Here is a 57,671-nt window from a genome sequence, read left to right as displayed (position 1 = left end):
ACATTGGTTTTGTTAACTATAAATCAATATTAGCCACAAAATTCGGAGAGCGGGATTTTTAAATTATTTATTTTCTTGATGGAATTTTCTTCAAAATTAATAGAAAAAGCGGTAAATGAAATCGCACAGTTGCCAGGAATTGGTAAACGAACTGCTTTGCGATTAGTCTTGCATTTATTAAAACAGCCCAAAGAGCAGACCGGTTTTTTAGCACAGGCGTTAACGACTATGCGGGAGGATATTAAGTATTGCGAAAATTGTCATAATATTTCGGATAATGCCGTTTGTGAAATTTGTTCTAATAAGAACAGAAATCACCAAGTAGTGTGCGTCGTAGAAGACATCCGGGATGTAATGGCTATTGAAAATACCGGTCAGTTTAGAGGTGTTTATCATGTTTTGGGCGGAAAAATTTCGCCTATAGATGGAGTTGGTCCAAGTCAGCTCAAAATAGCTACACTTGTAGAAAAAGTAAAAGAGGGCAAAATCAGCGAAGTTATTTTTGCCCTAAGCTCAACAATGGAGGGCGATACGACTAATTTTTATATTTATAAGCAAATTGCAGATGCGGCAATTATTATTTCTACAATTGCCCGAGGAATAGCGGTAGGTGATGAGTTGGAATATGCCGATGAAGTTACATTGGGAAGAAGCATATTGCAACGGGTACCATTTGAGAAGTCTTTTAAAAGCAATTAATTGGCTTAAAAAGAAAGGCTAAACTTTTAATATAGTAAAGGAAAAGCTATATTTGTTATCTAAACTGTAAAGATGAACAAACCTATATTCTATTTGCTTTTAAGTATTAGTGTGTTGTTTACGTCCTGTATCCCAACTCAGGATTTGATTTATTTACAAAAAAAGAATAGTGTTCAAACAGAAACTTCGATCTCAGCTGTAGTTACAAAACCATACCGATTGCAAACCAATGATGTGTTGAGTATCAACATAAAGGCCATTGATCCTAAGTTAGTCGCCATTTTCAGTACAACAAACCAAGCAGAATTAGGAAGTAAATCAGAATCAGGATTGTATTTTGACGGTTTTACTGTGGATGATCATGGTAATATTAGAATGCCAATTCTGGGGGAAATCAATGTAATAGGTTTTACTTTGGATGAAGTAAGAACTAGAATTGAAAAACAATTGCTTGCAGAATATTTTAATAAAGAAGCGAACATTTTTGTGACTGTTAAATTAGCCGGATTCCGATATACCATTAATGGTGAAGTGGGCAGTACAGGAACCAAAACGCTATTTCAAGAGCATGTCAATATTTTGGAAGCTATAGCCAATGCTGGAGATATTACCCTAACAGGAAATAGAAAAGCAGTTACAATTATTCGGCAATCACCTACCGGGAGTCAGATGCATGATTTAGATCTTACAGATATAAACGTCATGCAGTCCCCTTATTTTTATTTACAACCCAATGATTATATATATGTAAAACCCCTTAAGCAAAAAACTTGGGGAACAGGAAAAACAGGAATTGAATCTTTAGGAACCATTATAACGTTGTTATCACTGGCTACCACTACTTTTTTACTATTAAAAAATTAAAATACATTTTAAAAAATGTTAGATATAAAAGATTTTTCAATTTTTGAAAACCAAGTCAGCTTTGACTTCAAAGGGTTTTTAATCAAGATAGGAAGCTACTGGAGGTGGTTCTTAATAAGTCTTTTGATTACCTTCACAATAGCTTACCAGATAAATGTCAGGATCGAAAAGATTTATGGGATGGAAACGCTAATTTCTGTAAAAGAAGAAAGCAATCCTCTTTTTACCTCCAATACCAGTCTGGTGTTCAACTGGGGAGGCACTTCTGATCAGGTCCAGACTATTTCCACCACTTTGCAGTCCAGATCCCATAATGAACTGGTTGTAGATAAATTGCAATATTATATTGATTATTTGGTTCAAGGAAAATACAATCTTATTGATGCTTATGGAGCTGTTCCTTTTTATGTCGATATCGATAAATCAAAAGGGCAGCTTGCCGGGAGTCTCATAGGGATTAAGTTCCTGAACGAAAATGAATATGAAATTCGAATTCCGTTCGAAAATAATACAGTTTCATTAATTAGTTACTCGACTAATTCGCAGCATAATACTACTGTTGTACCGGGTGATTTTGTAAAAAAATACAGGGTGGGAGAGCAGGTTTCATTGCCTTTTTTGAGCTGGAAATTGCACATAAAAGACAATCCCGGTTTTTATAAGGGCAATGAGTATTTCGTCCGATTTAATAATTTTGATGCCACGGTATCCCGCTATAAAGGAATCAATGTGCGATCGGATGATAAAGGAGGTTCTATAATTACACTTGCAATGCAGGGAAATAATAAGGCCAGAATGGTCGAATATTTGAATTCGACTGTAAAGATGCTCATGAAAAGGCAATTGGACAGTAAGAACCAGTTTGCCACCAATACAATAGAATTTATTGACAGCACCCTTGTGGCCATGGAGTCTCAGTTGAAAGAAACTGGTGAAGAGTTGAAATCATTCAGAAAAGGGAAAAATATATATGATATAGAAGAAGGCGGGGAAAAATTCTCGAATCAGGTTTTAGAATATGATGTTAAGAAAGATGAAGTGAGCCGCAAATTGGCCTATTACAATTCTTTGAAATCCTATTTAAAAAGCAGTGTCGATTACTCGAAACTTCCTGCACCTTCTGTAGCGGGTATCGAAGATCCAAATATAGTAGTCAATATTTCTAAATTGATTGCACTTTCTACCCAAAGATCTGAAATGGCTTATGCGGTAAAAAGCGATAAGATTTTCAAGGATTTTGATAGCCAAATGGAGGCGGTTAAAAAAGTATTGTTAGAGAATATCGCTTCTGCAAAATCATCTTTGCAATTTGATCTGGCAACGGTAAACGCAAAAATTAATCAAACAGAAAGTTCGATAAAGAGACTTCCGGATGATCAGCAGGAATTGATCAAAATTAAGCGGAAATATGATTTAAGCAACAATATTTACAGTACATTTTTGCAAAAGAGAAGCGAAGCTGATATAGTTAAAGCCGCTAATTTGTCCGATATTCGTTTTATAGATCCAGCCAAAGATGTAGGCGGAGGTTTAATTGGTCCAAGGACATCGGTTAATTATGTATTGGCCTTGTTTTTAGGCATACTGTTTCCGCTAGTTCTTGTTTTTATTATCTTTTTTATTAATGATTCTATTCAAAATACGGAAGATATCAGTAAGCTGACACAGATCCCTTTGATAGGTGTCGTGGGACTCAATAAGGAGATTACTAATTTGGCTGTTTTTGACAAACCCAAATCAGCATTATCAGAATCTTTCCGGGCTATTCGATCTTCACTTCAGTTTTTATACAAACGTCAGCATGTTGAGGGGGCTAAAACATTGATGATTACCTCCTCTGTAAGTGGTGAAGGGAAGACTTTTTGTTCTATTAATATTGCGACAGTATTTGCTTTAAGCGAAAAAAAGACCGTTATTGTTGGTTTGGATTTGAGAAAACCCAGATTGTTTGATGAGTTTAATTTGACCAATAAAGTGGGGATTGTAAATTATCTGATCAAACAAAAAAGTATTGATGAAATCATTAATCCTACACAAATCCCTTTTCTCGATGTGATTGTTTCGGGACCTATTCCTCCTAATCCGGCTGAGATGATTATGAGTGAGGGTGTGGGGGAATTGATTGAAGAGTTAAAGAAGAAATACGACTATATTATTTTGGATACCCCTCCGGTTGGTTTAGTTTCTGATTCCTTAGAATTAGCACAGTATTGTGATGTCACTTTATATATCGTAAGACAGAACTTTTCTAAGAAAGATATGATAACTTTGTTGAATAATAGGGTGAAGAGAGGAGAGCTAACGAATGCCAGTATTATTTTGAATGGTTTTGAAAATAAAGCAAAGTATGGGGCAACATATGGTTACGGCTATAGTTATGGCAGTTATTCGGAGGTCTATCATGAGGAGGATAAGCCCAAGTCTTTCCTGAGTAAGATAGTCAAAAGATTCCGTAACATATAAATTAAAGCATTGCACGAATAAAGAGATGAAAGAAGAAATGAAAAGTACTATATTGATTACTGGCGGAGCCGGGTTTATTGGGTCTAATCTGTGTGAGTATTTTTTAGATAAAGGGCATAAGGTAGTTTGTTTGGATAATTTTGCGACAGGGCACCGACACAATTTGAAGGATTTTATAAACCATCCTAATTTTGAGTTAATAGAAGGAGACATACGAAATGCAACAGATTGTCATAATGCGGTAAAAGGGGTCGATTATGTGTTGCATCAGGCGGCTTTGGGGTCGGTGCCGAGATCGATCAATGATCCCGTTACAACGAATGATGTTAATGTTTCCGGTTTTTTGAATGTATTGGTGGCTAGCCGTGATGCCAAGGTGAAACGCTTTATCTATGCGGCAAGTTCTTCTACCTATGGAGATTCGGAGGGATTGCCAAAAGTAGAGGATGTTATAGGGAAACCTTTGTCTCCTTATGCGATTACCAAGTATGTCAATGAGTTGTATGCGGAGATTTTCAGCAGGACTTATGGTATTGAAACTATTGGTTTGCGTTATTTTAATGTTTTTGGAAGAAAGCAGGATCCGAATGGTGCTTATGCGGCGGTGATTCCGAAATTTGTAATGCAATTGATGCAGTTGGAAAGTCCAGTAATAAATGGGGACGGAAATTATTCCCGTGATTTCACTTATATTGATAATGTGATTCAGATGAATGAATTGGCCATCAGCACGACCAATCCAGAGGCGGTAAATACGGTTTACAATACCGCTTATGGAGATCGGAATACGTTGAATGATTTGATGGGGTATTTGAAAAAATACCTGGCTGAATATGATCCAAGGATTGCCGATGTTGCCATTGCGTATGGGCCAAACAGGATGGGGGATATTCCGCATTCTCTGGCGAGTATTGACAAAGCCAAAAGATTGTTGGGTTATGATCCGAGATATTCTTTGGCCGAAGGATTGAAAGAGGCAGTGGATTGGTATTGGGGGAATTTGAGATAGTGTTGTGAGTAGTGAGTTGTGAGTAGTGAGTTGTGAGCCCCGATAGGAATCGGGATGAGTTGGCGGTTTTTTAGAAAACGGATAACCGACTTCTCGATACAATTTTATAAAAAAGCTGTCGCTATTTTATAAAATCACTCGAAGTGACGGAAATCAACTGATAACCGAGAACCGAGAACTGAGAACCGACAACAGAAAACGGATAACGGATAACCGACTTCTCGATACAATTTTATAAAAAGGCTATCGCTATTTTATAAAATCACTCGAAGTGACGGAAATCAACTGATAACTGACAACAGAAAACTGATAACCGACTTCTCGATACAATTTTATAAAAAGGCTATCGCTATTTTATAAAATCACTCGAAGTGACGGAAATCAACTGATAACTGACAACAGAAAACTGATAACCGACTTCTCGATACAATTTTATAAAAAGGCTATCGCTATTTTATAAAATCACTCGAAGTGACGGAAATCAACTGATAACTGACAACAGAAAACTGATAACCGACTTCTCGATACAATTTTATAAAAAGGCTATCGCTATTTTATAAAATCACTCGAAGTGAAGGAAATCAACTGATAACCGATAACCGACAACCGATAACCGAATAAAGTATATTATATATTAAGAAATTGAAAATTAGATAAATGAAGATTACAAAGATTTGTTGCATAGGAGCCGGATATGTTGGAGGGCCTACTATGGCTGTTATTGCACAGAAATGCCCGCAGATCGAGGTGACTGTGGTGGATTTGAATGCCGAGCGCATTGCGGCCTGGAATGATGCGGATGTGGATAATATTCCCATTTATGAGCCGGGTTTAGCAGACATCGTTGCTGAAGCCAGAGGGAGAAACCTGTTTTTTTCTACTGATGTTGAAAAGGCAATTGATGAGGCTCAAATTATTTTTATATCGGTTAACACGCCTACTAAAACTTATGGTAAAGGCAAAGGGATGGCTGCCGATTTGAAATTTATCGAATTGTGTGCCAGACAAATTGCCAGTGTGGCTAAGGACAATAAAATTGTCGTAGAGAAATCGACGCTTCCGGTAAGAACAGCGGAGGCTATTAAAAGTATTTTGGATAACACCGGAAACGGAGTGCAGTTTCAGATTCTTTCTAATCCGGAGTTTTTGGCAGAGGGAACTGCCGTTCAGGATTTGTTGCAGCCTGACCGAATCCTAATAGGAGGCGATGCTTCGGCAGAAGGTCAGCATGCGATAGCGGCATTGGTGGGTGTTTACTCTAATTGGGTGCCAGCCGATAAAATATTAACGACTAATGTGTGGTCGTCGGAATTGTCAAAGTTGACGGCCAATGCTTTTTTGGCACAAAGAATCTCTTCGATCAACGCCATGTCGGAGTTGTGTGAAAAGACCGGTGCCGATGTCAATGAGGTGGCTAAAGCCATTGGGATGGACAGCCGAATTGGACCCAAATTCCTGAAAGCGTCTGTTGGTTTTGGTGGTAGCTGTTTTCAAAAGGATATTTTGAATTTGGTTTACATCGCAAAATCCTATGGATTGCATGAGGTGGCCGATTATTGGGAGCAGGTAATCATCATGAATGACCATCAAAAAAGGCGTTTTTCCAATACCATCGTTAGAACTCTTTATAATACGGTGGCCGATAAGAAAATTACTTTTCTGGGTTGGGCTTTCAAAAAAGACACTAATGATACCCGAGAATCGGCGGCTATTTATGTGGCGGATGATTTGATTAACGAGCAGGCCCAAATTGCTGTTTATGACCCTAAGGTGTCGCGAAAGAAAGTTTTGGCTGATTTGGATTATCTGGAGAGCAGAACTGCCGCAGCTAATGCCAACAGTATTGTATCTTTTGAAAATCCGTATGAGGCCTGTGAGAAGGCACATGCTATTGCTGTGCTTACGGAGTGGGATGAGTTTGTCACTTATGATTGGAAAAAAATATACGATTCGATGCAAAAGCCTGCTTTTGTTTTTGATGGGAGGAATATATTAGATCGCGGTGAAATGGAAGCGATTGGGTTTGTGTATCAGGGGATTGGGGCTTGATGGTGAGTTGTGAGTCGTGAGTCGTGAGAAGTGAATCGTGAGAAGTGAGTTGTGAGAAGTGGGTTGTGGGTTTTCGTCACTTCGAGTGATTTTATAAAATAGCGATAGCATTTTTATAAAATTGTATCGAGAAGTTTTTATGGTCCATCGTCCATCGTTTATCGGGTAACGAACAACGAACATCGTTTATTCATGCGAATCAAGGGTTGGAAGTTATGATTGTTTGCGATAATTAATTGGTCATAAATATGTCGCTCTGCTGGAGCTTTGAATCAATTGGATTATGCTTTTCTATAAATATTTCGCTCCTAACGGAGCTTTATTGTACGAGCTTTATTCATTATAAGTTCCAGAGGAGCGAAATATTTATAGTCCTTGTGAGTTGTGAGTTGTGAGTCGTGAGTCGTGAGAAGTGAGTCGTGAGTTATGAGTTGTGAGTTATGAGTTGTGTCCTTCGGCAGGCTCAGGATGACAGTGAGTCGTGGGTTGTGGGTTTTCGTCACTTCGAGTGATTTTATAAAATAGCGATAGCATTTTTATAAAATTGTATCGAGAAGTTTTTATCGTCCATCGTTTATCGTCCATCGTTTATCGTCCATCGTTTATCGTCCATCGTTTATCGTCCATCGTTTATCGGGTAACGAGTAACGACTACGTTATATTAAAGCGAATCAAGGGTTGAAAGTTATGATTGTTTACGATAATTAATTGGTCATAAATATGTCGCTTCTAACTAATTTTCTTTTTTAGCTCACTTGATTTTTGTTTTTTTAGTGGTGTTCGCTGACCCGAGCCTGAAAGGCGAACGGATGAAGTAATCTTCGATTTGTCTTGATCAACCCTTCGACTTCGCTCAGGGTGACAGTGAGAATTGAGTTATCGGTTATGAGTTATGAGTTTTGTTTTTTGGAAGTGGCAGATTGAACATTGGAAGTGCGACTTGTTAAAACATAAGATTATTATTATTATTATTATTATTATTATTATTTAGTAAAAAAACTATTTTTTACTTCAATATAAAAAACAGGAAATGAATTGGTATGTAATCTATACAAAACCGAAGTGGGAGAAAAAAGTGGCGGAGCAATTGGCGGAAGCTGGGATAGAATGTTATTGCCCTTTGATTACGCAGCTACGTCAATGGTCTGATCGGAAAAAGAAGGTGGAAGTGCCGCTTTTTAATTCCTATGTTTTTGTCCGCCTGGAGGAGGCTGACCGGAATTTGGTTTTTCAATCGCCGGGTGCTGTACGCTATTTGTTTTGGTTAGGGAAACCTGCCATTGTTAGGGATGAGGAGATTGCCATTATTAAAAAAGGGCTTGATGGCTCGGGTAGTTGTGACGTTTCTGTGCTGCCATTTAAAGTGGGGGATAGCATCGCGTTAGATTCCGGACCGTTTTCAAATCAGACGGCGATTGTTCAGGAAGTGAATAATACGCATTATGTTGTTGTTTTGGAGTCGATGGGGTGTGTGTTGAAGATGAGGAAGTGAATCGTGAATCGTGAATCGTGAATCGTGAGAAGTGAGTTGTGAGAAGTGAATCGTGAGTTGTGGGTTCTCAGTTTTCAGTTATCGGTTGATTCCGTCACTTCGAGTGATTTTGTAAAATAGCGATAGCATTTTTATAAAATTGTATCGAGAAGTTTTTATCGTCCATCGTCCATCGTATATCGTCCATCGTATATCGTCCATCGTTTATCGGGCAACGAACAACGGGCAACGAACAACGGGCTTGTGAGTCGTGAGAAGTGAGTCGTGAGAAGTGAGAAGTGAGTCGTGAGTTGTGGGTTCTCAGTTTTCAGTTATCGGTTGATTCCGTCACTTAGAGTGATTTTATAAAATAGCGATAGCATTTTTATAAAATTGTATCGAGAAGTTTTTATGGTCCATCGTCTATCGTCCATCGTCCATCGTCCATCGTTTATCGGGCAACGAACAACGGGCTTGTGAGTCGTGAGAAGTGAGTCGTGATAAGTGAGTCGTGAGTCGTGAATCGTGAGTCGTGAGAAGTGAGTCGTGAGTTGTGGGTTGTGAGTTGTGGGTTGTGAGTTGTGAATCGTGAGTTGTGAATCGTGAATCGTGAGAAGTGAGTTGTGGGTTCTCAGTTTTCAGTTATCGGTTGATTCCGTCACTTAGAGTGATTTTATAAAATAGCGATAGCATTTTTATAAAATTGTATCGAGAAGTTTTTATCGTCCATCGTATATCGTTTATCGTCCATCGTTTATCGGGCAACGAACAACGGGCTTGTGAGTCGTGAGAAGTGAGTCGTGAGAAGTGAGTCGTGAGTTGTGGGTTCTCAGTTTTCAGTTATCGGTTGATTCCGTCACTTCGAGTGATTTTGTAAAATAGCGATAGCATTTTTATAAAATTGTATTGAGAAGTTTTTATCGTCCATCGTCCATCGTCCATCGTTTATCGGGCAACGAACAACGGGCTTGTGAGTCGTGAGAAGTGAGTTGTGGGTTCTCAGTTTTCAGTTATCGGTTGATTCCGTCACTTCGAGTGATTTTGTAAAATAGCGATAGCATTTTTATAAAATTGTATCGAGAAGTTTTTATGGTCCATCGTTTATCGGGCAACGTTTATCGGGCAACGTTTATCGTCCATCGTATATCGTTTATCGGGCAACGAACAAGGGGCTTGTGAGTCGTGAGAAGTGAATAGTGAAGACTGTACATCCTTCTTATAAACAGATTATCCCCTCTTCGAGTTGCTTTAAGAACGAATTCAAAAAGAACCCAAAAAAGGGACAATCACCATCAAAATATATATTATTAATCTAAGGGCACATCTACTCCGGAAGGATTAAGCTTAGGGCCTCCACCAGCGGTATATCCATTGCTTTCTCCGGTTTTCCATTTAGACACCCAAAAAGAATATAAGGATCCATCATCTACATAAAATTTAATTTTAACCGTTTTATTTTTTAGAGCGGCAAGATCTTTTTTGTTTTTCCAGGAAATTAAATATTTTGTACTATTGGTTTTCATTGCAATACAGTCCTCCTTGGTAAAACCAGCGATGGGTTTATTATTTGAATCGAGGATTTCTGCTTTAAGCGATGCATTTACATTCGCATTGACAAACAGATAGCTCCCTTCAAAAGTTACACTTCTTGTAGTTATGTATCCGTCTTTACTTTTGCTGTCCAATGATACAAATCCGTCTCTGCGTAAGGTGGCTAAGCCAGTCGACGTATAAGCATCCCACATTTTCTTGTAAAGTCTTCGTCCGCTAGCGTAGAAATATAGCGAATCTCCTTTTATAATGGGAACACCAACAATAGATTGCACATTACCCCAATTCCAGGCGCCCTCTTTTTCGTTGACCCCCATAAAAGGTTCGTGCGAAGGTCTGCTAAAGTGGTATCCGTCTCTACTATAGCCTATTAAAACTTCATTTCTTTTCTGAATGCCCAGACTATCGGCAACTTTATTTTCCGGTCCCTGCCATACCGAATAATAGCCTAGCATGATACTTTCATAAGCAATGGCATCGTGGTTGTATATCTCCGGTTTGATATTTGGAAATGAGGGATGTCTAGGTTCTTTATCATCCGCCCCAAACCAATAAGAAATATTGGCATCTTTGGCATCTTTTCTTACTCTATGGGCTAAGCTTACGGCCTGTTCAGGGCTGGAATTTTCTAAATAAGACCTGGCTCTTCCAATGGCAGCACTGTAGCGCATACTGATAACCCATTTTTTGGAAAAAGGATTGTAAAAGGCCGTAGTTCTGTCATAGAGATCTCCTGATTGTGCGACACCTTTGTCCCAATGAATCCCATCTTTTGAGTACTTTAAAACAATTTGCCAACGGTTGTCAGTGGCTCTTTTTTCTACATTAAACATCTTATATCGTTTGCCAGGATCCGTTTCTGCCTTGTCTAACCATATAGTGTTGGAATCTCTATCAGAATCATCTACAATGTTAGTGTCCCCAAATAATCCCAGTATTTTTTTATCCCATTTTATCCCATCTTTAGATTCTGCATAACAGGTATGAAAGCTCTGCTTGTCTTTGTTGGGACTTCCTGCCAAATACCACATTTTAAACATCGCTTCTTTTTCATCGTACCAAATACCATCACTAAATGGAGCTGCATACGGCCCCGACTTATTATATTCCCATTCTTTATCCGGTTCTAAAACAGGGTTTTGTTTGCTAAATACGGCAGCATGATTCACTCGGCTTAAATTAGTTTGCTCTATCAGGAAATCATCTACAAATAATTGTCTTCCAACATTAATTGGAATTAGTTTTTGCCTGTTTTCTAAATAAGGAATGGGCATTTCTTTCCTTTCAAATTCATTCATCGAAGCTCTAACGTTCGGAACCTCAACTCCATTTTCTAAAATTTTATTTTTTGTTGTTTGAGCAAATGCATTTGTAATAAAAAGACAAAACAACACATTTACTATTGCTACTATACTCTTACTATATTTTACCATCCTGGATTGTTATTTTTTATGTTAGGGTTCGTTTTTAAATCGTCAGCTGATAATGGCAGCCATTCATTTTTGTTTTCCTGAAAAGGGATATACTTGGTATTAGCGCCTGCATTTCCAAATTTTTTGAAATTAGGATCGGTCGTCTCTCTGTTTTTCATCACAGCTACTGCTTCTCCCCATCTTAATAAATCCAAAAAGCGATGCCCTTCCAGGGATAATTCCAAAATCCTTTCTTTTTTAATATTTTCTATTGTTGCGGCAATAGCAGGCATATTGGATCTCGATCTTACAACAGCCAGTGCATTATCTGCCGTTCCGGCAGTGGGAGTTCCTCCCATGGCCAAAGATTCGGCATACATTAATAAGACATCGGCATATCTCATATATCTGTAATTTACCCCATTTGAAAAAGATGTTCCAAACCATAAATTGGGAGATTTTGGATCTTCGTCTGAAGCCAATGTTAAGTCAATCCATTTTTTATTGGTAGCCTTATAGGGAGCAAATATGCTGCTTAGGGTTGCCATTCCCGTTTTACCACCAACAGGAGGGTACATCTGATTCCAAGTTTTCCCATTAATTCCTCTAACTCTCATTTGTTGTCCATTGATAATGGGTCTTTTTATTTCAGGATAAATAATACTATCGTTAAATAATAAAGTTCCAAACATTCTTGGATCAGTATTTCCAACATTGTCTTTAGAATTGCTAAATTCATTGTATAGCCAATCGTGAACTACTACTGTTGATACGCTTGTTTTTAAAGAAGAGATGTATTTATTAGAAAAAGGAAATACAATTCCTCTATAATCAAAAGCGACACCGCTTGTTGTTTGGCCTGGATTAAAGGCAGAGGCAATTCTGCTTCCCAGAAACTGAAACTCGATGATTGATTCGTCATTGTTTTCATGGGCAACATCAAAATTCCACTGATAATCCGGAGTTAAACTATAAGAGCCATAAACGCCATTGATAATGTCCCCAAATTCTTTTGCGGCTTCGTTGTATTTAGTTACCGGTGTCCCGTATTTGGATTCTATTCCACTCTGCACTAAGTATGTTTTTCCCAATAATCCTGCAGCAGAGGCGGCAGTTAGTCTGCCTACATCTTTTCCTTTCCAGTATCCTTTTTTAGGCAGTAGTTTTTTTGCTGTTTGTAAATCTTCCTGGATAAATGCCCAAGTTTCTTCGGGGGTGTTAATGGGTCTGGCATAATCTTTTGGAAGAAGAGCCGCATTTTTAAACAGAGAAAGTTGTCTGAAATTGGTAAACAAGAAATAATGAGCAAAAGCTCTTAGAAAGTGGGCTTCCCCAAGATAGGCATCTCTAAGCGCAGCATCAGTAAACTGAACATCATCTATTTTTTCAATCGCAATGGATGATTGCCCGGCTACGGTGTACATATATTGATAGGCTTCCTTTAAGGAATAGTAGTCGGGGTTAATACTGTTTTGTCCAAATGCCGCATAATCAGAACCACTACTGGTTTCATCACCTCTACTGAACAAGATCCCTCTGGCTTGTGCCCCAAGATTTCTTGGTGTGGCAATGTAGGAATAAAGTCCCTGTATCAGCAGGTTGTATTGTTCAGGGGTTTTTACAGCATCAAGTGTTGTTATATTGGGATTGATTGACATTCTGTCAAATTCATCACTACAACTATTAGCAAATAAGGTAAAAAGAATAAAAAGGAATGGGTATATTAAGTTAATCCGTTTCATATGAAAATATTTATGGTTTTTTATCGATCATATGTAATTCGCATATCTTCATTGATGTTTATCTCATCGTTTACTATTTTGTTTTGGTATTCGATGATTTTCAATTGCAGCCAATTTAGGTTTATGCTCATTTCATATTTATCTAAATTTAAGTGTGATTAAAAAGTGGAGCTGAATCCAAAATTAAGGATACGGGCATTTGGGTACTGATTCAGGTCTACGTTTCTTGTAAAGGTAGTGGAGCCGCTTACCTCCGGATCTAATCCGGTATATTTAGTAATCGTGAATAAGTTTTGGACACCAACAAATACTCGCATCGTCATTTTTTCTGAAGAGACAGCATTATAACCCAGTTGTAGATTTTTCAACCTCAAATAACTGCCGTCTTCGATAAAAAAAGTATTAGGTCTGCCACTTTGTGACACCAATCCTCTACTGGCCATTGGGATATTGGTATTGGTATTGGTTGGAGTCCATGATCCAAGCACTTCTTTTAACAGGTTTCCTGAGTAATCAAAAAAGTTATCATATTTTGCCCTATTAAAAATTTCCCCTCCTTTTACACCTTGAAAAAACACGGTTAAATCAAATTTTTGATAAGTTAATCCAAGATTTAAACCATAGGTAAAATCGGGAATGGGACTTCCAATAATCGTTTTGTCTTTTGGCAAACCCTGTTCTATGGATTTATAGATTAGAGCCCCACTATCATCAAAAGTTTTTATTCTTATTTTTCCCTGATCGGTCAGGCCATCAGCAACAAAACCATAAAAAGAACCTATCGGATAGCCTTCTTGAGTAATGGTTATATTATCACCAATTGTAGCGCTCATGACAGGACCAAGAATAGGTGCCACATTAGTCCCTAGCGTAATCACCTTATTCCTTACTGTTGCTATATTTCCGCTAAAATTTAATTTGAAATCCCCTATGTCTTTTCTGTAATTGGCAGAAAATTCAACACCATGGTTTTTTACATTGGCCGAATTTACAGGAACGAGTCGGGCAGATCCTCCTGATGGCTGCGTTAAACCCTGTCCTGATGATGGTCCTGCAGGTACATTGGCAAGCAATCCCTTGTTGTTCTTTTCAAAATATTCAATAGTAAAATTTAAGGCATTGTCAAATAAACCAACATCTGCCCCAATATTTTTAGATACCGAAGTTTCCCAGGTTAAATTTGTAGGATAAATTTGAGCCGAACTTGACATATAGGGTGTTGAAGAAGTGGAATACAATGGCGAAGGCATCTGAATAAGAGTCGTGTTGAATTGATAAGGGCTAATAAAATTGGCTCCCAGAGAACCATAACTCGCTCTTAATTTTAACTGTGAAACCCATTTATTTTCAAACCATTTTTCTTTATGAACATTCCAACCCGCAGAGATTGATGGAAAAAGTCCAGTTCTATAATCTTTAGCGAATTTAGAAGAAATATCCTGTCTCAAACTAGATCCAAATAAGTATTTCCCATCATAATCATAATTCAGTCTGGCAAAATAAGACAGCAATAGTGATTCTTCGGTATTGGCTGATATTCTACCATTTACAATACCCGTGCCTATGATATTAGGAGCGCCTAAATCACTAATAGTTGCAATCGATATTCTCTTGGTACTTTCTTGGGCAACACTTTGTCCCACTAAAACATCGATATTATTTTGTTTTATTTTTTTTCTAAAATACAGCGTATTGTCTATATTGTAATTAAACTGAATGCCTCTGGTTTCGTCCAAGGAATTGATGTTGTTTCCGTATTGCGAAATACCAATACCGTTTTCATCCCACAACGTATTATAGACAGGGGTATGGATCATATTTTCAAAACTATTATAACTTCCGCCAGCTTTAAATTTGTACTCTAAGGGTTCCGCTATTTTATAACTCAGCCCCAATGAGCCCACTAAATAGGTGTTGTTCACCTTCCTATCCGAATAAAAAGGCGCTGCTAAAGGATTTAAAACAACCCCATAATCTGATGAACCGGATGTTAGCCTACCCAAGGAATCGTAGACCGGCAGCGTAGGTCTGCTTACATTTATTATTGGCGTTGGTGTTTTTTCTTGCCTGGAGATCGATATGTTTTCGGTTATGGTCAGTCTGTTTCTTTTAAAAGTAGTATTGATCCTTGCATCGTATCTTTTAAATCCGGAAAAGGCGGTCATCCCTTTTTGATCCAGATAGCCTAAACTGGTATTGTATGTAATGTTGTCGCCACCTCCGCTCAATTCCATATTTACTTTATAGAGCGATGCCGGTTTTAACCATTCTCTCTGCCAATCGGTATTGATTTGCGAAGCAGAAGGCATTACATTTAAGGGATCTCTAGGAGTGCCACTATTATCATCCACTTGGTTGATAAAAGTTCTCCATTCGTCGGCCGATAAATAGTCATTGTATTTGGTAGGTGCCTGAATCGTGTAATTAGAGGTTAATGTAAATTTCGGCAGGCCTTTCTTGCCACTTTTTGTTGTAATGATTACGACACCATTGGCTGCCCTTGAACCATAAATTGCTGCAGCAGCACCATCTTTTAAAATTTCAATAGAGGCAATATCTTCGGGATTTAACACACTTAAGCCCGAATTGCTGAATGCCCCGTCTATTACATATAAGGGATCTGTTGATCCAAAAGAGGCCGCTCCTCTAATTAAAATACTGACATCAGATCCTGCAATACCCCCAGGTTGAATAATCTCTACCCCAGGAGCAAGACCCTGTAACGTACTTGTCACAGTAGATCCTATTTGTTTTTGAATTTGTTCCGTTTTAATACTGGTGACAGAACCTGTCATGCTTGACTTTTTCTGTGTACCATAACCTACTACCACTACATCATTTAGATTTGAAGCTTCTTCCTCCATCACTATTTTGATTTGTGTTTCCTCTTCAAGGCTAAATCTTTTTGTTTTCATTCCCAAATAAGAAAATTCAAGGACATCTCCCTTTTCGGCTACTACTGTAAAATTCCCCTCTGAGTCGGTATTGACCCCTTTTTTTGTTCTCAGCACTTTGACATTTACCCCTACAAGCGGCATACCGGATTGATCCGTCACTTTTCCGGAAATTGGTTTTTGTTGTAGCAGCACTTCTTCATCGCTATCCTTCTTGTTTAAGGCTTTCGGTTCCGGCTGAACTGACAAAATAATCTGTCGGTTCTCATAAACCTTAAATTCAATTTTGGTCCCTTTAAACAATTGACTCAAAATTTCATTTATATTTTTCTTTTTAACACTAATCGATACTTTCCTATTCAGTTCGATTTCTTTGTTTTTATACAAAAATTTAAATTCGGTCTTCGATTCGATTTCCTGGAACAGCTGTTCTACTGTGGCGTCCTTCAAATTAAGAGAAATTTTGGTGTTTTGCGAATAACTACTGGCATGTATTTCGAAAAGCGAAATTACTAACAGCAAGGTTGTTAACTTCATCTTTAAACTGATTTTAAAAAGGCTTGAACATAATAAGCCCTTAGTAATGGTTTTTTTCATACTTTTGTTTGGTTACTTAATTTAGCACTAGTTTTAGTTAAATTACTATCAATTCCATTCGGGGAATGGCCCACATTTCCCGAATATTGATAACAACTCTGGTCTTAAATGGTTTTTTGTTGTTACTTCATATCGTTTTGTTTTAAAGGTTTATTTATTGATTATTATTTTGTTCCCTGTTCTTGTAAAGTCAAAAGGATGACTTCTGCTGATGTAGTACAATACGTCCTCCACATTATCCACTCCAAGGTCGAAATTGGCACTGAAGATCTCCTCGTTTAAATCCTTATTATTACTGCTAATAGAGACATTATAAGCTCTTTCCAACTTTATAATCATATCCTGAAAACGGACTCCTTTAAAAACAAGCTGTCCATTTGTCCAAGAGGTATACAGATTGACATCTACCTTAGTGATGGCGATATTCTTGTTCACCCGATTGAAGGAAGCTTTTTCGCCCGGTTCAATAATAGATTTATGTTCCGGCGCAGTCCTGTCATATACTTGTACCGATCCCTCCACCAATACGGTGTTAATGTCTTTGTCTTCGGCATAAGAGCTGACGTTAAATTTGGTTCCCAATACTTTGACATCGACACCATTGGAATGCACTATAAACGGATGCAGTTTGTCTTTGCTGACCTCAAAATAGGCTTCTCCTGATAGGAAAACCATTCTTTTATTGCCTTTAATAAATGTTACGGGAAATTTTAATGAGGACCCAGAATTAAGATGCACCTTGGTTCCATCTGATAAAACAAGCTGAAAGGTCTTGCCAAAAGGTATTTTTAATTCGTTGTAAACCAGTTTTTTGGATTTCAAGTCATTAGCATAAACCAATTCACTTTCTTTCTGAACTCCAACCAGCTCCCCATCGGAATTCAGGATTTTCTCCTCTCCGTTTGCGCTAATTATTTTACTGTCCCCATTTTCCAATTGGAGTACAATGGCGTCTTTTGGAATAACTTCTACAGCTTGCTGATTCGCAACAAAATAATACGTAAGCCCTAGCAGGCATAGCAAAATGGCTGCATATTTTAAAAACGGCTGTGTCGTCAATAAAAATACTGGTTTAGTCTGCCTCTTTTTGTATTTTTTCAGTACAGCTTGCCAGGCTTTATCTTTATCGATATTCGAATAGTCCGTTATTTTTTGAACAACAGCATCAAAATCCACCTCTTTGGAGAGCGGAAATTCTTTTTTTAATTGTTTCAAACGAGACTCCTCCGAATCAGATAGCGATTTCAGTTTCTTTTTAACAATAAGGGTTGAGATGTTAAAAATATCTTTCATTTTAAGTGTTTTATACTGATAGAACAACTTAAAATAAAAAAGGTACTACTGAAAAATAAAAAAAATTATATTTTTTTTTAGATTATTTTTATTTACTCCTAAAAAAGTAAATTAATGCCAACTATTTATGAATAAACACAGGACACTGTCAATATCTTTGAATTGAGCCCTTAAAATTTTATACGATTGCGATTTTAAGGTTTTAACCGTTTGTAGTTTTATGTTTAGTCTTTCGGCAATTTCATTGTTTTTAATACCTCTAAGGCTCAATTTCAAAATTTCCTTTTTCCTTTCGGGAAGTATTTCAATTGCCTGATGCAGCTGTCTTACGATTTCTTCCTCCAGAATTTGTTTTAAGAATAGGTTGTCGTCGTCCAAAGATTTTAAGGCATCATCGACATAATTATCCTGAACTTTCTTGTGTTTGATGACATTATAGCACTTATTGCGGGTGGACTTGTACAGATAGATTTTTAGTGAAATCTCATCGGGAAATGACAGCTGTTTTTCCCATATATCAACAAAAATATCTTGAATCAAATCTTCACATTCTGCTTTTGAAGGTAAAAAGCGATTGGCATACAATAAAATTGATTTGTAATACAAATCAAACATGCTTTTTAAATCGCTCTCGCTAAGAAGGCTGTTATTTGAATTAAAGATAGTCATTTTGTTAATTGATTGACAAATATAGGTATATATGCCTGTAATTTGATAAAAAAGTTAAGAAGCTTTTGGGGGGAGTGAATCGTGAATCGTGAATCGTGAGAAGTGAGTTGTGAGTCGTGAGAAGTGAGTTGTGAGAAGTGAGTTGTGAGAAGTGAGTTGTGAGTTGTGAGTTGTGAGTTGTGGGTTCTCAGTTTTCAGTTATCGGTTGATTCCGTCACTTCGAGTGATTTTGAATATTAATGCGATAGCTTTAATATTCAAAATTGTATCGAGAAGCCTTTTAACGTAAGGGTTCTCGATACAAATTTTCTGAAAAAGCTGTTCGCATTTTCTGAAAATTCACTCGAACTGACGCGATGGTTGTAACGTCATTTTATATTGCCTTTTTAGAATAAAAATTATGCCTCGAACTGACGAACCCTTGACTTAATAGCATTGGCCTGAACTTGTCGAAGAGTCGAAGTCCTTATTATATCAAAACGTCATAGGTAAGGATTTTATAAAATAGCGACAGCTTTTTTAAAATTGTATCGAGAAGTTTTTATGGTCCATCGTTTATCGTCCATCGTCCATCGTATATCGTGTATCGTATATCGGGCAACGGGCTTGTGGGTTGTGAGAAGTGAATCGTGAATCGTGAGGAGTGAGTTGTGGGTTGTGAGTCGTGAGAAGTGAGTCGTGAGAAGTGAGTCGTGAGTCGTGAGTCGTGAATGCTGTCCATCGTTAGCAACGAATATCGTATAGCGTTTATCGTCCATCGTTTATCGGGCAACGGGCTTGTGAGTTGTGGGTTCTCAGTTTTCAGTTATCGGTTGATTCCGTCACTTCGAGTGATTTTGAATATTAATGCGATAGCTTTAATATTCAAAATTGTATCGAGAAGCCTTTTAACGTAAGGGTTCTCGATACAAATTTTCTGAAAAAGCTGTTCGCATTTTCTGAAAATTCACTCGAACTGACGCGATAGTTGTAACGTCATTTTATATTGCTTTTTTTGGTAAAAAATTATGCCTCGAACAGACGAACCCTTGACTTAATAGCATTGGCCTGAACTTGTCGAAGAGTCGAAGTCCTTATTATATCAAAACATCATAGGTCAGGATTTTATAAAATAGCGACAGCTTTTTTATAAAATTGTATCGAGAAGTTTTTATGGTCCATCGTTTATCGTCCATCGTTTATCGGGCAACGGGCTTGTGGGTTGTGAGAAGTGAATCGTGAATCGTGAGGAGTGAGTTGTGGGTTGTGAGTCGTGGGTTGTGAGTCGTGAATGCTGTCCATCGTTAGCAACGAATATCGTATAGCGTTTATCGGGCAACGGGCTTGTGAGTTGTGGGTTCTCAGTTTTCAGTTATCGGTTGATTCCGTCACTTCGAGTGATTTTGAATATTAATGCGATAGCTTTAATATTCAAAATTGTATCGAGAAGCCTTTTAACGTAAGGGTTCTCGATACAAATTTTCTGAAAAAGCTGTTCGCATTTTCTGAAAATTCACTCGAACTGACGCGATAGTTGTAACGTTATTTTATATTGCCTTTTTAGAATAAAAATTATGCCTCGAACTGACGAACCCTTGACTTAATAGCATTGGCCTGAACTTGTCGAAGAGTCGAAGTCCTTATTATATTAAAACGTCATAGGTAAGGATTTTATAAAATAGCGACAGCTTTTTTATAAAATTGTATCGAGAAGTTTTTATGGTCCATCGTTTATCGGGCAACGAACAACGGGCTTGTGGGTTGTGAGTCGTGAATCGTGAATGCTGTCCATCGTTAGCAACGAACATCGTATATCGTCTATCGTTTATCGTTTATCGGGCAACGAATAACGAGCAGCGAACATCGTCCATCGTTTATCGTCCATCGTATATCGGGCAACGAACAACGTATATCGTCCATCGCTTATCGTTTATCGGGTAACGAATAACGAGCAGCGAACATCGTATATCGTCCATCGTCTATCTAATATCATATATCGTCTGACGAAGCTAGTTTATTAACTATATTTGTGCACGAAATTTATTCCAGTTTCTATTTTTTTGTGGATTGGAATACTAAGGTGGGTAGGCTGGATTTAACAATAGTTGATTAAAATCGTTTAAAAAATGAGTTCCAATATAAAAATAGCAGTAATTGGTTTGGGTTATGTGGGTTTGCCTTTGGCGCGTTTGTTTGCTACTCAATATCCGGTAGTTGGATTTGATATTAATCAAAATAGGATCGATGGACTGCGTTCGGGTACGGACAGTACGCTGGAGGTAGCCGATGCTGTTTTGCAACAGGTATTGGTTGATTCTTTGGAGGGGAATTCAAAGGGATTGTTATGTTCGTCTGATTTAAAGGACATTGCTGATTGTACTTATTATATTGTGACGGTTCCGACGCCGGTTGATAAGAACAATCGCCCTGATTTGAGTCCGCTTTATAAGTCCAGCGAGACGGTAGCGCAGGTTTTGAAGAAAGGGGATATTGTGATTTATGAGTCGACCGTCTATCCGGGGGTTACTGAGGAAGAATGTGTACCGGTATTAGAAAGGGTTTCAGGTTTAAAGTTTAACGTTGACTTTTTTGCCGGTTATTCGCCGGAGCGTATTAATCCTGGCGATAAAGAGCATACGGTAGATAAAATTTTGAAAGTGACGGCGGGTTCGACTCCTGCAATTGGGCAGAAGGTCAATGATTTGTACAAAAGCGTTATTAGTGCGGGAACCTATCTGGCTTCAAGTATAAAAGTAGCTGAGGCTGCCAAGGTCATCGAAAATTCGCAGCGCGATATCAATATTGCCTTTGTCAATGAATTGGCTAAAATATTCAACTTGATGGGAATTGATACCCAGGCGGTTTTGGAAGCGGCAGGTACCAAATGGAATTTTCTACCCTTTAAGCCGGGGCTCGTTGGCGGACACTGCATCGGGGTAGATCCTTATTATTTGGCCCAAAAAGCCCAGGAAATGGGTTATCATCCTGAAATCATTTTGGCCGGCAGGCGGTTGAATGACAGCATGGGGGATTATGTGGCTTCTCAAATCGTAAAGCTGATGATCAAGAAGGGGATTTCGGTTAACGGAGCCAGGCTCCTGATGCTTGGCATCACTTTTAAAGAGAATTGCCCGGATGTTCGCAACACTAAAATTGTCGATGTGATTGCTGCTCTGGCCGATTATGGGATTGTTGTCACAATTTATGATCCGCTTGCGAGTCCGCTTGAGGTTGATCATGAATATCAATTGACAACAACGGCGGCGCTGCCTCAGGAACGATTTGATGCGGTGGTGCTGGCTGTGGCGCATAAGGCGTTTTTGGATATCGATTTGGCTTCTTTGCGAAACGCTAACAGTGTGTTGTATGATGTGAAGGGGGTTTTGGGAGATGTGGTTGATGGGAGGTTGTGAGTCGTGAGTTGTGAGTCGTGAGTCGTGAATCGTGAGTTGTGGGTTGTCGGTTTTCGTCACTTCGAGTGATTTTATAAAATAGCGATAGCGTTTTTATAAAATTGTATCGAGAAGGCTGGTATGAAGGGTTTCTTTACTTTTTTAGCTCACTTGATTTTTGTTTTTTTAGTGGTGTTCGCTGACCCGAGCCTGCAAGGCGAACGGATGAAATAATCTTCGATTTGTCTTGATGGAAAAAGTAACAAAAAGATCAAGCCTGAAAATTAAAAACTTAAAAACTACCTCAAAACTCTGTTCCTCAGCCCGAGCCGTTCGCCTTTCAGGCTCAACTCGCGGACTGCTGCTACCTGACTGCCACTGGCAGTCCTCCTTTTAATTTCAAATGTTGTTTTTTGACGTTTTTAATTTAAGGGCGGGTAAGGAGTGGTGAGAAGTGAGTTAGCGGTTGTCGGTTTTCAATTAGTCCCGATAGCTCGGGAGGAAATCGTCTGTCGGATATAGAGAAGAAAGAAAGGGTGTCGTTTTTTGGATTTAAGAGAACGAGACTGAATAAAAAAATAAAGAATTGAATATGGAAAATAAAAAATCGATTACTCATGTGATACTTAGCGGAGGGGTGGGGAGCCGATTGTGGCCTTTGTCACGTAAGAGCAGACCTAAGCAGTATCTTGATTTGTTTGACGGGAAGTCGTTGTTTGAGATGACCGTGGAGCGGAATAAGGCTATTGCCGATACTTTATTGGTTGTGGGAAATGTTGATAATCGTCATTTGAGTAAGGCGATTTTGGATAAAACGGCTACTTCTTATGTGGATATTGTTGAGTCGACCCCAAGGAATACTGCAGCGGCGATTGCTTTTGCGGCTTTTGCTTCAGAGCCTGATGCCGTGCTTATCGTTACTCCATCGGATCATATTATTGATGGGATGGAGGCTTATGAGGCTGCGATTCAGGAAGCAATTGTTAAGGCCAGAGAGGGTTTTATCGTTACTTTCGGGATTGTTCCCACCAAGCCTGAGACGGGATATGGTTATATTGAACGCCGAGGGGATCAGGTGATTTCTTTTCGTGAAAAGCCCAATCAGGTCACGGCGGCTGATTTTATAGCCAAAGGGGATTTTTTGTGGAATAGCGGCATGTTTTGTTTCAAGGCCAGTGTATTTCTGGAAGAGTTGGCATTGTTTCATCCTGAAGTTTATGCCAAGTCAAAGATTGCCTGGGAGCACAGCATTAATGGCAATCTGGATCTGGATCTGTCACTCGAGATTCCGTCAATCAGCATTGATTATGCGGTGATGGAAAGGAGTAAGAAGATCAAGGTGGTTTCCTCCTCTTTTGGTTGGTCTGATCTAGGGTCTTTTGAGGCGGTTTATGATTATCTGGTTTCGATAGGTCATCCGGTGGATAAAAACAGGAATATGGCTATCGGTACTCCTAACTATACTGCTTTTATCGGGGTTAAAGATTGTATTTTTGTTTATACCGATACGGCTAATTTAATTTTGCAGAAGGAGTTTTCACAGGATGTGAAGAGTTTGTATGGGAAGTTGGAGCGAGAGGGGTCTGGGTTGTTGGAGTGAGTTGTGAGTTGTGAGAAGTGAATCGTGAGTTGTGAATCGTGAGTTGTGAATCGTGAGAAGTGAGAAGTGAGTTGTGAGAAGTGAATCGTGAGAAGTGAATCGTGAGAAGTGAGAAGTGAGAAGTGAGAAGTGAGTTGTCGGTCCCGATAGGGATCGGTTATCGGTTGTGATTTTATGAGAGAGTTCAGAATATAGAGTAAAGAATATGTGGTGGGTCAAAGGGGATTTTTCTTCTTTGATCTATTTTTTTTTAGTGAGTCGTGAATCGTGAATCGTGAATCGTGAGAAGTGAGACGTGAGTTCTCGGTTGTCGGTTTTCGTCACTTCGAGTGATTTTATAAAATAGCGAGAGCTTTTTATAAAATTGTATCGAGAAGTTTTTATGGTCCATCGTATATCGGGCAACGAACAACGGGCTTGTGAGTTGTGTCCTTCGATCCTTCGATCCTTCGGCAAAAGCTCAGGACAGGCTCAGCTCAGGACAGGCTCAGTTCAGGATGACATTAGGTTGTGAGTCGTGAGTCGTGAGTTGTCGGTCCCGATAGGGATTAGTTATCGGTTGTGATTTTAGGAGAGAGTTCAGAATATAGAGTAAAGAATATGTGGTGGGTCAAAGGGGATTTTTTCTTCTTTGATCTATTTTTTTTAGTGAGATGTGAGATGTGAGATGTGAGTAGTGAGTTGTGGGTTGTGGGTTGTGAGTGGTCAGTCCCGATAGTTGTCGGGAGGTCTATCGTCCACCGAATGTCGTCCACCGAATGTCGTTCGCCGTTTTTCGTTTAGCTTATATTGAAGATTCTGGCTAAAGTGAGCGCAATGACAAAAGGGGTGCATTTAGCCTATTTTATTAAGTGAGTTTGTCATCTCGACGAAGGAGAGATCACGCATGTAAGTCGACAATCTTAGTCAGAAGATACTACTTACTTGACTTAATGAGATTGAAGGCGAGTGTCCCGCTTGCGCATATCGATTTTAAAAATGTTTCACTTTATCGTATTAGATCATAGGGATTTGAGTTGTGGGTTGTGGGTTGTGAGTTGTGAGTTGTGAGTTGTGAGTCGTGAGTCGTGAATCGTGAATCGTGAGAAGTGAGACGTGAGTTCTCGGTTGTCGGTTTTCGTCACTTCGAGTGATTTTATAAAATAGCGAGAGCTTTTTATAAAATTGTATCGAGAAGGCGGTTGTGGGTTATGGGTTGTGAGAAGTGAGAAGTGAGAAGTGAGTTGTGAGTTGTGTTCTGTTAGTTCCCGTCACTTCGAGTGATTTTATAAAATAGCAAGAGCTTTTTATAAAATTGTATCGAGAAGACGGTTGTGGGTTGTGAGACGTGTGTCGTTCAGTGATTTTATGTGATTAGCCTATTACTTCACGAAGTTTTTGCTGAATGCTAATATATTGATTTTAATTACACTATTGAGTTTCCCGTGTGATCTCTCCTTTGTCGAGATGACAAATCGTCCATCGTTCATCGTTCATCGTTTGTCGGACAACGAACAACGTCTATCGAGTGTCTAATGCTGTTCATCGGATATATTTTACTGTTTGTCGGGTAACGGATTTTGGGGTCGGAAGTGAAATTGTGAGGGACAGGGTCTTTTTTTAGGGCTAAAAAAGGGTGGTGAATGGCCTGTTTTTCTATGTATTTGTAAGTTTTTACTCCTCACTAAATTTAGTGATATTTGTAAAAATTTTAACAGCTTATAAAGGGTTTAGTTGGTTGGTTTTGAATGGTTTAGTTTTTGATTTTTTTTGGTTTTTGGTTTTGCTTTTATAGATGCTGTATTTAAATTTTAATTTGGTTTTTTTTAAGACTATATTTGCCGAAACTTAGCTTTTTTTTGGGAAAAGCTCGGATTGAAAGGGTTGTTGCTTAAAAAAGCAGCGAATTGTTACAATATAGTGAACCAATAATGGGAGTCGCAAGGGCGAAGCCGTTTGTTGTAGTGAGTTGTGAGTAGTGAATCGTGAATCGTGAGTTGTGAGTTGTGTCCTTCGGCAAGCTCAGGATGACAGTGAGTTGTCTGTTATGGGGCCCGATTTATGGGAGACCAAAAAAAATAAATAATAATTATCTATATATGAAAAAAATACTGATTGTCCTTTTCTTGTTGGTTTCTCTTTTTCAAAGCGGCGGTATGGTTGCGCAGGATTTGTTGAAAAGTAGCGATTTGAGTACGCTTAAAGTGGATTATTTGGCGGATAGTGATATTGCTAAAATAAAAGCGCAGCTGCAGAGCAATAATATGACTATCGAGCAGGCAGAACCTCTGGCTTTGGCTAAGGGGATGCCGGCGTCTGAATTTGCAAAGCTGAAAGAGCGTTTGGCGATGCCGGCGACTGCCAAAGATTTGGTTAAAAAAGACAGTGAATCGGATGGAGATGCCAACGATAAGCAGGATGCTTTTGGCAGAAAGCAGCAGAAAATTGTCAATACTAAGGTTAAGGATTCGGTTAACGCTTTGGTATTTGGTTCGGAATTGTTTGATAATCCCACTTTGAATTTTGAGCCTAATCTGACATTGGCTACGCCGGTGAATTATATTTTGGGTCCCGGTGATGAGTTGCAGGTGAGTGTGTATGGGGTACAGGAATTTAATTCCAGTATTCCTGTCAGTGTAGAAGGCAAGCTGACGATTCCGTTTGTGGGTCAGATTCCGGTTTCGGGGATGAGCATCGAGGCCGCTACGCAAAAAATAAGAGGCGCGATAGCCCGAGTATATAGCACGGTGGCTTCAGGACAATCGCAGGTAGCGGTGAGTCTGAGTCGTATTCGAACGATAAAGGTTACCCTAATAGGCAGTAAGCAGCCGGGGAATTATTCTATTTCTTCTTTGGCGACAGTTTATAATGCGTTGTTTTTGGGCGGAGGACCGGGAAAAAACGGCAGTTATAGAAATATTGAGCTGCTTCGAAATAATAAGGTATATGCGAAGGTGGATATCTACCAATTTTTGGTGCATGGGGATCAATCCAGCAATATTGGTTTGAAGGATAATGATGTGATTCGGATTCCGGCTTACAATCAAAGAGTGACTGTCGAAGGACAGGTGAAGCGTCCGGGTATTTTTGAAATGAAAAAGGGAGAGACTTTTGCCGATCTTTTGAGTTTTGCCAGTGGATTTAATGAGTTTGCCTATACTGCCTCGGTTAATGTATTGCAGAAAACGGATAAGGAATATAAGGTTCGCGATATCAAAGCGAGCGAGTATGCGACATACAAGCCTCTGTCAGGAGATGTATTCCGAGTGACCAAGATTTTGAACCGATTTGAGAATCGTATTAAAATTGAAGGGGCTGTTTTCAGACCGGATACCTATTCTTTTTATGAAGGGATGCGCATTTCGGATTTGGTGTTAAAAGCTGAAGGTTTGAAAGAAGATGCCTATCGCAACAGGGCGCGAATCCTTCGATTGAAGGCGGATCTAACTAATGAAATCGTTAATGTGAATTTAGACAAGGCCTTGGCAGGGGATTTGGATGCCGATATCGCTTTGAAGAAAGAAGATGTGGTGACGGTTTATTCTATTTTGGATTTTGTTGAAGAATATAAAATAACCATCGACGGTGAAATCAAAAAGCCGGGGGTTTATGATTATTATGAAAACCTGAGTTTGAACGATTTGTTGGTGCAGGCGGGCGGATTGACCGGTTCGGCTTCGAAACGAGTGGAAGTGGCGCGAATGGTGGTCTCTGAAGAAATTGATGACAGCAACCCGAATAAGGCCGAGTTGTTTAATATAGAAATCGTGGCCGGTAATAACGAGCAGGCGAAGAATTTTGCCTTGCAGCCTTTTGATGTGGTGAATATCCGCAAGATGGCGGTGTATGAAAAGCCGGAGATGGTGACAGTCAGCGGAGCGGTGCATTATGCCGGGAAGTATGTGCTGGCTCATAAGAAAGACCGGGTGTATGATGTGATCCAGAGAGCGGGCGGACTGACTTCGCTGGCGAATGTTGAAGGTGTTAAAATCAAAAGACCAATTCAGGCGAAGCAGATAGAAGCTCTTGAAAACGTAAAACTGAATTTGGGTAAGAAAGACAGTATCCAGAACAAATTAGAGAAAAAACTAAAAGAAGATTTGAAATATGCGACTATTCCGGTTGATTGGAAGTCGATTGTTAAAAACCCAGAAAACAGCACCAATGTGACTTTGTTTGCCGGTGATGAGATTGAGGTGGTTGCGTTTAACGAAGGAGTCAAAGTGACCGGTAATGTGTTACTGACTTCGGAGATTCCTTATGACAGCGGAAAAGGCTTTGGGTATTATCTGAATGCTGCCGGAGGTGTTGATGCTAAGGCCTGGAAGAAAAAAGCCTATATCATTTATCCTAATGGGAAGGCTGCTGTAGCGAGTTCGTTTTTATTTATTCGATCTTATCCGAAGGTTAGACCCGGATCGCAGATTGTGGTTCCTGAGAAGCCGGAAGTGAAGAAAATGAGTACCGGGGAATGGGTTAGTATCGGAAGTGTTATTACGAGTTTATCTTTGTTGATTCTAAATGCGTTTAAGTAGTTGTGAGTCGTGAATCGTGAGTTGTGAGTTGTGAATCGTGAGTTGTCGGTTTTCGGTTTCCGTCACTTCGAGTGATTTTATAAAATAGCGATAGTGTTTTTATAAAATTGTATCGAGAAGGTTGGTATGAAGGGTTTTGAGTCGTGAATCGTGAGTAGTGAATATTAAGTGGTTCTTTTTCTTTTGCCTTGATGCAAAAGAAACAAAAGATCAAGTCTGAAAATTCAAAACTTAAAAACTACCTCAAAACTATGTTCCGCAGCCCGAGCCGTTCGCCTTTCAGGCTCATCTCGCGGACTGCTGCCACGTCGTTTTATCGTTGTTTTTCTACGTTTTTAATTTAAGGGCGGGGAGAGAAGTGGTCTGTAAACGATGTTCGTTGGCCGATGATCGAAAAAACGTTCCGCTATCTATCGGGAGACGGGAAACGATGGACGGGAAACGATGGACGGGAAACGATGGATGGAAAACAATGTTCGTTGACCGATGAACGGAAAACGGGAAACGGAAAAAAAATATTAGCTGGAAGTTATAAAATATAGTATTGATGGAAGTACAAAATGACGAGATATCGTTAAAGGAATTAATAGAGAAGGGTAAGGAATGGTATGCTTACTTGCTGTCGCAATGGAAGGTGATTGTGTTGGCGGGAGTTATAGGGGCCGGATTTGGGCTTACGTATTCCTTTATTAAGAAACCGGTTTATACTGCGACTTTGTCTTTTGCCTTGGAAGATGAGAAAGGCGGTGGCGGATTAGGCGGTGCTTTGGGACTGGCCAGTTCTTTTGGGATAGACCTTGGCGGCGGCGGCGGGAGTATTTTTAGCGGATCGAATTTGACCGAATTGTTTAAGTCGCGTGCGATGGTGGAACAAACTTTGTTGAGTCCTGTTGTTGTTGATGGCAAGACGATTTCGCTGGCTGAGATGTATATCCAGCATAATAAGTGGAGAGATAATTGGGATGCCAATCCTAAATTTAAAAGTATTCAGTTTTTGCCCAATACTAACAGAAAGTATTTTACGAGAGTGCATGACAGTATTATGGGGGTCATGTATGCTGATTTGTCTAAGACTGGATTGAGTGTGGGGCAAAAAGATAAAAAAATTGCGATCATCACTATAGATGTCAATTCGACCAATGAATTGTTCTCGAAGTATTTTACCGAAGCTTTGGTTAAAGAGGTTTCTGATTTTTATGTGACGACCAAAAGTAAGAAGGCCCGAATGAATATGGATATACTCGAAAGACAGACCGATAGTATCAGAAGAGAATTGAACGGAGCGATTACCGGAGTGGCGGTCGCGAATGATAACACCTTTGGGTTGAATCCGGCGATGAACGTAAGACGGGCGCCTTCGGCCAGAAGACAGGTCGATGTACAGGCGAATACGGCGATATTGACCGAGTTGGTCAAACAAACAGAATTGGCTAAGGTTACTTTGCGTAAGGAAACCCCATTGATTCAGGTGATTGATCAGCCTATTTTACCTTTGAAAAAGGAAAAATTTGGCAAGGCAAAAGGGATAGTAATGGGCGGGTTTTTAGCCGGATTCTTGATGGTCTTGGGATTGATTGTAAGGAGATTGTTGAGAGAGCTGCAGGTTTAAAATTGTTGCAGGTTTTAAGTTGTTTCAAGTTTCAGGTTTCAAGTTATTTAACCGTAATCCTGATAGCAATCGAGACACAAAGGAGCTGTTTCAAGTTTGAATTGTTTCAGGTTTGAAGTTTCAAGTTTCAAGTTGTTTAACCGCAATCCCGATAGTTATCGAGACACAAAGTATTAATAAATTAGAGGTAAGAGATTGCTTCTTTCATCGCAATGACATGAAAATAGGTATCACTTTTAGTGCATTTGATTTATTGCACGCAGGACATATTAAAATGCTCGAAGAAGCCAAAAGGCAATGTGATTATTTGATTGTTGGTTTGCAAACTGATCCGACATTGGATCGTCCTGAGAAGAATAGACCCGCGCAAACGGTGGTGGAACGCTACATACAGTTGAAGGGCTGTAAGTTTGTAGATGAAATTGTTCCCTATGCAACGGAGCAAGATTTAGAAGATATTTTACGAGCTTTCAAAATTGATGTGCGCATTGTGGGTGATGAATATAGAGAACAAGATTTTACCGGACGAATGTATTGTGAAGCCAAAGGAATTGAATTGTACTTTAACACCAGAGATCATCGGTTTTCGAGTTCAGGCTTGAGGAGAGAGGTGCATCAAAAAGAAATGAAAAAAAATAAATAAATGTAAATTTAGATTTATAATTTATTTTTACTAAGATAAAACAACAATTTTCATATGTTTAAAGATAAAATATTATTAATTACTGGAGGTACAGGTTCTTTTGGTAATGCCATGTTAAAAGGATTTTTAAATTCTGATTTAAAAGAAATTCGAATTTTTAGTCGTGATGAAAAAAAACAAGAAGATATGCGTATTGTCTATAAAAATGACAAATTAAATTTTGTTATTGGGGATGTACGAGATTTTGATAGTATTAATAATGCAATGCGTGGAGTAGATTTTGTTTTTCATGCTGCGGCATTAAAACAAGTACCTTCTTGTGAATTCTATCCTATGCAGGCAGTGCAGACCAATATTATTGGAGCAGAAAATGTGTTAGAAGCTGCTGCCAGAAATAATGTTCAAAGAGTAGTTGTATTAAGTACGGATAAGGCTGTTTATCCAATTAACGTAATGGGAATTTCCAAAGCGATGATGGAAAAAATGGCAGTTTCCAAAGCAAGAGACGGCAGAGTCCAAGAGGTTAATGCAATATATACAGCAACACGTTATGGAAATGTAATGTGTTCAAGAGGATCTATTATTCCATTATTTATAAAACAAATCAAAGAAGGAAAACCATTAACAATTACAAATCCAAATATGACTCGTTTTATGATGTCACTAGATGATTCGGTAGACTTGGTAATGTTTGCTTTCAAGAACGGTAATCCTGGAGATATATTTGTTCAAAAATCACCGGGAGCAACCATCGAGGTTTTGGCTATGGCACTTAAAGAATTATTCAATGCGAATAATGACATAAACATAATTGGCGAGAGACATGCTGAGAAGATGTACGAAACCCTTTGTTCTAAAGAAGAGATGTCTAAAGCGGAGGATTTAGGTCGCTTTTATAGAGTACCAGCTGATTTTAGAGATTTAAATTATACTAAATATGTTCAAGAAGAAGGAGCAAAGCTTCTTGATACAGAATATAATTCAGATAATACGGAAAGATTGAATGTTGAAGAGTTAAAAAAATTATTGCTTACCTTAGAATATGTTCAAGAAGAATTAGCTTCATATACCAAATAATTTATTTTATGATTCCATTAATTAAAACAAGTATCCCTCCGAGAGAAGTACTAATGCCTAGATTGGAGCAAGTTTTGTATAGCGGATATATTGCCCAAGGGGAAGTAGTTGAAGAATTTGAAAGAAAATTTGAAGAATATATTGGAGGTGGCAATACACTTTCTCTAAATTCAGGGACAGCCGCTTTGCATATTGCTTTGATTTTAGCTGGAGTTAAAGAAGGTGACGAGGTAATCAGTACGGCTTTGACGGCTGAACCTACTAATGTAGCTATTAAAATGGTTGGAGCTAAAGTGAGATGGGCAGACGTTGATTCTACTACTGGAAATATTTCGGTAGTGGCAATTGAAAAGGCTATAAACTCAAAGACAAAAGCCATTATTGTTGTCGACTATGCAGGGATTCCTGTAGATGTAAAAGGAATTAAATCGATTTCCGAAAAATATAATATTCCAGTTATCGAAGATGCAGCTCATGCATTGGGAGCAAAATACAAAGGCCAAAAAACGGGAAATCATTTTCCGTTTACTGTTTATTCTTTTCAAGCCATCAAACATTTAACAACAATTGATGGAGGAGCTTTGCAAATTGCTGACAAGGAATTGTATGAAAAAGGAAAAGTGATTAGATGGTTTGGTTTAGATAAAAAGTTAAGCCGTTTAGACAATGATATTACTTTTCAAGGATACAAATATCATATGAATAATGTGAATGCTACCATTGGATTGATTCAATTGGAAAATATAGAAAAACTTATTCAACGATATATCGAGAATGGTAATTATTTTGATCAACATTTAAAAAATGTAAAAGGAGTTGAATTAATAGAATATTACCAAGATACAGAACCTTCGTATTGGTTATATACCTTAAAAGTTGAAAACCGTGATGGGTTTGTTAAAATGATGGCTGATAATGGAATCATGGCATCAGAACTTCATAAGCGAAATGATTTACATACCTATTTGAATGATTACCCAACAGAATTACCCAATTTAGATTTGTTTTATAGCAAGATGGTTCATATTCCTTGTGGATGGTGGGTTACGGATGAAGATAGAGAAAAAATGATGACTTTAATAAAACAAGGTTGGTAATGATTCCAATTTATAAACCATATATGCCTCAAAATATTGGTGTTGAAATAAGTGAAATACTTTATTCAGGTCAGTTGGGTTTTGGGAAATACGGAAGAGAGTTTGAAAATAAATTGCAAAGTTTTATAGGTGCCGAATATGTGCTTTCGGTAAGTTCGTATAATATAGCAATGCTTATAGTATTATCTACACTAGGGTTAAGAGAAGGAGATGAAGTAATTGCTAGCCCTGTAAGCTGTTTAGCATCAAATCAGCCATTTGCAGTTAAAGGTTTGAGGGTGGTATGGGTAGATGTAAATCCTGCAACTGGAGCAATGTGTCCAGACGATCTAAAATCTAAAATAACAAAAAATACAAAGGCTATTTTTCATAATCATTTTTGTGGTTATTTAGGGGATATTGAATCGATAAATGCGATATGTAATTCTTTTGGAATTCCTGTTGTAGACGATGGTATTGAAGCATTTGGTTCCCAATACAAAGGAAGAAAACTTGGGAATCTAGGAACTGATGTTACTGTGTTTTCGTTTCAAACCGTACGTCTGCCTAATACGATAGACGGTGGGGCAATAGTTTTTAAGGACAAAGATCTGTATGAGAAAGCGCTACTAATTCGTGATTATGGAATTGACAGAACTATTTTTAGATCCTCAAATGGGGAGATTAACCCAGACTGTGATATTGAGGTAGAAGGCTATGCAGGATTGATGAGTGAATTGAATTCGTACATAGGAACTAGGCAAATGGATGACATAAATAGTCTTTTGGCTGTTCAGAAAAATAATGCTGCGATTTGGAATGATAAATTTACAAATCTGGACACTATTAATTCATTGAAGATTACAGCAGGTTGTATTCCTAATTATTGGGTTTATGGGACTTTATGTAAGAACAAAACTAAAACAATAAAAGATTTTAAAGAACAAGGATATTATGCAACTGGGGTTCATATAAATAATAATATATATTCTGTTTTTAATAATAATGTTTCCTTAAAAGGAGTAAATGAATTTATAAATCATTTTGTTGCAGTACCTTGTGGCTGGTGGTTTGAAAATAAATAATTATATGAACAATCAAATTATTAAGATTTCAGAAATAGCAAATCTTTTGGATATAAATTATTATGGAATAGATTCTGACATAGATGGATTGAATCTATGTAATAGGGAAATAATATCTAATTCAGTAGTTTCCTATATTAGCTCTGAAAAATTCATCTCTAATGGGATTTCAAATACTAAGATTAGGGGATTGTTTGTTACTAAAGAAGTCTATGAAGTTATCTTGAAAAAAGAAGGTTTTAAAAGAGATATTGCTTTTTTTATTGTAGATTATCCAGAAGTTGAATTTTATAAACTACATGAAATTTTATATTCTAGAACTTCTTTTTATAAAAAGTTTAATTTTGAATCTGTATTGGGACAAAATTGTATAATACATCCGACTTCTGTAATAGAAGACGGGGTTATTATTGGTAATAATGTTAGAATAGGTGCAAATAGTGTTATTAAGAAAGGAACTGTCATTAATGACAACACAGTTGTTGGGTCTTGTACTGTTATAGGAGCAGAAGGGTTTCAACTAATATATGATGAATTCAATGTGCCATTTACTGTTACTCATGTAGGAGGTACATATATTGGTAAAAATGTTTTGATTAATGATAATTGCACAATTAGTAATGCCTTGTTTGAAGGAAATGTTATAATAGATGATAATTGTAAAATAGACAGCCAAGTTCATATAGGACATAATTGTAAAATAGGTAAAAATTCGGTGATTACAGGTAACTCGTTGTTGATGGGGACAGTAGAATTAAAGGAAAACGTATGGATTGCTCCTAGCGCAACTGTATCTAATAAGTGTGTTGTTCATAACAACTCTTTTGTAGGTTCAATGTCTCTTGTAGCTAATAATATTTCTGAAAATTCTCGTGTTTGTGGAATCCCAGCAATCCCAGTAGATGAGTATATAAAAATAATTGTACAACAAAAAAAAATAATTAAAAATGGAAGAGAAAATTCTAAAAATAATAAATAATGTAAGAGAGAATAATCAATTGGCACCTCTTTTGAAATTGGATGAGAGTGATGATTTGAGAAATGATATCGGTTTAAATTCTTTTGATCTAGCAGAATTGACAGTGTGTATTGAAGATGAATTTGATATTGATATTTTTGAAAATGGACTTGTAAATACAGTTGGGGAAATTTATAAAAAACTTGCTGAATAATGCATGCGTTTTTAATTAATAGAGAGCAAATAATTCAATATGATGAGTTGTTAAAAGATATAAATAACAGTAGCTTTTATAATTATGCTTTAAAATCTAATAATTTATATTCTTTTTTTCTAAATTTTATTATTGCAATTGCTACTGAAAATGATATTATATTGTTAGATTCAGACTTAAGTACATCTGAATTAATTAATTCAGGTTTGGGAGAAAATGTAAACACTGAAAAGAGAATTAAACCTTTATATTTTGAAACAATTGATGAATTGTTGGCAAAAATTATTTTATCTAAATCAGCGATAACAATTTTTACATCTGGTACAACTGGTCAACCAAAAAAAATAATTCACTCAATATCAACATTAACTAAAGCGGTAAGAAAATCTGATTCAAATATTGGTCAAATTTGGGGTTTTGCATATAATCCTACCCATATAGCAGGTTTACAAGTGCTTTTTCAGGCTTTTTCAAATCAAAATACTTTGGTTAATATTTTTAATTCTTCCAGACGTGAAGTATATGAAGCAATTGAAAAGTATTCTATAACAAATATTTCAGCAACACCAACCTTTTATAGATTATTACTGCCTTTTGAAAAGGAATTTTTGACTTTAAAAAGAATTACATTTGGAGGTGAAAAATCAGATGAAAAATTGCATGAAAATATTATGAAAATATTCCCAAATGCAAAAATAAATAATATATATGCTTCAACAGAAGCGGGGTCATTGTTAGTTTCTAAAGGAGAATTTTTTAAGATCCCTATGGAATTTAAAGATAAATTTAAGATTGAAAATCAAGAATTATTAATTTGTAAGAGTTTGTTAGGACAATCGGAAGATTTATTATTGGAAGATGGCTATTATAAAACTGGAGATTTAATAGAGTTTGTGGATGAAACTAATATTTTTTTTCGTTTTTTAAGTAGAAAAAATGAGTTGATAAATGTAGGGGGGTATAAGGTAAATCCTTCCGAAGTTGAACAAGCTATTTTAAATATGCTGGAGGTACAAGAGGTAATGGTTTATGGAAAACCTAATTCTGTATTGGGAAATATATTGTGTGCGGAAATAAAATTAATGGATGGTGTTAGTATAGATGAATCTAAAATAAGATCTTATTTGTCCGAAAATATTCAAGATTTTAAAATACCAAGACGAATAAAATTTGTAGAATCATTCTTGTTAACAAGAACGGGGAAATTAAAAAGATTATGAATATATTATTGACTGGAGCTTCAAGAGGAGTTGGCTTAGAAATATGTAAGGTTTTATTAGAAAAAGGAAATACGGTTTATGCAATTAGTCGAAGTCATACTTCCGAATTAGCAGAATTAGAAATTACTTACAAAGGGAAGTTGTTTTTTAAAAGCATTGATCTCGCAAATACTGAGGGGGTTTATCAAACTGTTTTTAAAGAATTTGTTACAAATTCGATTCCCCTACATGGCTTTGTAAATAATGCGGCTCATGCTTATGACGATATTATTACGAATTTAAATTTGTCAAAATTGGAGGAAATGTATAGAACAAATGTTTTTTCACCTCTAATTTTAGTAAAATATGCAATCCGTAACATGATTTTCAATAAGACTAAGGGTAGTATAGTGCATATTTCTTCCATCAGTGCACATACTGGTTATAAAGGACTAGCCATGTATGCTTCGAGTAAAGGTGCGTTAGAAGCATTTTCTAAAAATACAGCGAGAGAATGGGGTGCTTTAGGAATTCGCTCTAATGTGGTTGTGCCTGGTTTTATGGAAACAGCAATGAGCGCAACATTATCAGAAGATCAGAAGAATAGAATATATAATAGAACATCTATGAAAGAAGCAACAGATGTTTTGTCTGTGGCTAAAACAGTTGCTTTTTTGTTATCAGGGGATGCATCTTCAATTACAGGACAAAATGTTCATGTTGATAACGGGACTATTTAATTAAAAAAATTTATGTTTAAAAACATAATTGCCAATTATGTTGGTAAAATCTGGGGGATTATATCGGTATTCGTTTTTGTCCCTTTTTATATAAAAATATTGGGTATTGAGTCTTATGCTGTAATTAATTTCTATACCGTTATTTTAACAATTATGTATTTTGCAGATGGTGGTCTATCAGCAACTTTAAACAGAGAAATTGCAAGAAGTACAGATAAAGCATATATAGGTAATATGCTCTTTACCATAGAAAAAGTTTATTTAGCAATTTGTGTTTTTATAATTGTTTTTATTTTTTCTTTTTCAGGAATAATCGCAAACAATTGGCTTAATTCTCAAACAATTTCTTCTGAAAATTTGTCATTGTATATTAGTTTAATGGGGGTTAGTGTTGCTTTTCAATTGTTTACTACATTGCAAAGTAGTGGTTTGATGGGACTTGAGAAACAAGTATTGTCTAATGGAATCCAGGTTTTGAGCAGTTTTTTCCGTTCTGCGGTAGTTTTTATACCCCTGTGTTTTTATCCGACATTGTTGACTTTTTTTATCTGGCAGGTATCCGTGAACATAATTTTCTTTTTTATTACCAGGTACAATTTATGGAAATATATAAAGACAAATATATCTTATAAGTTTGATAAGCAGGTTTTAAAAACTGTAGGCCGATTTGCAGGAGGTATGATGTTGATGGCAATCATTTCTTCTTTAAATACACAAATTGATAAATTGGTGATTAGTAAGGTTTTATCTTTAAAAGACTTTGGGTATTATTCCTTAGCAGGGATTCTTTCTCAAGTACCCGTTTTAATAATCACACCAATTGCGGTTGCGATATTACCTAGAATGGTCAAGTATTCTGCAAATGCAGAAAAAGATAAGCTAACAAAGTTGTTTCATGTAAATACCTTTGTTTTGTCTGCATTGGCAACTTCTGGAGCTATGGTTCTTTTTCTTTTTACAAAGGATTTTGTTTTAATTTGGACTAAAGACATCGTAATTGCCAATACAATTGAAAATGTAACGAAGGTACTTTTAATTGGCGGGGTATTTTTATCTTTTCAATATATGCCTTATCATTTAGCTATTGCAAATGGTCATACCAAAACTAACGTAAAATTGGGTGTTGTCGCTGTAATTTGCATAATACCAGCTCTTATATTTTTTGTAAAACAATATGGGTTGATTGGAGCTACATATACATGGCTAATTATGAATTTGTTTGCATACTTTTATTTAGGTTATTTTATAATATGTAAATTTTTGAAAAATGAGTTTAAAAGGTGGCTAATAAACGGAACATTAATTCCTTTGATTATGGCTATAGTAATTGGAGTTGTAAGTCATTTTATAACAATAAATTTGCCCAAGGGGTATTATGTACTATTATACTCTATAATTATTGGTTTAATTTCTTTGGCTTTAAATTTAGTAGTCTTTAATAAAATGAATCTACAATATAAAATTAATATACGACAAGCATTTACTGATGGAGAAATATAAAAATTTACTTTCAATAATAATACCGACAAAGAATAGATATTCAACTCTTTTGCCTGTTTTAGATTCAATAATCGATAATTTGAGTAATGAATATGAGTATGAGGTTATAATACAGGATAATTCAGACGATAACAAACCTTGTTTAGATTATCTTATAAAAAGAAATGCATCTCAATTAAAATATTTCTATAATCAAGTATCCATCCCTATTGCTGATAATACCGAACTGGCTATTGATAATTCAAATGGAAAATATTTAATTTTTATAGGCGATGATGATTTTATTTGTCCTGATATACTGGAAATAACCAATTTACTGGACGAACGTTCTATAAATTGTTTAATATATAGCCCAGGCTACTACTGGTGGGAATCGGTTGTATTTAAGAAAGAGAATTATTATCATAGGTCAGCTAATCTTTGGTTACCAGATGTATCACCTATATTAGAGTTTACAAAATTAGATCCTGAATTTGAATTAGATAAAACACTGGCAAAAGGAGCCATGGCTTATGATATGCTGCCAAGGTTTTATCATGGAATAGTTTTAAGGTCTGAAATCGAAAAGCTTAAGTCAAAATGTGGCCGTTACATAGTAGGATCTTGTCCGGATATTGATTTTGCAGTTTCTTTAGCTATAAATATTAAAGAATACTACCATTTAAATTATCCGGTGAGTATTTTTGGTGCTTCAAAAAATAGCGGCGGAGGTTGGACAGCCCTAAAAAAACATTTTGGAGAAGTTGAAAAACTCCCTTTTTTGAGGCCTGAAATAAAGGATAGTTGGAATCCACTGATTCCTCGAATATGGTCTGAAAAGACGATTTATCCTCAAACGACAAGCGAAGTGTTAAAAGGCTATCATGTCCGGAAAGAATTAAATTTATTAGCATTATATGCCGCAATGTTAGTTTACGAGCCATGGTTAGAACCCAAAATTGCCAGATATGTTATAAAAAACTGTAGGTATAACCCATTAAAGTATTTCAAGTTCACTTTTGAATTATTTAAGAAGTTAGTGGGCTTCGTAGTTGTGAAAGTTAAGTATAAATTTAAAATGCTGCCTTTTAATGTTTTTGCTAACGTTAAACATCAAGAAGTAATCATAGTTTTAAAGAATAATTTTAAAATCAACATATGAATGAGTTTTCGTATAAATATGTAGTATTGTACATACTATTAATTATTGGAAATTCATTAACACATGAAAAAATTACTGGTATCTTGATTTCTTTTCCAGAAATAATAGCTGTAATTTATTTGCTTTTTACTAGTAAAACAGAAAAAGCATTTTTTTTTCATATAGTTTTTACAATAAGCTGTTTAGCGATACCATTTTCACAAATAACTAATCCTGAAGAGAGCCATTATGGATTATTTAATTATTCGAAATTAAAGCTAATTGGTCCTGTTGGTGTCTACCATCTTATAATGTTTAGTTTTTACATCAGAACATTTCGTCTGAAGGTAACAATTCCCCCAAATTCTGTTTTTTATTTGTTATACAAAACAATTATATTTCTGGGGGCGTCCGGAATATTAATCGGTATATTTGGTTTGTTGTTTTTTGGATATTATATTGAGTATTTTGTAATATATACATCATATATATTAACATTGTATCTGACTTCATTTGTATTAATTCGTTTACCGTTTGAATCATTTGTGACTAAATTGTCTAAAATGCTTATTGAGTTGATGATAGCAGCGCCAATTGCTGCATTGTTTGTATATTTATTAGGTTTTACATCTCAATATGGTACAGAAGAAGTTTCTATAATAATTGAGGTTGTTTATTTTAGTATGGCCTTAATATTTGCTTATTACCACATGCGTAACTTTTTATTGCCGATACTTTCATTTTTAATAACCGGATTTTTACTTATGGACGGTGGAATGGGAGGGAAAGGTATTTTATTTATGGGTATTATTTTAATCTTATTCTTATTTATGGCTTTTAATAAAAAAGCTACCGGCTATGATATCGTAAAAAGGAGAAAAAATATTCAATTGGCACTAATCCCGGTTTTGATGTTTGGGTTCATAAAGTTAACATCATACATTGAAAATTCAGAATATAATCTTTTTTTATATAAGTTAGAAAATGTTACCCTAATGGTAAATGTATTTCAGGGAATTGATGGGATTAATTTAATTCCGGAATCTCCAAGAGTAAGAATCGTTGAGATAATGAGTATTTATAATGAACTGTTTAGTAATCCTTTTTTTTTACTTTTTGGAAAAGGTTATGGTTCGTATTTTTCTGATGATTTTAAATTATTAGCAAATATGGATTTAATTAATGCGTATAAAGATATCGAAATAAGCAATAATAAGTATGGTGGAGTTCACGATTCATTTTCGAGCATACCTTTAGCAAATGGTTTGATTGGTGTTTTTTTAGTTTTTAGGTTGGTCATCAAATATATTAAGATGATTAATCATAATTTCATGGCTTATGCTGCCATCCCGTGGTTAGCGTTTACGTTTTATTATAACGTCCAGTTCGGGATAATTGCCATGTTGTTATTATATAGCTCTGAGTTTTATTTAAATTTGAAAGATGAAAGATGTAAAAAAGAAGATATTATATATTGATCCCTTGTTGCAAAACGGACATGTTAATTTCAATAATATATATATTGAAAGTTTAAGGAAGTCAGGGCATCTGTTAGAGTTCGTTTTTGTTAGAGGCTACGAGGATAAATTGAATATAGATAGTTCGGAGGTTGTATATTCAATTCCGAAAGTTTTTTTTAAAAAGGACTTAGGTAAACTTGGAAATAGGATAGCTTATTTTTTTGCCTTGCTTTTTATCAAATTGTTTGTTGATTTTAAAAAATATGATTTGATAATTTTTTCAAGTTTTGAAGAAGTTTCTTTTTTTCTATCTAATATAAAAAAATGTTGTTTGATTAATCATATCAATGTCAGTACATCTGTTGAAAGTAAAGTGAAATATTTTTTCCTGAATAAGGTTTTAATCAATAATTCACTGATTGTGTTAGATAAAGAAACAAAAAGCTATTTAAGTACAAAAGGCAGTTATAAAATATATGTTCAGCCTCATGGTCTTCCTAATGCAAAGTCGCTTATACATACAAATGAAGATGACGAATTTGGTTATATTTTTGAAGAATTAATTAAATATAAAAAGATATTGTTTTCCCCTTCGGAAAGTAGTTCAGATAAAGATTTTATTAATGAATTAATTCGGTCAAATAAATTTATGGAATATCTGGAGCAGGAAGATATTTTGTTTGTTTATAAAGATAAATCACCAGTGGTAAAGCGCAATACTCTGGTTATTAGTGTTTTTTTGAGCCAAAACGCATACGATTACTTGTTTTTGAAATCCGATATTATACTAATTGCTTATCCCACAAATTTTAAGTATAGGGTTAGTGGTGTATTGTTGGAATGTATGGCAAATGACAAACCATGTGTTGTTTCAAGAATTGATACATTAGAATCGTACAGTGATTTCTTTAAATATGACGCTTTCTACTCAAACATTGACGAATTGATTCAGATAATAGGAGATTTAGGAAAATTCAATCAGAATGGGGGTGGTTTTTACAGAAGTTTAACTATGCTTGAACCAAACTTTAATAATTTTATTAACTAAAAGACTAAAGATGTCGCAAGCCAATTCAAATGGGAAGCATATAATATATATTGGTAGAGAACTAAAGTCAATAGATGGAGGTGCCGTCGTTTCAAAAAGAAATGTTGAGATTTTGAGGGAAATTAGCGGCGGGAAGATCATTGAATTTTATCTATCAGATAAAACTATTTTGAGTAAGCTCATAAATATTGTTGCTGGTAAGCCATGGGGCTATTGCAGTCATGTTTATAGTGACATAAAGAATAGTATATTACTTAATGAAATATCATTTGTTTTTATTGATCACTCACTATTGGGTGCATTCGCTTATATTTTAAAAAAATTAAATGTTACCATCGTAGTTTTTTTTCATAATATAGAAGTTAAATATTATAAGGATAAGGTACTGGTAGATGGTTTTTTAAATAATTTGATGGTCCGTTATGCAAGGAACCACGAAAAGCTAATAACTAAATATGCCGATAAAATCATTTGTTTGACTAATGTTGATAGCGATTTATTACTGTCTATTTATGGGAGAAAAGCCGATTTGATTCTTCCTATAACAATTGAGGATAGATTTATACCATCAATAAAGCTGGAAGATACAGAAAATTACCATCTTTTTGTCGGGAGTTCTTTTTTTGCTAATATCGACGCTATTAACTGGTATATAGAAAACGTACTACCTTCGGTAAGGTCTAAGTTAGTAATTATAGGTAATGGTATGGAAGTGCTGAGTAAGCAATATAAGACACACCCTAAAATTGAAATAAAAGGCTTTGTTGATGATTTGGGGCCTTTTTACAGGAATGCTGATTTTGTGGTAAATCCTGTGAGATTAGGCTCTGGTATGAAAACCAAGACCATTGAAGCTTTAATGTATGGTAAAACAGTAATCGGTACTACAGAGGCATTTGTAGGGATGGAAGAGGTTGAAAATAAAGGGGTTGGGTATGTATGTGGCTCCCCTGAAGATTTTATTAATTGTATCAACAACTTTCATCGTGAAAAGTTTAACCAGTATTCCCGTATTTATTACTCAGATAGCTTTTCAGCTGATATTGGCTATCAAAAGCTTAAGAAGTTTTTATGCTTATAAGTTAAGTATTTAGCTATCGTTAAAAGTTTAATTAAAAGTAAATTTTTTTGAAAATGGAAGATTCGAAAGTTTCTATTATCACACCTCTCTATAACTGCGAAAATTTTATATCGGAAACAATAAAATCTGTAATTGCTCAAACTTACAGTGATTGGGAAATGTTAATTGTTGATGATTGTTCAACTGATAATTCAAGACAGATTGTTGAAGAATTCGTAGGAACGGATAGGAGGATAAAATATTTCAAAACTGCATCCGCATCAGGCTCTCCAGCCGATCCTCGAAATATTGGAATTGAAATGGCAAAAGGAAGGTACATAGCCTTTTTAGATAGTGATGATTTGTGGATTTCAAATAAACTGGAATTACAAATCCCATTATTCTCGGATGATAAAGTGGGTATTGTTTTTTCAAATTACGGAAAGATAAATGAGGATGGCGAGTCTAATGGAAGAACAATAGAAGCTCCGAATCAAGTCACCTATCTTAATCTTTTAAAGGGTAATGTTATTGCTTGCTTAACATCTGTTTATGACCGTAAAAAAACAGGTAAATTGTACTTCACTAAACAAGGACATGAAGATTTTGCCCTTTGGTTAGCAATATTAAAAAAAGGATATGTTGCTAAAAATTCTGGTCACGTCTTGGCAAAGTATCGCGTTAGAAAGTCTTCGGTTTCATCAAATAAGTTAAAAGTAATAAAGTGGTACTATAAGATTTATCGTGAAAACGAAAAACTCTCTTTAGTGAGGACTGTTTACTTTTTGGTGATTGCGTTAATCAAGTCTTTCTTTAAGTATATCAAATAGTTATGTTTTTTTGCCTTATTATTTGGTTGAAATGGCATTGTTAAAAAAAATAAAAATGAAAGTATTGCTAACAGGTGCTAATGGTTTTCTTGGAAAAATTATCAAAAATACATTAGAGAAGGAGTATCAAATTATTGAGTTGTCCAGAAAATCAGGAGATTATCAGGTTTCGTTGGATAAAGAAATACTTGAGTTTACTGAGTCGTTTGATTTGGTAATTCATTGTGCCGGAAAAGCACATTTTGTACCTAAAAAGAACGTTGAAAAGAAACAATTCCATGAGGTAAATGTTATCGGGACTGAAAATCTATTGAAAGGATTAGAAAAAACAGTCTTACCCAAACAGTTTGTTTTTATTAGTTCAGTTTCGGTTTACGGTCAAGAGTATGGAAAAGATATAAATGAAGAACATCAGCAAGAAGCGAAAGACCCTTATGGCTTGAGTAAAATTGAAGCAGAAGCATTGGTAATGAAATGGTGCAAAAAACAGAATGTGGTTTGCACTATTTTGCGTTTGCCACTACTGGTAGGCGAAGACCCTCCAGGGAATTTGGGAGCGATGATAAAGGCAATTGATAAAGGGTATTATTTTAACATTGGAGGAGGAAAAGCCAGAAAAAGCATGGTGCTGGCACAAGATGTTGCCAAATTTATACCTAAAGTTGCAATAATAGGAGGTATTTATAATCTGACAGATGGGCATCATCCTGACTTTAGTGAACTAAGTATGGCAATTTCAAAACAAAAAAACAAAAAAAAACCTTTAAATGTGACTATGTTTATTGCAAATTTAATGGGATATGCAGGGGATTTATTAGGGAATAAAGCACCGATTAATACTCTGAAGCTTAAAAAAATAACTTCTGATTTGACTTTTGATGATACCAAAGCAAGAGAAGTTGCTGGATGGAATCCACAAGGAGTTATAGAGTGGTATGGGAAAACGTTAAAATAAATGAAGTAAGTATAAGGGCAAAACAATAATAATTGATTTAACCATTCAATTATTATTTATAATTAACAATATAGAACGAATAGTTACAATAATGATAGATAATAAAAATAACAACTACGTCCTCATTATGGCGGGCGGAGTAGGCAGTCGGTTTTGGCCTAAGAGTCGCAATCACTTTCCAAAGCAGTTTATTGATATATTAGGAACGGGGCAATCGTTGTTGCAATTGACCTACGAAAGGTTCTTAAAGATTTGCCCTAAGGAAAATATTTATATACTGAGCAATCAGCAATATTTGGGTTTGATTCAAGATCAATTGGCAGGAATTTCGGCAGATAACATTTTATTGGAGCCGAGCCGAAATAATACGGCACCCTGTATCGCTTATGCTTCCTATAAAATATTGAACGCAAATCCCGATGCCAATATCGTGGTGGCCCCATCGGATCATTTGATACTAAAGGAAAGCGAGTTCTTGGACAGAATCAGTCAGGCATTGGATTATACCGCCGAAAATGATGCTTTGCTTACGCTGGGTATTAGCCCAACAAGGCCCGATACCGGTTATGGCTATATTAATTTTCAGAAAGAAGGTGTTGGCGGCGTTCATAAGGTAGAACGTTTTATGGAGAAGCCTGTTTTAGAAAAAGCTGTAGAATACGTGGCAAATGGCGATTATCTGTGGAATGCAGGAATTTTTATTTGGCGTGCCGAAAGTATTCAAAATGCCTTTCGAGAACATGCGCCTGAAATTCATCAATTGTTTGAGCAGGGGAATACATTATATAATACTGATGCAGAGGCTTTGTTTATAGCGGAGTATTATCCCCAAAGTCCGAACATTTCTATTGATTATGCTATTCTTGAAAAGGCAGCTAATGTCTATACCATTCCGGCCGATATCGGTTGGTCGGATTTGGGTACCTGGGCTTCTTTGCATGAAGTAGCGGAGAAAGATGGATTTAATAATTCAGTAAGTGTTTCTGATAAGTATCTTAGTAATACTCAAAATTGCCTAATACAAGTGCCCAAAGGCAAAGGAGTAGTGATAGACGGACTTGAAAATTATATTATCGTAGATGATGCTAATGTGTTGTTGATTTATCCGAAGGAGAAGGAACAGGAAATAAAAGAAGTATCGATGCAGATGGTAGCTGCGTTTGGGGAGGATTATTTGTAGTTGTGAATCGTGAGTCGTGAATCGTGAGTTGTCGGTTATCGGTTGTGGGTTCTCAGTTTCCAGTTATCGTATATTGGACAACGAATATCGTTTTTCGAATTATCATTAAAATAAGCCGTTGGTTGTGATTATGAAAATCGTCAGTTCGAGTGTTTTTTGTGAAGTAAAACGGAACAAAAAATGTATCGAGAACCTTGCTTAGAAGTTCTCGATACATTTTTTAAAGTCGGAGCATCTTTTTAAGCTATACTAATTTTGGAAGCTTTAAAAAACACTCGAACTGACGGCGAGCTTAAGGCATTTTATATTGGTTTTTTAGAATGAAAATTATGCCTTGAAGTAATTGAAGTTATTTTGATATTTTGGATTCGTCAGTTCGAGTGTTTTTTGTGAAGTAAAACGGAACAAAAAATGTATCGAGAACCCTGCTTAGGAGTTCTCGATACATTTTTTAAAGTCGGAGCGTCTTTTTGAGCTATACTATTTTTGAAAGCTTTAAAAAACACTCGAACTGACGGCGATCCTAAGGTCATTTTATATTGGTTTTTTTGTTGAATAAAAATTATGCATTGAAGTGACGGCGAGTTTAACTTTATCTCGAACTGACGAATACTTATCTCCAAAAATGAATTTCAGCCAACGGATTATAATAGAAAAGGGTTATTAAAAACATTTAAATAAAAAATGCAGTATTTATTTATCATTTTTGCGCTGTTCCTGTTGGAATTGGTCTATTTCAAAGTAGCGGATCGTTACAATATCGTGGACAAGCCGAATCAAAGGAGTTCACACACAGAAATCACGCTAAGAGGAGGCGGCATCATTTTTTGGTTTGCCGCCTTGCTTTATTTTGCGCAGCATCTGCAAAGTAATTATTTCTTCTTTGCCGGAATTAGTCTGGTGAGTCTGGTGAGTTTTTGGGATGATATCCAGAGTTTGTCTAATAAAATTCGAATTGGGGTTCATTTTCTAGCAATCACTTTGATATTTTTTGATTTGGGTGTGTTTGATTCTGTCCCGCTTTTAGGCATTGGAATCGCTTATGTTCTGGCGATAGGATTGATCAATGCCTATAATTTTATGGATGGGATCAATGGTATCACCGGGCTGTATACCCTAGTGGTTATGGGTGCGTTGTTGTATGTGAATCAGAATATCCAAGTATTTACAGATGGTGATTTCATCCAATATGCGATGCTGGCCAGCCTGGTTTTTTTGTTTTTTAATTATAGAAAAAAGGCCAAATGTTTTGCCGGAGATGTCGGGAGTATTGCGATTGCTTTTTGGGTGATTTATCTGGTTTTGAAATTGATTTTAGTGACGGATTCTCTTGTGTGGCTGTTGTTTTTGGCGGTTTATGGCGTGGATGCTGTTTGTACTATTGTACATCGTTTGTATTTAAAAGAGAATATTTTTGAGGCACATCGGTTGCATTTGTATCAGGTGTTGAGTAATGAATATAAAATGCAGCACCGATTGGTTGCGGCGTTTTATGGGATGGTTCAGGTTGTTGTTTCGGCAGTAGTGATTGGTTTGTATCAGAACGTTTCGGATTTTATTTTGTTTGGGCTTGTTATTGGGCCGTTGCTGCTTATTTATTGTTTGAAATTTTATTTGTTGCATAAAAAGAATATAAAATAGTACGCTATTAATTTGGTTAGAGAGAAGGAGAAGAGTTTTACTTTTTCCCTTGATGGAAAAAGTAACAAAAAGATCAAGCCTGAAAATTAAAAACTTAAAAACTATCTCAAAACTATGTTCCGCAGCCCGAGCCGTTCGCCTTTCAGGCTCATCTCGCGGACTGCTGCCACGTCGTTTTATCGTTGTTTTTTGACGTTTTTAATTTAAGGGCGGGAGAGGAGCGGTAACAAGAGTGTTCAGTGTTCCTTTTGAAGGTATCGGGGGTGCGTTAGGGATTCTCAGAGCATTTGACGCTCGACTGCGGAAGCGAAAGACGGGAGAGGAGCGGTAACAAGAGTGTTCAGTGTTCAGTTTGAAGGTATCGGGAGCTGAGTTAAGGATTCTCCGAGCATTTGGTGCTGGACTGCGCTGGAACTGACAACTGGACTATTTTATAATTATAAAATATTATATACATGAAACCCAAAATAATTCAAGGAGGTAGTTTTTCGGATCATCGTGGGACTATATCTTATGTTAATGATTTTAGCTTTGCGGCTATTGAACGATTTTATATCATCAGTAATTCTGATGAAAATCCGATTCGTGCCTGGCAGGGGCATAAATTGGACGCGAAGAATTTTTATTGTTTGAGCGGGTCGTTCAAAATTCATTTTGTAAAAATCGATAACTGGGAGCAGCCGTCTAAGGATTTGGTTGTTGAAAGCATTGCTGTCACTGCTTCAGAAAGTAAAATAGTGCATATCCCCGCCGGTTATGCCAATGCGATTCAATCTTTAGAGTCCGATTCGAAGTTGATGTCGTTTTCGACTTTGCCATTGTCGAATGTTCAAGAGGATGATGTGCGGTTTGATGCGGATTATTGGGTTGTGGGTAGTGAGTTGTGAGTCGTGAGTTGTGAATCGTGAGTCGTGAGTTTTCGGTTGTGAGTTGTGGGTTGTTGCTTATGAGCCCCGATAGTTATCGTGATCGGTTGATTTCCGTCACTTCGAGTGATTTTATAAAATAGCGATAGTATTTTTTTATAAAATTATATCGAGAAGGCGGTTGTCGGTTGTGAGAAGTGTCCTTCGACTTCGCTCAGGATGACAGTAAGTTGTGAGTCGTGAATCGTGAGTCGTGAATCGTGAGTTGTGGGTTGTGAGTTGTGAGTTGTCGGTTATGAGCCCCGATAGTTATCGGGATCGGTTGATTTCCGTCACTTCGAGTGATTTTATAAAATAGCGATAGCCTTTTTATAAAATTGTATCGAGAAGGCGGTTGTTGGTTATGAGTTTTTGGGTATAATAATTTTTAGATGTTTAAAATAAACAGCAATAGATGTTAGGGAATAGTTATAGAAAATTTAGAAAGGGTTCTTTTCCGTTTTTTTTAGGAAATTTTATTGAAAAGTATTTTGGCTCATTGGATTATCTGCCGCGCTGGATTATTTTTTGCATTGATAGTATTATTTTGGTCGTAGCGAGTTTGATTTCGTATCATCTGGTTTTCAATCTGAGTCCTTATTTTGACAGCCTGTTGGCGGTTCCGTTGCGTTATGGAATCTTCATTTTAGTCAATATGGTTTATTTTTTGTTGTTTCGAACCTATGCCGGGATTATACGCCATTCTTCTTTTATTGACGGGATTAAATTATTGCTGTCGACGGCCTTTTCTTTTTTGACGGTAGTTATGATTAATTTTGCGGCTTATTTGTGGCTTGGAAAAACAATCTACCGCATGCCGAGTCTGGTTATCAATTTTGCCATTTCTTTTCTGTTATTGTTTTTGTTCCGAATTTTTGTCAAGAATTTTTTTGAGCATTATAAGTCGGAAGCGGCTGATGATAACAAATTGGCTGTCTTGATTTATGGGGCTGATGCTAATGCGATTTCGGTTGCCAATGCCTTAAAACTGGAGGTGCCCAGCCGTTTTAAGATTGTTGGTTTTGTTGGTAAAAACAGTCCCAATTCTTCGAAGCGCATACTGGGTTTGCCGATTTTGAGCCATAAGAAAAAGTTGGTTGTTTTAATGCGTATGATTGGTGCCCAGGGCGTTATTATAGCTGATAGAGGACTGTCAAAGGAAGAGCAATTGCATATCGTGGATCAATGTTTGGAGTATCATCTTAAGGTGTACACCGTTCCTTTAATTTCAGATTGGGAAAATCAAAAGGAGATTTCGCAGAAGGTCAAAAAAATAGAAATAGCGGATTTATTGGAAAGGAGTCCGATTGTGCTGGATAATAAATCCATTTCGCAGCAGTTAAAAGGGAAAAGGATTTTGGTTACCGGAGCAGCAGGCTCCATAGGAAGCGAGATTGTCCGACAGGTTCTGGGATTTAAACCGGACCAGCTTATTGTTTTGGATCAGGCCGAGACTCCCTTGCACCATTTGAGTTTGGAGATTGAGGGCATGGATAGCCCAAGCATCATACATACGGCTATAGCGGACATCAGGGATAAGGCCGTTTTGGAGGCGCTTTTTGAGATGTATCGCCCGCAGGTTGTATTTCATGCCGCAGCCTATAAGCATGTGCCTTTGATGGAGAAAAATCCGTCTCAAGCGATTCAGACCAATATAAAGGGAACCAAAAATCTGGCTGATTTAAGCTGTTTGTATCAGGTGGAGAAATTTGTCATGGTTTCTACTGACAAGGCGGTCAACCCCAGTAATGTGATGGGCGCCAGTAAAAGGATAGCCGAGAAGTACGTGCAATCCTTGCATTTGAAGTCCCAAAGAGAAAATGGGGGAAGGGGGACTAAATTTATCACTACCCGTTTTGGAAACGTACTGGGATCTAATGGATCTGTAGTGCCTTTGTTCAGCAAGCAAATTGCCGAGGGCGGACCGGTTACGATTACGCATCCCGATATTATACGTTATTTTATGACGATTCCCGAGGCCTGCCAACTGGTGCTGGAAGCCGGAGCGATGGGCAAGGGGGGTGAGATCTATATTTTTGATATGGGTAAGCCGGTTAAGATTATTGATTTGGCGCGAAAGATGATCAAGTTGGCCGGTTTTGTACCAGACAGGGAGATTAAAATCGCGATTACAGGCCTGCGTCCCGGAGAGAAATTGTATGAGGAATTGCTCAATGATACCTCAAAGACCTTGGCCACGCATCATGAAAAAATTATGATTGCGGAGGAAATACAGGATGAATTTGAAAGCCTGCATGCCGATATTGAGGAGCTCATTGGGATTGATGGCTTTTTTGATAATGAGGATATCGTTTGTAAAATGAAGAAGATTGTGCCGGAGTTTATCAGTATGAATTCGGCTTATGAGGTGCTGGATAGGTAGTGAATCGTGAGTAGTGAGTTGTGAGAAGTGAGAAGTGAATCGTGAGAAGTGAATCGTGTCCTTCGATCCTTCGACAAAAGCTCAGGACAGGCTCAGCTCAGGATGACAGTGAGTTGTGGGTTGTGGGTTGTGAATCGTGAATCGTGAGTAGTGAATCGTGAATCGTGAGTTGTCGGTTGATTTCCGTCACTTCTAGTGATTTTATAAAATAGTGATAGCCTTTTTATAAAATTGTATCGAGAAGTCGGTTCTCGGTTGTGGGTTGTGATTTTACGAGAGAATTCAGAATATAGAGTAAAGAATATGTGGTGGGTCAAAGGGGATTTTTTCTTCTTTGACCTTTTTTTTGGTGAGAAGTGAATGTCTAAGCAGGGTTCTCGATACATTTTTGGTTTAAACTTGATTGTCCTTTAATTCCTGATCTTCAAAACCAAAAACACTCGAACTGACGACTGTAAAAATCGAAATAACTTCCGTTGTTTCGAGGCATAATTTGTATTCTAAAAAAAGCAATATAAAATGACGTTACAGCTATGCTGTAGAGTTGCACGACTTCAAAAAACACTAAAATTTGTTGTATAAAATACCAATACTTGGTATATTTGATAAAAAAAGATTATGGCAAGAAATACTTCAATATTATTAGGGGACTATTTTGAGAATTTTATCAATGAGCAAATTGCCTCTGGGAAATATAATTCAGTAAGCGAGGTAGTTAGGACGGCTTTGAGAGTTTTTGAGCAAGAAGAGAACAAAACAAAATCTTTAATCAACGAACTTAAAATAGGTGAAAAAAGTGCCAAGATTAAAAATTTTGATCGTCAAAAAAATCTGGAAGAACTTAAAGCAAACTTTAAGAAATAATGTCAGAATATATAATTAGCGAGAAAGCTATTGATGACATTAACAAAATTTGGATTTACACAGCTGAAAATTGGTCGATTGAACAAGCCGACCGATACTATAATTTAATTTTTGACGAAATTGAATATATAGTTGGTAATTTGGAAATGGCGCGTGACTTTGGAGGTATTAGGAAAAGCTATAGCTGTTCAAAAGTAAAATCTCACTTAGTTTTTTTTAAGAAAACAAAATCCAATGCAATAGAAATCATAAGGGTTTTACACGAAAAAATGGATATCGAAAATCAGCTAGGTCTTTGATAAAATTAAAGAGTGAGTCGTGAGTCGTGAATGGTGTAGTGAAAGTTGTCGGTTCTCAGTTTAGAGTTAGCTGTTAATTTGTTTCAAGTTTCAGGTTTCAAGTTTCAGGTTGGGTGATAGTAGGTTAGTCTATTTTATCATAGAGTTTAGAGCCCAGATTTACTATTTAGAAAAAAATATAAAAATATAAAATGACGATTGAGAAAACATTTATAAAAGATTTGGTTGTTGTAGAGCCCGCCGTTTTTGGAGATGAAAGAGGTTATTTTTTTGAAGCCTATAGTAAGACTAAGTTTGAAGATTTGGGGATTGCTATAGATTTTGTGCAGGACAATCAGTCTTTTTCTAAAAAAGGGACTTTGAGAGGCTTGCATTATCAAAATCCTCCTTATGCCCAAACGAAGTTGGTTCGTGTGCTGCAAGGGGAAATTATTGATGTTGCTGTGGATCTGCGAAAAGATTCGGCTACTTATGGGAAGGCATTTAGTATCTTATTATCTGCTGAGAATAAGAAACAATTGTTGGTTCCCCAGGGTTTTGCCCATGGATTTTCGGTAATTAGTGAAACGGCTTCCGTAATGTATAAATGCGATCAGTTTTATCATAAAGAAAGTGAGGGCGGGATTCGTTTTGACGATCCAAGTCTAGCTATTGATTGGGGAATTGATGTAGCGGATGCGATTGTATCGGAGAAGGATTTGGTTTTGCCTTTTATTGAGGATTGTAATAGTGGGTTTTAAGTTGTGAGTCGTGAGTTGTGAGTCGTGAGATGTGAGTTGTGAGATGTGTGTTATGGGTTTTGGGTTTTGGGTTTTGGGTTGGAAATGGAAAAGAGTAAAAATTAAATGAAAAAAATAGTAGTAACAGGTGCTCAGGGGCAGTTGGGATCAGAGTTGCAGGTTTTGGCTCCCAATTATCCGCAATTTGAATGGGTTTTTACCGATCGGGAGGAACTGGATTTATGTGATTTGGCTGGTTTGGAGGCGCAATTGGATGCTATTCATCCCCAAATCATCATCAACTGTGCGGCGCATACGGCTGTGGATCGGGCGGAGACTGAGGTGGAATTGTCGGATGTGTTGAATCATCAGGCGGTTGCGGTATTGGCCAAATGGAGTGCAGCTCATGGAGCTAAATTGATTCATGTTTCGACTGATTATGTTTTTGACGGCAGTTCTTCGACTCCTTTGACGGAAACCGCGCCGACGAAGCCGATTAATGTATATGGGGTCACTAAACTGGCCGGTGAAAAGGCTTGTATGGAGGCCAACTCTAATGCGCTTGTCATCCGAACATCCTGGGTGTATTCGCGTTTTGGGAATAATTTTGTCAAAACGATGTCGCGATTGATGCAGGAAAGAGATTCTTTGAATGTGGTGAACGACCAGATCGGGAGTCCGACCTATGCTGCTGATTTGGCCCAGGCGATTCTAACGATCCTGACTCATGCGCATTGGCAGGCGGGGATTTATCATTTTTCGAATGAGGGAGAAATCAGTTGGTATGAGTTTGCCCTGGCGATACAGGAAATTGGCGGTTTTGATTGTGAGATTAGTGGGATTCCATCAGCCGCTTATCCTACGCCGGCGAAGCGTCCGCAGTATTCTTTATTGGATAAAACGAAGATTAAAATTACTTTTGGAGTGGTGGTACCGGATTATGAGGAGAGTTTGAGGAAATGTATGGGGTTGTTGCGAATTTAAAAACGAATTGAAACGAATTGAAACGAATTGAAGCGACTTGAAGCGAATTGAAGCGAATTGAAACGAATTAAGGCGAATTAAGGCGAATTTTAAAACGAATTAAGGCGAATTGAAGCGAATTTTAAAACGAATTATGCGAATGGATTCCAATAATAAAATACTTTACAAAGAAGAAAGCTTTAAAATTATTGGGGCTTGTATGAAAGTACATCGTTCATTAGGAGCTGGATTTCTGGAAGCGGTTTATGAGGAAGCGTTGGAGAAAGAATTTCAAGTTCAAGAAATCCCTTTTAAAAAGCAAGTGAAGTTGGAATTATATTATGATAATCAGAAATTAAATAAACACTATAGAGCAGACTTTATTTGTTATGATTCCATTATTTTGGAAATAAAAGCAGTACAGCTAATACCCATAGCATTTTATGCACAGTTGAAGAATTATCTACGATGTACAAAAATGGAGTTAGGTATGTTGATTAATTTTGGTACGACTTCATTAACTTATAAAAGAATAATTAATTTAAAAAATTCGGATTAATTCGGATTAATTCGTAAAATTAGAAATAAATGAAAAAAATATTAATTACCGGTGGTGCCGGTTTTATAGGGTCGCATGTGGTGCGGCTTTTTGTGAAAAAATATCCGCAGTATCAGATTTTTAATTTGGATGCCTTGACCTATGCGGGGAATCTAGAGAATATTGCCGATATTGAAAAGGAGTCCAATTATACTTTTATTAAAGGGGATATTGTGGATGCACCGTTTATTGACGCTTTGTTTGCCGAACATCAGTTTGATGGGGTTTTGCATTTGGCTGCCGAGTCGCATGTGGATCGCTCGATAACGGATCCTTTGTCTTTTGTGAAGACCAATGTGATTGGGACCATGAATTTGTTGAATGCTGCTAAGACCATTTGGAATGGTAATTATGAGGGCAAACGTTTTTATCATATCAGCACCGATGAGGTGTATGGCAGTCTGGGGGCCGAAGGCTTGTTTACCGAGACGACGCCTTATGATCCTAATTCGCCTTACTCGGCTTCCAAAGCCAGTTCGGATCATTTTGTGCGTGCTTATGGTGAAACCTACGGCCTGCCTTATGTGTTGACGAATTGCTCGAATAATTACGGACCTTTTCATTTTCCGGAAAAATTGATTCCGCTATTCATTCATAATATCATTCAAAATAAGCCTTTGCCGGTTTATGGCGATGGGAAATATACGCGCGATTGGCTTTTTGTAGAAGATCATGCGGTGGCGATTGATTTGGTTTTCCACCAAGGAAAGAATCATGATACCTACAACATAGGTGGTTTTAACGAATGGCAGAATATCGATTTGGTGAAATTGCTTTGTAAAATTATGGATGAGAAGCTAGGTCGTCCAGCTGGGACATCGGAGCAATTGATTGCTTATGTGAAAGACCGTCCGGGGCATGATTTGCGCTATGCGATTGATGCGACTAAGATCAATAAGGAGTTGGGGTGGAAACCTTCGGTTACTTTTGAGCAGGGATTGGAGAGAACGGTAAATTGGTATTTGGAGAATCAAGTTTGGCTGGAGCATGTTACTTCAGGGGAGTATGCTAGTTATTATGAGAAGCAGTATGCGAATTGAAACGAATTAAGGCGAATTAAGGCGAATTATGACGAATTTTAAAACGAATTAATGCGAATTGAAACGAATGGATGCTGCCAATGACGTTTTGGTTGAGCTTAGAAATTAAGGATTTGTTCATTTTCTTTTGCCTTGATGCAAAAGAAACAAAAAATCAAGCCTGAAAATTAAAAACTTAAAAACTACCTCAAAACTATGTTCCGCAGCCCGAGCCGTTCGCCTTTCAGGCTCATCTCGCGGACTGCTGCCACGTCGTTTTTTCGTTGTTTTTCTACGTTTTTAATTTAAGGGCGGGCTTAGGAGTGGTGAGTTGTCGGTTTTCGTCACTTCGAGTGATTTTATAAAATAGCGAGAGCGTTTTTATAAAATTGTATCGAGAAGTCTGGGGAAAAGAAATCCTTTAAAAAAATAAAAAAAGCAATTAGTTTAAGCATATAAGGTTATTTTATATGCAGTTGGCCAATTATTTAAGATGTACTAATATGGAAGAGGGTATGCTGATTAATTTCGGCAGGCCTTCATTAACTTATAAAAGAATCATTAATTTGAAATAATTCGTATAATTCGGATTAATTCGTAAAATTCGTAAAAAAAAAATGAAAGGAATTATACTAGCCGGTGGATCGGGTACTCGTTTGCATCCGTTGACCTTGGCGATGAGCAAGCAAATGATGCCGGTTTATGATAAGCCGATGATTTATTATCCGTTGTCGACTTTGATGATGGCGGGGATTCATGAGATATTGATTATTTCGACTCCTCATGATTTGCCTAATTTCAAGAAGTTGTTGGGTGATGGCTCGGCTATAGGTTGTCAGTTCAGCTATGCGGAGCAGGCGGTTCCTAACGGGCTGGCACAGGCTTTTGTCATAGGCGAAGAATTTATAGGAAACGATAGTGTTGCCCTGGTTTTGGGGGATAATATTTTCTTTGGTGCCCATATGCAGGAGTTGTTGCAATCCAATACCCAACCGGAAGGCGGGGTGGTGTTTGCTTATCATGTGGCGGATCCGGAACGTTATGGGGTGGTGGAATTTGATCAAAACCATAAAGCGCTTTCGATTGAAGAAAAGCCCTTGGAGCCCAAGTCGAATTATGCGGTACCGGGTTTGTATTTTTATGACAATTCGGTTGTGGAGATTGCCAAGAATATCCAGCCCAGTGCCAGAGGGGAATATGAAATCACCGATGTCAACAAGGTCTATCTTGAAAAAGGGCTGTTGAAAGTTGGGATTTTGAGCAGAGGCACCGCCTGGTTAGACACCGGAACTTTTAACAGCCTGATGCAGGCCGGACAATTTGTTCAGGTGCTTGAGGAGCGTCAGGGATTGAAAGTGGGCTGCATTGAAGAGATTGCCTGGAGACAGGGTTTTATTACAGATGCGCAATTAAGAGAATTGGCAGAGCCTTTGAAGAAATCCGGATATGGGGAGTATTTGTTGGGGTTGTTGAAGATGAAGATGTGAATCGTGAGTTGTGAATCGTGAATCGTGGGTTGTGAATCGTGAGTTGTGAGTTGTGAATCGTGAATCGTGAATCGTGAATCGTGAGTTGTCAGTCGTGAGTAATAGCTATCGGGAGGTTGTGATTTTAGGATAGAATTCAGAATATAGAGAATATGTAATGGGTCAAAGGAGATTTTTTCTTCTTTGACCTTTTTTTTTGGTGAGAAGTGAGAAGTGAGTTGTGAATCGTGAATCGTGAGTTGTGAGTTGTCGGTTGATTCCGTCACTTCGAGTGATTTTATAAAATAGCGATAGCGTTTTTATAAAATTGTATCGAGAAGGCGGTTGTCGGTCATGAATCGTGAATCGTGAGAAGTAAATGTCTAAGCAGGGTTCTCGATACATTTTTGGTTTAAACTTGATTGCCCTTTAATTCCTGATTTTCAAAACCAAAAACACTCGAACTGACGACTGTAAAAATCGAAATAACTTCCGTCACTTCAAGGCATAATTTTTTACCAAAAAAAGCAATATGATATAACATCCACAGTGTCACCTCGAGCGGAGTCGAGAGGCTTCGATGTAAAAAACGTCAATGGTAGTTGTGAGTCGTGAGATGAGTGTTCAGTCTCGAGTTGTCGGTTGTGAGAGTCAAGAAGCAAGGTTATCGTTGTTCGTCCATCGTTTGTCGTTAACCGTCTATGGGACAACGAACATCGTATATCGAACATCGTTTCCCTAGCTCGGGAGGGTTGTGAGTTGTCGGTCCCGATAGATTCTGTGTTGATTTCCTAATAAATCTAAATTTTATTTTTATCGGGAAGCTTTTTTTTATGTTTAATATTCTTAATTTTGTCGTCTA

44 protein-coding genes (1 of these 44 running past the window's edge) are annotated in these 57,671 nt (G+C 37.0%); 39 read left to right on the top strand and 5 right to left on the bottom strand.

What is annotated here, in order from left to right; translation table 11 throughout:
* The 7 genes from BUB25_RS13855 to BUB25_RS13825 form a co-directional block, all read left to right on the top strand.
* Window positions 1–33, top strand: the end of a protein-coding gene (locus tag BUB25_RS13855; RefSeq protein ID WP_072945357.1) for a CoA-binding protein. The gene continues 333 nt to the left of window position 1, outside the view; only the last 33 of its 366 coding nucleotides appear in the window; the start codon falls outside the window, past its left edge; it ends in the stop codon at window positions 31–33.
* Between the two features lie 45 nt (window positions 34–78).
* The gene (gene recR, locus BUB25_RS13850) at window positions 79–699 is read left to right on the top strand and encodes a recombination mediator RecR (RefSeq protein ID WP_072945356.1); all 621 of its coding nucleotides are present in this window, start codon (window positions 79–81) and stop codon (window positions 697–699) included.
* A gap of 72 nt (window positions 700–771) precedes the next feature.
* Window positions 772–1,563, top strand: a complete 792-nt coding sequence (locus tag BUB25_RS13845; protein ID WP_072945354.1) for a polysaccharide biosynthesis/export family protein — start codon at window positions 772–774, stop codon at window positions 1,561–1,563.
* A 15-nt stretch (window positions 1,564–1,578) separates the two neighbouring features.
* Window positions 1,579–4,026: a polysaccharide biosynthesis tyrosine autokinase gene (locus BUB25_RS13840; protein ID WP_072945352.1), complete on the top strand. Its 2,448-nt coding sequence runs from the start codon at window positions 1,579–1,581 to the stop codon at window positions 4,024–4,026.
* Between the two features lie 37 nt (window positions 4,027–4,063).
* Entirely contained in the window at window positions 4,064–5,035 is a 972-nt protein-coding gene (locus tag BUB25_RS13835; protein WP_394336305.1) for an SDR family oxidoreductase, read from the top strand.
* Between the two features lie 657 nt (window positions 5,036–5,692).
* The gene (locus BUB25_RS13830; protein WP_072945349.1) at window positions 5,693–7,084 is read left to right on the top strand and encodes a UDP-glucose 6-dehydrogenase; all 1,392 of its coding nucleotides are present in this window, start codon (window positions 5,693–5,695) and stop codon (window positions 7,082–7,084) included.
* 1,030 nt (window positions 7,085–8,114) lie between these two features.
* A complete protein-coding gene (locus tag BUB25_RS13825) occupies window positions 8,115–8,576 on the top strand; it encodes a UpxY family transcription antiterminator (RefSeq protein ID WP_072945347.1) in 462 nt (153 codons plus the stop codon).
* A 1,286-nt stretch (window positions 8,577–9,862) separates the two neighbouring features.
* Here BUB25_RS13825 and BUB25_RS13820 read toward each other — a convergent pair.
* From BUB25_RS13820 to BUB25_RS13800, 5 genes are all read right to left on the bottom strand, one after another.
* Entirely contained in the window at window positions 9,863–11,539 is a 1,677-nt protein-coding gene (locus tag BUB25_RS13820) for a hypothetical protein (protein WP_072945345.1), read from the bottom strand.
* Window positions 11,533–13,260, bottom strand: a complete 1,728-nt coding sequence (locus tag BUB25_RS13815) for a RagB/SusD family nutrient uptake outer membrane protein (protein WP_072945344.1) — start codon at window positions 13,258–13,260, stop codon at window positions 11,533–11,535. Before BUB25_RS13815 ends, BUB25_RS13820 begins: the two co-directional genes overlap by 7 nt.
* 158 nt (window positions 13,261–13,418) lie before the next feature.
* The gene (locus BUB25_RS13810; RefSeq protein WP_072945342.1) at window positions 13,419–16,691 is read right to left on the bottom strand and encodes a TonB-dependent receptor; all 3,273 of its coding nucleotides are present in this window, start codon (window positions 16,689–16,691) and stop codon (window positions 13,419–13,421) included.
* A 210-nt stretch (window positions 16,692–16,901) separates the two neighbouring features.
* Window positions 16,902–18,044: a FecR family protein gene (locus BUB25_RS13805; RefSeq protein WP_072945340.1), complete on the bottom strand. Its 1,143-nt coding sequence runs from the start codon at window positions 18,042–18,044 to the stop codon at window positions 16,902–16,904.
* Window positions 18,045–18,155: 111 nt separating this feature from the next.
* Window positions 18,156–18,713: a sigma-70 family RNA polymerase sigma factor gene (locus BUB25_RS13800; RefSeq protein ID WP_072945339.1), complete on the bottom strand. Its 558-nt coding sequence runs from the start codon at window positions 18,711–18,713 to the stop codon at window positions 18,156–18,158.
* 2,105 nt (window positions 18,714–20,818) lie between these two features.
* Here BUB25_RS13800 and BUB25_RS13790 point away from each other — a divergent pair.
* The 32 genes from BUB25_RS13790 to rfbA all read left to right on the top strand — a co-directional run bounded on the left by BUB25_RS13790 (window position 20,819) and on the right by rfbA (window position 56,830).
* Entirely contained in the window at window positions 20,819–22,105 is a 1,287-nt protein-coding gene (locus tag BUB25_RS13790; protein WP_072945335.1) for a nucleotide sugar dehydrogenase, read from the top strand.
* Between the two features lie 571 nt (window positions 22,106–22,676).
* Complete coding sequence (locus BUB25_RS13785) at window positions 22,677–23,684, top strand: mannose-1-phosphate guanylyltransferase (protein WP_072945334.1); 1,008 nt, start codon at window positions 22,677–22,679, stop codon at window positions 23,682–23,684.
* Window positions 23,685–25,762: 2,078 nt separating this feature from the next.
* Complete coding sequence (locus tag BUB25_RS13775; RefSeq protein ID WP_072945330.1) at window positions 25,763–28,198, top strand: SLBB domain-containing protein; 2,436 nt, start codon at window positions 25,763–25,765, stop codon at window positions 28,196–28,198.
* Window positions 28,199–28,584: 386 nt separating this feature from the next.
* Entirely contained in the window at window positions 28,585–28,740 is a 156-nt protein-coding gene (locus BUB25_RS16670; protein ID WP_170066910.1) for a hypothetical protein, read from the top strand.
* Between the two features lie 5 nt (window positions 28,741–28,745).
* The gene (locus BUB25_RS13770) at window positions 28,746–29,807 is read left to right on the top strand and encodes a Wzz/FepE/Etk N-terminal domain-containing protein (RefSeq protein ID WP_072945329.1); all 1,062 of its coding nucleotides are present in this window, start codon (window positions 28,746–28,748) and stop codon (window positions 29,805–29,807) included.
* Window positions 29,808–30,024: 217 nt separating this feature from the next.
* A complete protein-coding gene (locus tag BUB25_RS13765; protein WP_072945327.1) occupies window positions 30,025–30,450 on the top strand; it encodes an adenylyltransferase/cytidyltransferase family protein in 426 nt (141 codons plus the stop codon).
* 54 nt (window positions 30,451–30,504) lie between these two features.
* Entirely contained in the window at window positions 30,505–31,527 is a 1,023-nt protein-coding gene (locus BUB25_RS13760; RefSeq protein WP_072945326.1) for a polysaccharide biosynthesis protein, read from the top strand.
* Window positions 31,528–31,535: 8 nt separating this feature from the next.
* Complete coding sequence (locus tag BUB25_RS13755) at window positions 31,536–32,624, top strand: DegT/DnrJ/EryC1/StrS family aminotransferase (RefSeq protein ID WP_072945325.1); 1,089 nt, start codon at window positions 31,536–31,538, stop codon at window positions 32,622–32,624.
* A complete protein-coding gene (locus tag BUB25_RS13750; protein ID WP_072945324.1) occupies window positions 32,624–33,688 on the top strand; it encodes a DegT/DnrJ/EryC1/StrS family aminotransferase in 1,065 nt (354 codons plus the stop codon). Before BUB25_RS13755 ends, BUB25_RS13750 begins: the two co-directional genes overlap by 1 nt.
* A gap of 4 nt (window positions 33,689–33,692) precedes the next feature.
* Window positions 33,693–34,667, top strand: coding sequence for a DapH/DapD/GlmU-related protein (locus BUB25_RS13745; protein ID WP_072945498.1), 975 nt, complete (start codon window positions 33,693–33,695; stop codon window positions 34,665–34,667).
* Window positions 34,636–34,860, top strand: a complete 225-nt coding sequence (locus BUB25_RS13740; protein ID WP_072945323.1) for a phosphopantetheine-binding protein — start codon at window positions 34,636–34,638, stop codon at window positions 34,858–34,860. The genes BUB25_RS13745 and BUB25_RS13740 overlap by 32 nt, the downstream gene beginning before the upstream one ends.
* Entirely contained in the window at window positions 34,860–36,080 is a 1,221-nt protein-coding gene (locus tag BUB25_RS13735; RefSeq protein ID WP_072945322.1) for an ANL family adenylate-forming protein, read from the top strand. The genes BUB25_RS13740 and BUB25_RS13735 overlap by 1 nt, the downstream gene beginning before the upstream one ends.
* Complete coding sequence (locus BUB25_RS13730; protein ID WP_072945320.1) at window positions 36,077–36,799, top strand: SDR family NAD(P)-dependent oxidoreductase; 723 nt, start codon at window positions 36,077–36,079, stop codon at window positions 36,797–36,799. The genes BUB25_RS13735 and BUB25_RS13730 overlap by 4 nt, the downstream gene beginning before the upstream one ends.
* 12 nt (window positions 36,800–36,811) lie before the next feature.
* Window positions 36,812–38,299 (top strand): oligosaccharide flippase family protein, encoded by a 1,488-nt coding sequence (locus tag BUB25_RS13725; RefSeq protein ID WP_072945319.1) that lies wholly within the window; start codon window positions 36,812–36,814, stop codon window positions 38,297–38,299.
* On the top strand, window positions 38,286–39,440 hold the full coding sequence (locus tag BUB25_RS13720) for a glycosyltransferase family A protein (protein WP_072945317.1): 1,155 nt from the start codon (window positions 38,286–38,288) through the stop codon (window positions 39,438–39,440). Before BUB25_RS13725 ends, BUB25_RS13720 begins: the two co-directional genes overlap by 14 nt.
* The gene (locus tag BUB25_RS13715; RefSeq protein WP_072945315.1) at window positions 39,437–40,897 is read left to right on the top strand and encodes a hypothetical protein; all 1,461 of its coding nucleotides are present in this window, start codon (window positions 39,437–39,439) and stop codon (window positions 40,895–40,897) included. Before BUB25_RS13720 ends, BUB25_RS13715 begins: the two co-directional genes overlap by 4 nt.
* Complete coding sequence (locus tag BUB25_RS13710) at window positions 40,863–41,927, top strand: glycosyltransferase family protein (protein ID WP_072945314.1); 1,065 nt, start codon at window positions 40,863–40,865, stop codon at window positions 41,925–41,927. Before BUB25_RS13715 ends, BUB25_RS13710 begins: the two co-directional genes overlap by 35 nt.
* Before the next feature lie 10 nt (window positions 41,928–41,937).
* The gene (locus BUB25_RS13705) at window positions 41,938–43,008 is read left to right on the top strand and encodes a glycosyltransferase (RefSeq protein WP_139256920.1); all 1,071 of its coding nucleotides are present in this window, start codon (window positions 41,938–41,940) and stop codon (window positions 43,006–43,008) included.
* A 53-nt stretch (window positions 43,009–43,061) separates the two neighbouring features.
* Window positions 43,062–43,817 (top strand): glycosyltransferase family 2 protein, encoded by a 756-nt coding sequence (locus BUB25_RS13700; RefSeq protein ID WP_072945310.1) that lies wholly within the window; start codon window positions 43,062–43,064, stop codon window positions 43,815–43,817.
* A 55-nt stretch (window positions 43,818–43,872) separates the two neighbouring features.
* Window positions 43,873–44,772, top strand: a complete 900-nt coding sequence (locus tag BUB25_RS13695; protein ID WP_072945496.1) for an NAD-dependent epimerase/dehydratase family protein — start codon at window positions 43,873–43,875, stop codon at window positions 44,770–44,772.
* Between the two features lie 91 nt (window positions 44,773–44,863).
* Window positions 44,864–45,952 carry a mannose-1-phosphate guanylyltransferase gene (locus tag BUB25_RS13690; protein WP_072945309.1) on the top strand — a complete coding sequence of 363 codons (1,089 nt, stop codon included), beginning with the start codon at window positions 44,864–44,866 and terminating at the stop codon, window positions 45,950–45,952.
* Window positions 45,953–46,636: 684 nt separating this feature from the next.
* Window positions 46,637–47,593 (top strand): MraY family glycosyltransferase, encoded by a 957-nt coding sequence (locus tag BUB25_RS13685; protein WP_072945307.1) that lies wholly within the window; start codon window positions 46,637–46,639, stop codon window positions 47,591–47,593.
* A gap of 455 nt (window positions 47,594–48,048) precedes the next feature.
* Complete coding sequence (locus BUB25_RS13680; RefSeq protein ID WP_072945306.1) at window positions 48,049–48,480, top strand: WxcM-like domain-containing protein; 432 nt, start codon at window positions 48,049–48,051, stop codon at window positions 48,478–48,480.
* Between the two features lie 433 nt (window positions 48,481–48,913).
* Window positions 48,914–50,881: a polysaccharide biosynthesis protein gene (locus BUB25_RS13675; protein ID WP_084089623.1), complete on the top strand. Its 1,968-nt coding sequence runs from the start codon at window positions 48,914–48,916 to the stop codon at window positions 50,879–50,881.
* A gap of 618 nt (window positions 50,882–51,499) precedes the next feature.
* Window positions 51,500–51,745: a type II toxin-antitoxin system ParD family antitoxin gene (locus BUB25_RS13670; protein ID WP_072945304.1), complete on the top strand. Its 246-nt coding sequence runs from the start codon at window positions 51,500–51,502 to the stop codon at window positions 51,743–51,745.
* The gene (locus BUB25_RS13665; protein ID WP_072945302.1) at window positions 51,745–52,044 is read left to right on the top strand and encodes a type II toxin-antitoxin system RelE/ParE family toxin; all 300 of its coding nucleotides are present in this window, start codon (window positions 51,745–51,747) and stop codon (window positions 52,042–52,044) included. Before BUB25_RS13670 ends, BUB25_RS13665 begins: the two co-directional genes overlap by 1 nt.
* A gap of 191 nt (window positions 52,045–52,235) precedes the next feature.
* A complete protein-coding gene (gene rfbC / locus BUB25_RS13660) occupies window positions 52,236–52,784 on the top strand; it encodes a dTDP-4-dehydrorhamnose 3,5-epimerase (RefSeq protein WP_072945301.1) in 549 nt (182 codons plus the stop codon).
* Window positions 52,785–52,889: 105 nt separating this feature from the next.
* Window positions 52,890–53,747: a dTDP-4-dehydrorhamnose reductase gene (gene rfbD, locus BUB25_RS13655; protein WP_072945299.1), complete on the top strand. Its 858-nt coding sequence runs from the start codon at window positions 52,890–52,892 to the stop codon at window positions 53,745–53,747.
* A gap of 139 nt (window positions 53,748–53,886) precedes the next feature.
* Window positions 53,887–54,285, top strand: coding sequence for a GxxExxY protein (locus tag BUB25_RS13650; RefSeq protein ID WP_084089620.1), 399 nt, complete (start codon window positions 53,887–53,889; stop codon window positions 54,283–54,285).
* Window positions 54,286–54,314: 29 nt separating this feature from the next.
* On the top strand, window positions 54,315–55,364 hold the full coding sequence (gene rfbB, locus BUB25_RS13645) for a dTDP-glucose 4,6-dehydratase (RefSeq protein WP_072945296.1): 1,050 nt from the start codon (window positions 54,315–54,317) through the stop codon (window positions 55,362–55,364).
* 449 nt (window positions 55,365–55,813) lie between these two features.
* Complete coding sequence (locus tag BUB25_RS16875; RefSeq protein WP_139256919.1) at window positions 55,814–55,918, top strand: GxxExxY protein; 105 nt, start codon at window positions 55,814–55,816, stop codon at window positions 55,916–55,918.
* Window positions 55,919–55,960: 42 nt separating this feature from the next.
* The gene (gene rfbA, locus BUB25_RS13640) at window positions 55,961–56,830 is read left to right on the top strand and encodes a glucose-1-phosphate thymidylyltransferase RfbA (protein WP_072945295.1); all 870 of its coding nucleotides are present in this window, start codon (window positions 55,961–55,963) and stop codon (window positions 56,828–56,830) included.
* Window positions 56,831–57,671: the final 841 nt, after the last annotated feature.

The sequence above is a fragment of the Flavobacterium granuli genome (genome assembly GCF_900129705.1).
GTDB classification, from domain to species: domain Bacteria; phylum Bacteroidota; class Bacteroidia; order Flavobacteriales; family Flavobacteriaceae; genus Flavobacterium; species Flavobacterium granuli.
Note: the sequence above shows the minus strand (reverse complement) of the source record. Positions and strands in the feature narration are given on the sequence as shown.

Bases quoted from the DNA above. Each gene is read 5' to 3' on its own strand.
- BUB25_RS13820 (WP_072945345.1), bottom strand. From the start codon at position 11,539: ATGGTAAAATATAGTAAGAGTATAGTAGCAATAGTAAATGTGTTGTTT.
- BUB25_RS13830 (WP_072945349.1), top strand. From the start codon at position 5,693: ATGAAGATTACAAAGATTTGTTGCATAGGAGCCGGATATGTTGGAGGG.
- BUB25_RS13825 (WP_072945347.1), top strand. From the start codon at position 8,115: ATGAATTGGTATGTAATCTATACAAAACCGAAGTGGGAGAAAAAAGTG.
- BUB25_RS13730 (WP_072945320.1), top strand. From the start codon at position 36,077: ATGAATATATTATTGACTGGAGCTTCAAGAGGAGTTGGCTTAGAAATA.
- BUB25_RS13695 (WP_072945496.1), top strand. From the start codon at position 43,873: ATGAAAGTATTGCTAACAGGTGCTAATGGTTTTCTTGGAAAAATTATC.
- BUB25_RS13670 (WP_072945304.1), top strand. From the start codon at position 51,500: ATGGCAAGAAATACTTCAATATTATTAGGGGACTATTTTGAGAATTTT.
- BUB25_RS13815 (WP_072945344.1), bottom strand. From the start codon at position 13,260: ATGAAACGGATTAACTTAATATACCCATTCCTTTTTATTCTTTTTACC.
- BUB25_RS13665 (WP_072945302.1), top strand. From the start codon at position 51,745: ATGTCAGAATATATAATTAGCGAGAAAGCTATTGATGACATTAACAAA.
- BUB25_RS13770 (WP_072945329.1), top strand. From the start codon at position 28,746: ATGGAAGTACAAAATGACGAGATATCGTTAAAGGAATTAATAGAGAAG.
- BUB25_RS13750 (WP_072945324.1), top strand. From the start codon at position 32,624: ATGATTCCAATTTATAAACCATATATGCCTCAAAATATTGGTGTTGAA.
- BUB25_RS13765 (WP_072945327.1), top strand. From the start codon at position 30,025: ATGAAAATAGGTATCACTTTTAGTGCATTTGATTTATTGCACGCAGGA.
- BUB25_RS13685 (WP_072945307.1), top strand. From the start codon at position 46,637: ATGCAGTATTTATTTATCATTTTTGCGCTGTTCCTGTTGGAATTGGTC.
- BUB25_RS13745 (WP_072945498.1), top strand. From the start codon at position 33,693: ATGAACAATCAAATTATTAAGATTTCAGAAATAGCAAATCTTTTGGAT.
- BUB25_RS13760 (WP_072945326.1), top strand. From the start codon at position 30,505: ATGTTTAAAGATAAAATATTATTAATTACTGGAGGTACAGGTTCTTTT.
- BUB25_RS13650 (WP_084089620.1), top strand. From the start codon at position 53,887: ATGGATTCCAATAATAAAATACTTTACAAAGAAGAAAGCTTTAAAATT.
- BUB25_RS13715 (WP_072945315.1), top strand. From the start codon at position 39,437: ATGAATGAGTTTTCGTATAAATATGTAGTATTGTACATACTATTAATT.
- BUB25_RS13835 (WP_394336305.1), top strand. From the start codon at position 4,064: ATGAAAAGTACTATATTGATTACTGGCGGAGCCGGGTTTATTGGGTCT.
- rfbC (WP_072945301.1), top strand. From the start codon at position 52,236: ATGACGATTGAGAAAACATTTATAAAAGATTTGGTTGTTGTAGAGCCC.
- recR (WP_072945356.1), top strand. From the start codon at position 79: ATGGAATTTTCTTCAAAATTAATAGAAAAAGCGGTAAATGAAATCGCA.
- BUB25_RS16875 (WP_139256919.1), top strand. From the start codon at position 55,814: ATGCAGTTGGCCAATTATTTAAGATGTACTAATATGGAAGAGGGTATG.
- BUB25_RS13810 (WP_072945342.1), bottom strand. From the start codon at position 16,691: ATGAAGTTAACAACCTTGCTGTTAGTAATTTCGCTTTTCGAAATACAT.
- BUB25_RS13705 (WP_139256920.1), top strand. From the start codon at position 41,938: ATGTCGCAAGCCAATTCAAATGGGAAGCATATAATATATATTGGTAGA.
- BUB25_RS13710 (WP_072945314.1), top strand. From the start codon at position 40,863: ATGAAAGATGTAAAAAAGAAGATATTATATATTGATCCCTTGTTGCAA.
- BUB25_RS13790 (WP_072945335.1), top strand. From the start codon at position 20,819: ATGAGTTCCAATATAAAAATAGCAGTAATTGGTTTGGGTTATGTGGGT.
- BUB25_RS13805 (WP_072945340.1), bottom strand. From the start codon at position 18,044: ATGAAAGATATTTTTAACATCTCAACCCTTATTGTTAAAAAGAAACTG.
- BUB25_RS13785 (WP_072945334.1), top strand. From the start codon at position 22,677: ATGGAAAATAAAAAATCGATTACTCATGTGATACTTAGCGGAGGGGTG.
- BUB25_RS13840 (WP_072945352.1), top strand. From the start codon at position 1,579: ATGTTAGATATAAAAGATTTTTCAATTTTTGAAAACCAAGTCAGCTTT.
- BUB25_RS13720 (WP_072945317.1), top strand. From the start codon at position 38,286: ATGGAGAAATATAAAAATTTACTTTCAATAATAATACCGACAAAGAAT.
- rfbD (WP_072945299.1), top strand. From the start codon at position 52,890: ATGAAAAAAATAGTAGTAACAGGTGCTCAGGGGCAGTTGGGATCAGAG.
- BUB25_RS13735 (WP_072945322.1), top strand. From the start codon at position 34,860: ATGCATGCGTTTTTAATTAATAGAGAGCAAATAATTCAATATGATGAG.
- BUB25_RS13680 (WP_072945306.1), top strand. From the start codon at position 48,049: ATGAAACCCAAAATAATTCAAGGAGGTAGTTTTTCGGATCATCGTGGG.
- BUB25_RS13755 (WP_072945325.1), top strand. From the start codon at position 31,536: ATGATTCCATTAATTAAAACAAGTATCCCTCCGAGAGAAGTACTAATG.
- BUB25_RS13700 (WP_072945310.1), top strand. From the start codon at position 43,062: ATGGAAGATTCGAAAGTTTCTATTATCACACCTCTCTATAACTGCGAA.
- BUB25_RS13800 (WP_072945339.1), bottom strand. From the start codon at position 18,713: ATGACTATCTTTAATTCAAATAACAGCCTTCTTAGCGAGAGCGATTTA.
- BUB25_RS13740 (WP_072945323.1), top strand. From the start codon at position 34,636: ATGGAAGAGAAAATTCTAAAAATAATAAATAATGTAAGAGAGAATAAT.
- BUB25_RS13690 (WP_072945309.1), top strand. From the start codon at position 44,864: ATGATAGATAATAAAAATAACAACTACGTCCTCATTATGGCGGGCGGA.
- rfbA (WP_072945295.1), top strand. From the start codon at position 55,961: ATGAAAGGAATTATACTAGCCGGTGGATCGGGTACTCGTTTGCATCCG.
- BUB25_RS13775 (WP_072945330.1), top strand. From the start codon at position 25,763: ATGAAAAAAATACTGATTGTCCTTTTCTTGTTGGTTTCTCTTTTTCAA.
- BUB25_RS13845 (WP_072945354.1), top strand. From the start codon at position 772: ATGAACAAACCTATATTCTATTTGCTTTTAAGTATTAGTGTGTTGTTT.
- BUB25_RS13675 (WP_084089623.1), top strand. From the start codon at position 48,914: ATGTTAGGGAATAGTTATAGAAAATTTAGAAAGGGTTCTTTTCCGTTT.
- BUB25_RS16670 (WP_170066910.1), top strand. From the start codon at position 28,585: ATGATCGAAAAAACGTTCCGCTATCTATCGGGAGACGGGAAACGATGG.
- BUB25_RS13725 (WP_072945319.1), top strand. From the start codon at position 36,812: ATGTTTAAAAACATAATTGCCAATTATGTTGGTAAAATCTGGGGGATT.
- rfbB (WP_072945296.1), top strand. From the start codon at position 54,315: ATGAAAAAAATATTAATTACCGGTGGTGCCGGTTTTATAGGGTCGCAT.